The organism is Stenotrophomonas sp. DDT-1 (assembly GCF_001580555.1).
In the GTDB taxonomy this organism is placed as follows: Bacteria; Pseudomonadota; Gammaproteobacteria; order Xanthomonadales; family Xanthomonadaceae; genus Stenotrophomonas; species Stenotrophomonas sepilia.
Window position 1 is genome coordinate 56,774 of sequence record NZ_LEKR01000009.1, and the last position, 52,561, is coordinate 109,334.

Annotated in this window: 68 protein-coding genes and 1 tRNA gene (2 of these 69 cut by a window edge); 46 read left to right on the plus strand and 23 right to left on the minus strand. The window is 65.4% G+C overall.

From position 1 onward, the window contains the following. On the plus strand, positions 1–8 hold the 3' end of the coding sequence (locus AB839_RS06715; protein WP_061478770.1) for an MFS transporter. 1,327 nt of this gene lie to the left of the window's left edge; the window shows 8 of its 1,335 coding nt (coding positions 1,328–1,335); its start codon lies off the left edge, out of view; it ends in the stop codon at positions 6–8. Positions 9–39: 31 nt separating this feature from the next. Further along, positions 40–372, plus strand: coding sequence for a hypothetical protein (locus AB839_RS06720; RefSeq protein WP_229298503.1), 333 nt, complete (start codon positions 40–42; stop codon positions 370–372). Between the two features lie 87 nt (positions 373–459). Here AB839_RS06720 and AB839_RS06725 read toward each other — a convergent pair whose 3' ends face one another. The 4 genes from AB839_RS06725 to AB839_RS06740 all read right to left on the minus strand — a co-directional run bounded on the left by AB839_RS06725 (position 460) and on the right by AB839_RS06740 (position 5,104). Next, positions 460–2,112, minus strand: a complete 1,653-nt coding sequence (locus tag AB839_RS06725) for a M28 family metallopeptidase (RefSeq protein WP_061478771.1) — start codon at positions 2,110–2,112, stop codon at positions 460–462. Between the two features lie 105 nt (positions 2,113–2,217). After that, positions 2,218–3,150 (minus strand): MBL fold metallo-hydrolase, encoded by a 933-nt coding sequence (locus AB839_RS06730; protein WP_061478772.1) that lies wholly within the window; start codon positions 3,148–3,150, stop codon positions 2,218–2,220. Positions 3,151–3,305: 155 nt separating this feature from the next. Continuing rightward, a complete protein-coding gene (locus AB839_RS06735) occupies positions 3,306–3,602 on the minus strand; it encodes a hypothetical protein (RefSeq protein WP_061478773.1) in 297 nt (98 codons plus the stop codon). 206 nt (positions 3,603–3,808) lie between these two features. Then, a complete protein-coding gene (locus tag AB839_RS06740; RefSeq protein ID WP_005420592.1) occupies positions 3,809–5,104 on the minus strand; it encodes a tryptophan--tRNA ligase in 1,296 nt (431 codons plus the stop codon). Positions 5,105–5,212: 108 nt separating this feature from the next. On the opposite strand from AB839_RS06740, the gene AB839_RS06745 reads away from it, so the two are divergent. Then, positions 5,213–6,013, plus strand: coding sequence for a hypothetical protein (locus tag AB839_RS06745; protein WP_061478774.1), 801 nt, complete (start codon positions 5,213–5,215; stop codon positions 6,011–6,013). A 73-nt stretch (positions 6,014–6,086) separates the two neighbouring features. On the opposite strand, the gene AB839_RS06750 is transcribed toward AB839_RS06745, so the two are convergent. The 3 genes from AB839_RS06750 to rocF all read right to left on the minus strand — a co-directional run bounded on the left by AB839_RS06750 (position 6,087) and on the right by rocF (position 7,734). Further along, positions 6,087–6,308, minus strand: coding sequence for a CsbD family protein (locus AB839_RS06750; RefSeq protein ID WP_004153772.1), 222 nt, complete (start codon positions 6,306–6,308; stop codon positions 6,087–6,089). 204 nt (positions 6,309–6,512) lie between these two features. Then, entirely contained in the window at positions 6,513–6,650 is a 138-nt protein-coding gene (locus tag AB839_RS06755; RefSeq protein ID WP_005407710.1) for an entericidin A/B family lipoprotein, read from the minus strand. A gap of 163 nt (positions 6,651–6,813) precedes the next feature. Beyond that, on the minus strand, positions 6,814–7,734 hold the full coding sequence (gene rocF / locus AB839_RS06760; protein WP_061478775.1) for an arginase: 921 nt from the start codon (positions 7,732–7,734) through the stop codon (positions 6,814–6,816). A 275-nt stretch (positions 7,735–8,009) separates the two neighbouring features. Here rocF and AB839_RS06765 point away from each other — a divergent pair, with 275 nt between their 5' ends. Continuing rightward, on the plus strand, positions 8,010–8,459 hold the full coding sequence (locus AB839_RS06765) for a hypothetical protein (protein ID WP_061478776.1): 450 nt from the start codon (positions 8,010–8,012) through the stop codon (positions 8,457–8,459). A 55-nt stretch (positions 8,460–8,514) separates the two neighbouring features. Here AB839_RS06765 and AB839_RS06770 read toward each other — a convergent pair whose 3' ends face one another. Then, positions 8,515–9,285 carry a DUF3011 domain-containing protein gene (locus tag AB839_RS06770; RefSeq protein WP_061478777.1) on the minus strand — a complete coding sequence of 257 codons (771 nt, stop codon included), beginning with the start codon at positions 9,283–9,285 and terminating at the stop codon, positions 8,515–8,517. Positions 9,286–9,871: 586 nt separating this feature from the next. Between AB839_RS06770 and AB839_RS06775 the strand changes: the two genes are divergently transcribed. The 3 genes from AB839_RS06775 to AB839_RS21440 all read left to right on the plus strand — a co-directional run bounded on the left by AB839_RS06775 (position 9,872) and on the right by AB839_RS21440 (position 11,947). After that, positions 9,872–10,276, plus strand: a complete 405-nt coding sequence (locus AB839_RS06775) for a hypothetical protein (protein ID WP_061478778.1) — start codon at positions 9,872–9,874, stop codon at positions 10,274–10,276. A 228-nt stretch (positions 10,277–10,504) separates the two neighbouring features. After that, positions 10,505–11,107 carry a hypothetical protein gene (locus AB839_RS06780; protein ID WP_143048254.1) on the plus strand — a complete coding sequence of 201 codons (603 nt, stop codon included), beginning with the start codon at positions 10,505–10,507 and terminating at the stop codon, positions 11,105–11,107. 54 nt (positions 11,108–11,161) lie between these two features. Then, a complete protein-coding gene (locus AB839_RS21440) occupies positions 11,162–11,947 on the plus strand; it encodes a hypothetical protein (RefSeq protein WP_154350071.1) in 786 nt (261 codons plus the stop codon). Between the two features lie 111 nt (positions 11,948–12,058). Here AB839_RS21440 and AB839_RS06790 read toward each other — a convergent pair. The 4 genes from AB839_RS06790 to birA all read right to left on the minus strand — a co-directional run bounded on the left by AB839_RS06790 (position 12,059) and on the right by birA (position 14,729). Further along, positions 12,059–12,134: transfer RNA gene (locus AB839_RS06790), tRNA-Thr, on the minus strand. Between the two features lie 40 nt (positions 12,135–12,174). Continuing rightward, positions 12,175–13,023 (minus strand): SPOR domain-containing protein, encoded by an 849-nt coding sequence (locus tag AB839_RS06795; RefSeq protein WP_061478781.1) that lies wholly within the window; start codon positions 13,021–13,023, stop codon positions 12,175–12,177. A gap of 9 nt (positions 13,024–13,032) precedes the next feature. Then, positions 13,033–13,764, minus strand: a complete 732-nt coding sequence (locus tag AB839_RS06800; RefSeq protein WP_061478782.1) for a type III pantothenate kinase — start codon at positions 13,762–13,764, stop codon at positions 13,033–13,035. Then, positions 13,761–14,729 carry a bifunctional biotin--[acetyl-CoA-carboxylase] ligase/biotin operon repressor BirA gene (birA, locus tag AB839_RS06805; protein ID WP_061478836.1) on the minus strand — a complete coding sequence of 323 codons (969 nt, stop codon included), beginning with the start codon at positions 14,727–14,729 and terminating at the stop codon, positions 13,761–13,763. Before birA ends, AB839_RS06800 begins: the two co-directional genes overlap by 4 nt. Before the next feature lie 144 nt (positions 14,730–14,873). Between birA and AB839_RS06810 the strand changes: the two genes are divergently transcribed. Continuing rightward, entirely contained in the window at positions 14,874–15,158 is a 285-nt protein-coding gene (locus AB839_RS06810) for a hypothetical protein (protein ID WP_049412595.1), read from the plus strand. Further along, the gene (locus AB839_RS06815) at positions 15,125–15,916 is read left to right on the plus strand and encodes a M90 family metallopeptidase (protein ID WP_197467673.1); all 792 of its coding nucleotides are present in this window, start codon (positions 15,125–15,127) and stop codon (positions 15,914–15,916) included. Before AB839_RS06810 ends, AB839_RS06815 begins: the two co-directional genes overlap by 34 nt. Positions 15,917–15,952: 36 nt before the next feature. On the opposite strand, the gene AB839_RS06820 is transcribed toward AB839_RS06815, so the two are convergent. The 4 genes from AB839_RS06820 to dusA form a co-directional block, all read right to left on the minus strand. Further along, positions 15,953–17,377: a sensor histidine kinase gene (locus AB839_RS06820; protein WP_061478784.1), complete on the minus strand. Its 1,425-nt coding sequence runs from the start codon at positions 17,375–17,377 to the stop codon at positions 15,953–15,955. Between the two features lie 25 nt (positions 17,378–17,402). After that, positions 17,403–18,086, minus strand: coding sequence for a response regulator transcription factor (locus tag AB839_RS06825; RefSeq protein WP_004136763.1), 684 nt, complete (start codon positions 18,084–18,086; stop codon positions 17,403–17,405). A gap of 73 nt (positions 18,087–18,159) precedes the next feature. Next, positions 18,160–18,534 (minus strand): hypothetical protein, encoded by a 375-nt coding sequence (locus AB839_RS06830; protein WP_005420623.1) that lies wholly within the window; start codon positions 18,532–18,534, stop codon positions 18,160–18,162. Between the two features lie 213 nt (positions 18,535–18,747). Further along, the gene (dusA, locus tag AB839_RS06835; protein ID WP_061478785.1) at positions 18,748–19,743 is read right to left on the minus strand and encodes a tRNA dihydrouridine(20/20a) synthase DusA; all 996 of its coding nucleotides are present in this window, start codon (positions 19,741–19,743) and stop codon (positions 18,748–18,750) included. Between the two features lie 125 nt (positions 19,744–19,868). Between dusA and AB839_RS06840 the strand changes: the two genes are divergently transcribed. Both AB839_RS06840 and AB839_RS06845 read left to right on the plus strand, forming a co-directional pair. Beyond that, positions 19,869–20,945 (plus strand): site-specific integrase, encoded by a 1,077-nt coding sequence (locus AB839_RS06840; protein WP_061478786.1) that lies wholly within the window; start codon positions 19,869–19,871, stop codon positions 20,943–20,945. Further along, positions 20,942–21,616: a hypothetical protein gene (locus tag AB839_RS06845; protein WP_061478787.1), complete on the plus strand. Its 675-nt coding sequence runs from the start codon at positions 20,942–20,944 to the stop codon at positions 21,614–21,616. Before AB839_RS06840 ends, AB839_RS06845 begins: the two co-directional genes overlap by 4 nt. 10 nt (positions 21,617–21,626) lie before the next feature. Here the strand turns inward: AB839_RS06845 and AB839_RS06850 are convergent, their stop codons facing one another. Together AB839_RS06850 and AB839_RS21445 are read right to left on the minus strand one after the other, a co-directional pair. Next, entirely contained in the window at positions 21,627–22,076 is a 450-nt protein-coding gene (locus tag AB839_RS06850; protein WP_061478788.1) for a BLUF domain-containing protein, read from the minus strand. Between the two features lie 197 nt (positions 22,077–22,273). Then, positions 22,274–22,474, minus strand: a complete 201-nt coding sequence (locus tag AB839_RS21445; RefSeq protein WP_156476625.1) for a hypothetical protein — start codon at positions 22,472–22,474, stop codon at positions 22,274–22,276. 47 nt (positions 22,475–22,521) lie between these two features. Here AB839_RS21445 and AB839_RS06860 point away from each other — a divergent pair, with 47 nt between their 5' ends. After that, a complete protein-coding gene (locus tag AB839_RS06860; protein WP_061478790.1) occupies positions 22,522–23,187 on the plus strand; it encodes an SOS response-associated peptidase in 666 nt (221 codons plus the stop codon). A gap of 18 nt (positions 23,188–23,205) precedes the next feature. Here the strand turns inward: AB839_RS06860 and AB839_RS06865 are convergent, their stop codons facing one another. After that, on the minus strand, positions 23,206–23,550 hold the full coding sequence (locus AB839_RS06865; protein ID WP_061478791.1) for a hypothetical protein: 345 nt from the start codon (positions 23,548–23,550) through the stop codon (positions 23,206–23,208). Between the two features lie 666 nt (positions 23,551–24,216). Here AB839_RS06865 and AB839_RS06870 point away from each other — a divergent pair. Both AB839_RS06870 and AB839_RS06875 read left to right on the plus strand, forming a co-directional pair. Continuing rightward, positions 24,217–24,894, plus strand: a complete 678-nt coding sequence (locus AB839_RS06870; protein ID WP_061478792.1) for a Rha family transcriptional regulator — start codon at positions 24,217–24,219, stop codon at positions 24,892–24,894. A 162-nt stretch (positions 24,895–25,056) separates the two neighbouring features. After that, positions 25,057–26,544, plus strand: a complete 1,488-nt coding sequence (locus AB839_RS06875; RefSeq protein WP_061478793.1) for an AAA family ATPase — start codon at positions 25,057–25,059, stop codon at positions 26,542–26,544. A gap of 81 nt (positions 26,545–26,625) precedes the next feature. Here AB839_RS06875 and AB839_RS06880 read toward each other — a convergent pair whose 3' ends face one another. Together AB839_RS06880 and AB839_RS06885 are read right to left on the minus strand one after the other, a co-directional pair. After that, positions 26,626–27,636, minus strand: a complete 1,011-nt coding sequence (locus tag AB839_RS06880; RefSeq protein WP_061478794.1) for a phage portal protein — start codon at positions 27,634–27,636, stop codon at positions 26,626–26,628. Further along, on the minus strand, positions 27,636–29,393 hold the full coding sequence (locus AB839_RS06885; protein ID WP_061478795.1) for a terminase ATPase subunit family protein: 1,758 nt from the start codon (positions 29,391–29,393) through the stop codon (positions 27,636–27,638). The genes AB839_RS06880 and AB839_RS06885 overlap by 1 nt, the downstream gene beginning before the upstream one ends. A 154-nt stretch (positions 29,394–29,547) precedes the next feature. Here AB839_RS06885 and AB839_RS06890 point away from each other — a divergent pair, with 154 nt between their 5' ends. The 25 genes from AB839_RS06890 to AB839_RS07005 all read left to right on the plus strand — a co-directional run bounded on the left by AB839_RS06890 (position 29,548) and on the right by AB839_RS07005 (position 47,385). Continuing rightward, a complete protein-coding gene (locus AB839_RS06890) occupies positions 29,548–30,408 on the plus strand; it encodes a GPO family capsid scaffolding protein (RefSeq protein ID WP_061478796.1) in 861 nt (286 codons plus the stop codon). A gap of 33 nt (positions 30,409–30,441) precedes the next feature. Next, positions 30,442–31,458 carry a phage major capsid protein, P2 family gene (locus tag AB839_RS06895; protein ID WP_061478797.1) on the plus strand — a complete coding sequence of 339 codons (1,017 nt, stop codon included), beginning with the start codon at positions 30,442–30,444 and terminating at the stop codon, positions 31,456–31,458. A gap of 2 nt (positions 31,459–31,460) precedes the next feature. After that, the gene (gpM, locus tag AB839_RS06900) at positions 31,461–32,168 is read left to right on the plus strand and encodes a phage terminase small subunit (RefSeq protein ID WP_061478798.1); all 708 of its coding nucleotides are present in this window, start codon (positions 31,461–31,463) and stop codon (positions 32,166–32,168) included. Between the two features lie 104 nt (positions 32,169–32,272). Next, on the plus strand, positions 32,273–32,740 hold the full coding sequence (locus AB839_RS06905; protein WP_061478799.1) for a head completion/stabilization protein: 468 nt from the start codon (positions 32,273–32,275) through the stop codon (positions 32,738–32,740). Further along, entirely contained in the window at positions 32,740–32,955 is a 216-nt protein-coding gene (locus AB839_RS06910; RefSeq protein ID WP_014648126.1) for a tail protein X, read from the plus strand. The genes AB839_RS06905 and AB839_RS06910 overlap by 1 nt, the downstream gene beginning before the upstream one ends. 2 nt (positions 32,956–32,957) lie before the next feature. Beyond that, on the plus strand, positions 32,958–33,311 hold the full coding sequence (locus tag AB839_RS06915; RefSeq protein ID WP_049405104.1) for a putative holin: 354 nt from the start codon (positions 32,958–32,960) through the stop codon (positions 33,309–33,311). Then, positions 33,304–33,579 (plus strand): phage holin family protein, encoded by a 276-nt coding sequence (locus AB839_RS06920; RefSeq protein ID WP_014648128.1) that lies wholly within the window; start codon positions 33,304–33,306, stop codon positions 33,577–33,579. The genes AB839_RS06915 and AB839_RS06920 overlap by 8 nt, the downstream gene beginning before the upstream one ends. Before the next feature lies 1 nt (position 33,580). Beyond that, positions 33,581–34,216: a glycoside hydrolase family 19 protein gene (locus tag AB839_RS06925; protein WP_061478800.1), complete on the plus strand. Its 636-nt coding sequence runs from the start codon at positions 33,581–33,583 to the stop codon at positions 34,214–34,216. Continuing rightward, positions 34,216–34,740, plus strand: a complete 525-nt coding sequence (locus AB839_RS06930) for a hypothetical protein (RefSeq protein WP_061478801.1) — start codon at positions 34,216–34,218, stop codon at positions 34,738–34,740. Before AB839_RS06925 ends, AB839_RS06930 begins: the two co-directional genes overlap by 1 nt. Further along, complete coding sequence (locus tag AB839_RS06935) at positions 34,737–35,222, plus strand: phage tail protein (protein WP_061478802.1); 486 nt, start codon at positions 34,737–34,739, stop codon at positions 35,220–35,222. The genes AB839_RS06930 and AB839_RS06935 overlap by 4 nt, the downstream gene beginning before the upstream one ends. Further along, positions 35,219–35,680 carry a phage virion morphogenesis protein gene (locus AB839_RS06940; protein ID WP_049419449.1) on the plus strand — a complete coding sequence of 154 codons (462 nt, stop codon included), beginning with the start codon at positions 35,219–35,221 and terminating at the stop codon, positions 35,678–35,680. Before AB839_RS06935 ends, AB839_RS06940 begins: the two co-directional genes overlap by 4 nt. 86 nt (positions 35,681–35,766) lie before the next feature. Beyond that, positions 35,767–36,657, plus strand: a complete 891-nt coding sequence (locus tag AB839_RS06945; protein WP_061478803.1) for a baseplate J/gp47 family protein — start codon at positions 35,767–35,769, stop codon at positions 36,655–36,657. Continuing rightward, on the plus strand, positions 36,650–37,207 hold the full coding sequence (locus AB839_RS06950) for a phage tail protein I (RefSeq protein ID WP_061478804.1): 558 nt from the start codon (positions 36,650–36,652) through the stop codon (positions 37,205–37,207). Before AB839_RS06945 ends, AB839_RS06950 begins: the two co-directional genes overlap by 8 nt. A gap of 9 nt (positions 37,208–37,216) precedes the next feature. Next, a complete protein-coding gene (locus AB839_RS21690) occupies positions 37,217–39,043 on the plus strand; it encodes a hypothetical protein (protein WP_061478805.1) in 1,827 nt (608 codons plus the stop codon). Position 39,044: 1 nt separating this feature from the next. Beyond that, the gene (locus AB839_RS06960) at positions 39,045–39,695 is read left to right on the plus strand and encodes a hypothetical protein (RefSeq protein ID WP_061478806.1); all 651 of its coding nucleotides are present in this window, start codon (positions 39,045–39,047) and stop codon (positions 39,693–39,695) included. A gap of 74 nt (positions 39,696–39,769) precedes the next feature. Next, on the plus strand, positions 39,770–40,336 hold the full coding sequence (locus tag AB839_RS06965) for a phage baseplate assembly protein V (RefSeq protein ID WP_061478807.1): 567 nt from the start codon (positions 39,770–39,772) through the stop codon (positions 40,334–40,336). Then, entirely contained in the window at positions 40,333–40,692 is a 360-nt protein-coding gene (locus AB839_RS06970) for a GPW/gp25 family protein (protein WP_049405126.1), read from the plus strand. The genes AB839_RS06965 and AB839_RS06970 overlap by 4 nt, the downstream gene beginning before the upstream one ends. Positions 40,693–40,708: 16 nt before the next feature. After that, a complete protein-coding gene (locus AB839_RS06975; RefSeq protein WP_061478808.1) occupies positions 40,709–41,878 on the plus strand; it encodes a phage tail sheath protein in 1,170 nt (389 codons plus the stop codon). 23 nt (positions 41,879–41,901) lie between these two features. Continuing rightward, positions 41,902–42,411, plus strand: coding sequence for a phage major tail tube protein (locus AB839_RS06980; protein WP_014648140.1), 510 nt, complete (start codon positions 41,902–41,904; stop codon positions 42,409–42,411). A 59-nt stretch (positions 42,412–42,470) separates the two neighbouring features. Continuing rightward, the gene (locus AB839_RS06985) at positions 42,471–42,797 is read left to right on the plus strand and encodes a phage tail assembly protein (protein ID WP_061478809.1); all 327 of its coding nucleotides are present in this window, start codon (positions 42,471–42,473) and stop codon (positions 42,795–42,797) included. Between the two features lie 8 nt (positions 42,798–42,805). Further along, positions 42,806–42,922, plus strand: coding sequence for a GpE family phage tail protein (locus tag AB839_RS06990; RefSeq protein ID WP_014648142.1), 117 nt, complete (start codon positions 42,806–42,808; stop codon positions 42,920–42,922). A 12-nt stretch (positions 42,923–42,934) separates the two neighbouring features. Continuing rightward, a complete protein-coding gene (locus tag AB839_RS21695) occupies positions 42,935–43,072 on the plus strand; it encodes a hypothetical protein (protein WP_180995888.1) in 138 nt (45 codons plus the stop codon). 22 nt (positions 43,073–43,094) lie between these two features. After that, positions 43,095–45,959 (plus strand): phage tail tape measure protein, encoded by a 2,865-nt coding sequence (locus tag AB839_RS06995; protein WP_061478810.1) that lies wholly within the window; start codon positions 43,095–43,097, stop codon positions 45,957–45,959. 11 nt (positions 45,960–45,970) lie between these two features. Next, on the plus strand, positions 45,971–46,369 hold the full coding sequence (locus AB839_RS07000; protein ID WP_014648144.1) for a phage tail protein: 399 nt from the start codon (positions 45,971–45,973) through the stop codon (positions 46,367–46,369). Further along, a complete protein-coding gene (locus AB839_RS07005) occupies positions 46,366–47,385 on the plus strand; it encodes a phage late control D family protein (protein ID WP_061478811.1) in 1,020 nt (339 codons plus the stop codon). The genes AB839_RS07000 and AB839_RS07005 overlap by 4 nt, the downstream gene beginning before the upstream one ends. Here the strand turns inward: AB839_RS07005 and AB839_RS21455 are convergent. Both AB839_RS21455 and AB839_RS07010 read right to left on the minus strand, forming a co-directional pair. Continuing rightward, entirely contained in the window at positions 47,330–47,683 is a 354-nt protein-coding gene (locus AB839_RS21455; protein ID WP_053461903.1) for a hypothetical protein, read from the minus strand. The genes AB839_RS07005 and AB839_RS21455 overlap by 56 nt on opposite strands. A gap of 98 nt (positions 47,684–47,781) precedes the next feature. Continuing rightward, positions 47,782–48,213: a helix-turn-helix domain-containing protein gene (locus AB839_RS07010; RefSeq protein ID WP_241776750.1), complete on the minus strand. Its 432-nt coding sequence runs from the start codon at positions 48,211–48,213 to the stop codon at positions 47,782–47,784. 70 nt (positions 48,214–48,283) lie between these two features. On the opposite strand from AB839_RS07010, the gene AB839_RS07015 reads away from it, so the two are divergent. The 7 genes from AB839_RS07015 to AB839_RS07045 form a co-directional block, all read left to right on the plus strand. Continuing rightward, positions 48,284–48,616, plus strand: coding sequence for a hypothetical protein (locus tag AB839_RS07015; RefSeq protein WP_061478813.1), 333 nt, complete (start codon positions 48,284–48,286; stop codon positions 48,614–48,616). Continuing rightward, a complete protein-coding gene (locus AB839_RS07020) occupies positions 48,613–48,957 on the plus strand; it encodes an ogr/Delta-like zinc finger family protein (protein ID WP_041863741.1) in 345 nt (114 codons plus the stop codon). Before AB839_RS07015 ends, AB839_RS07020 begins: the two co-directional genes overlap by 4 nt. 71 nt (positions 48,958–49,028) lie before the next feature. Beyond that, on the plus strand, positions 49,029–49,232 hold the full coding sequence (locus AB839_RS07025) for a hypothetical protein (RefSeq protein ID WP_241776752.1): 204 nt from the start codon (positions 49,029–49,031) through the stop codon (positions 49,230–49,232). Positions 49,233–49,555: 323 nt separating this feature from the next. Then, the gene (locus AB839_RS07030; RefSeq protein ID WP_061478815.1) at positions 49,556–49,798 is read left to right on the plus strand and encodes a hypothetical protein; all 243 of its coding nucleotides are present in this window, start codon (positions 49,556–49,558) and stop codon (positions 49,796–49,798) included. Then, on the plus strand, positions 49,798–50,106 hold the full coding sequence (locus AB839_RS07035; protein ID WP_049419435.1) for a hypothetical protein: 309 nt from the start codon (positions 49,798–49,800) through the stop codon (positions 50,104–50,106). The genes AB839_RS07030 and AB839_RS07035 overlap by 1 nt, the downstream gene beginning before the upstream one ends. Continuing rightward, positions 50,106–50,351: a hypothetical protein gene (locus AB839_RS07040; RefSeq protein WP_049419434.1), complete on the plus strand. Its 246-nt coding sequence runs from the start codon at positions 50,106–50,108 to the stop codon at positions 50,349–50,351. Before AB839_RS07035 ends, AB839_RS07040 begins: the two co-directional genes overlap by 1 nt. Before the next feature lie 108 nt (positions 50,352–50,459). Further along, positions 50,460–52,561 carry the 5' portion of a toprim domain-containing protein gene (locus AB839_RS07045; protein ID WP_061478816.1) on the plus strand. The gene runs 589 nt beyond the window's last position, so 2,102 of the gene's 2,691 nt are visible here — the first part of the coding sequence; it begins with the start codon at positions 50,460–50,462; the stop codon falls past the right edge of the window.

The window sequence follows — 52,561 nt, forward strand, 5'->3', positions numbered from 1 at the left end:
GCAAGTAAGCGCGTTGCCCTGATCGCGGCCACTGGTGCAATGCCGGTGGCCGCTACGTCTCCCGCCACCGCGCTGATGTGGATCGCGGTGACGCTGGCCGCAGCCACGGCATTGGCCTGGGTGCTGCGCCGCCCCAACGCGCAGGCCACGTGGCCGCGCACGGGGTTCGGGGTCGCCCTGCTGGTGTTCTGCGCCGCGCTGGCGCTGCAGCTGGCGATGGACCTGGGCAGCGGCCACAGCTCGCTGCACCTGCGCCTGCATCGCGGCATCAATGCGGGGTCGCCGGTTGGACTGCGCACGATGGTGGCGTGCTATCTGGCAGCGCTGGCCGCCAGTGGCTGGGGCGCGTGGACGCTGCTGCGCCGACGCTGACAAACACCTGGTCGTGCCGGCCGCTGGCCGGCAACCTCATGAACCTTCGGAAAGAGCAGGGAGTTGCCGGCCAGCGGCCGGCACTACTCAACGGCGGGCCGCTTCGCTCTTGTCGCGCGCGCTGCGGAACTCCGATTCCTTTTCCCACGTCGGCCAGCGGCGGCTGTTGGCCAGCTCGGCGCCCAGGTCGTAGACCAGCAGGGTGTCGGCAGCGTGGCCGCTCGGGTCCCAGCTCGGCGTCCAGGCATCGCAGGCCTGGTGATAGCAGTCGGCGAAGTACTTTTCGCGCAGCGCGCGGCCGGCTTCAACGCCACCGTCCAGCTTGTCCAGGCCCGGGCCGATGGTGATCGCCGGCACGCCCAGGCGGGCAAAGGCGAAGTGGTCGGCGCGGTAGAAGAAGCCGGCTTCCAGGTTCGGGTCCGGGCTGTAGCTGCGGCCACGGGCCTTGGCCACGCGCTCCAGATCGCCTTCCAGCGACACCCGGCCCTTGCCCCACGAGGCAATGTCGCGGGTCGGGCCATCCGGGCTGAACATCTCGATGTTCAGCACCGCAGCGGTCTTGTCCAGCGGCGCCAGCGGATGGGCGGCGTAGTAGCTGGCGCCCAGCAATCCTTTCTCTTCGGCGGTCAGTGCCACGAAGTACAGCGTGCGCTGTGGCTGCGGGCCAGCGGCGAACACACGGCCCAGTTCCAGCACCGTGGCCACGCCGGTGGCGTTGTCGATCGCACCACGGCGGATGCGGTCGCCCTTGGCGTCGGGCTGGCCGATACCGAACGCATCCCAGTGCGCGGAGAAGATCACCGCCTCGTCGGCATGCTCGCCACCGGGCAGCTTGGCCACCACGTTGCGGGTCACCACCTGTTCGCGCTTGAGCGCGAAGTCCACGCTCAGCTTGGCGTTGTCCAGCGCCACCGGGCGGAAGTCGGCACGCATCGCCTTGCGCTTCTCCGCATCGAAGTCGAGGCCGGCGTCGGCGAAGATCGCTTCGGCCAGCTCGCGCTGCATCCAGCCGCGCAGCGGCGTGTGCTGCGCCATCGCCTCGGCCTGGCTGCGTTCGATGTCGAACAGCGGCGAGGTGCCCGAGCTCTTCACCGTGGCCCAGCCATAGGCGGCCTGCGCGGTCTCGTGCACGATCAGCACGCCTTCGGCACCCCGGCGTGCGGCTTCCTCGAACTTGTAGGTCCAGCGGCCGTAGTAGGTCACCGCCTTGCCGTCGAACGCGCCCGGTGCATCGGCTTCGAAGTCGGCGTCGTTGATCAGCACCACGGCGATCTTGCCGTGCAGGTCCACGTCCTTGTAGTCGTTCCAGTGGCGTTCCGGTGCGTCGATGCCGTAGCCGACGAACACCAACGGTGCATCCTTGATCTGCACGCGCTTGCGCGGCTGCAGGCTCTGCAGGGTCACGTCCACGCCATTGGCCAGCGCACGCTTGCCCTGCTTCAGCGACAGGCTGGCCTTGGCCTCACCCTCCAGCTGCGCGCGCACCAGCGGCACCGGCTGCACCCAGCTGCCGTCTACGCCGCCCGGCTGCAGGCCATAGCTGCGGAACTGCTCGATCAGGTACTGCACCGTGCGCTCTTCGCCCTCGGTGGCCGGTGCGCGGCCCTCGAACTCATCCGACGCCAGCACGCGCACATGCCGCGACAGTGCCTGCGGATCGATGCCGCCACCCGGCAGGTCGTTGGCCGCATGGGCCAGGCCCCCGACGAACAGGCAGGACGACAGCAGCAACACGCGCATCGGATTCACGGCAGTACCACGGCTAGCTTGGAAGTCACCAGAGTGTAACGTGGTCGTGACATCACGGCGCAGCCTGGGCCCACGTCATCCACGCAGGGCGTGGGTCTACCTGCTGATGCGGTCCAGCCAGCAGGCCAGGCCCTGCGCGTTGAGTTCGATGTCCATCGCCAGCACGGCGGTCACTGCCGCATCGTCCAGCGCACAACCATGCAGCTGTGCACGTTCCAGGTACAGCGCCTGCAGTGCGGCCAGCAGGCAGCGGTGACGGTCCGGCCGGCCATCGCACTGGCGGCCGATGGTGGCCATCGCATCGATCTGTTCGAACAGGTCGTTGGCCAGTTTCTGCACCTGCTCCACGCGCCCATAGTGGGTCAGGTACATCGCCTGCGGGCCGTAGCCCAGCATGCGTCGGATCGAGGCCTTCATCGCCTCCGGGTCGAACTGCACCGGCGAGGAAGTCGGGAAGATGAAAGCACCCTGCGCGCTGTCCAGCTCGCGGTAGGAGATGCCGAACGTATCGCCGGTGAACCAGCTGCGGCTGCGCGCATCCCACACGCAATAATGGTGCAGTGCGTGGCCCGGCGTGTGCAGCAGCACCAGCTCGCGGCCAGCGAGATCGATGCGGTGGCCGTCTTCGGCAACCACCACGCGGTGTTCGGGAATCGGCTCGATGCGGCCGTAGCTGCGCGCGATCTCCTCGGCGCCGTACACCGCCGTCGCACCCGCAATCAGCCGGGTCGGGTCGATCATGTGCGGCGCACCGCGCGGATGCAGCACCGCCTTCGCATTCGGCAACTGCTGCATCAGCAGGCCTGCACCACCGGCGTGGTCCAGGTGCACGTGCGTGAGCAGCAGCCAGTCCACCGCGTCCACGCCCAGGCCAGCGTCCGCCAGCGCCTGCAGCATCGCCGGCACCGACAGGCCGGTGCCGCAGTCGACGAAGGCCGCGCGGCCGTTTTCAACGATCAGGTAGGCCGCGTCGAAGTCCGGGCGCTGGAAACCGGTATCGATGGTGTGGATGCTGGGGTCGGCGGTCATCGGCACGCACCTGGCAGTCTCGGAAACAGACGCCCATGGTAGGCGCGCATGCGGCCCGGGTTCGATGCGGCTTTGGTCGGAGGGCGCTCTTCTGTAGAGCCGAGCCCACGCTCGGCTGCCATTCTGTCAGGCATCAGCCGAGCATAGGCTCGGCTCTACCGGTCCAGCCATCGCGGCCGCAGCAGCAACGCCAGCACCAGCACCGCCAGGAACGCGCCATAGGCATACAGCACCGCCAGCACCTGCGGCCAGATCGGGCCGGCGCCGGGCTGCACCACGCCAATGCGGTAGCCCCACAGCATCGACACGATGCTCAGCGCGAACGCCACGAACAGGGTGGTGCCATCGAACAGGCGCCGCCGCGCGCTGCGCGGCTGGCGCGGAAACAGCCAGTACAGGCTGCCCAGCAGCAGGAACCAGGGCAGGAACAGCAGCAGCGACAACCAGGCCATCGCAGACTCCATGTCATCGCGCCAGAGGCGCGCGGACATCATGCCATGGGTGCTGTGCCACGGTCGTGCCGGCGGGGGGCTTCCCTGTAGAGCCGAGCCTATGCTCGGCTGCTTTGCTACCCAGCCGAGCATGGGCTCGGCTCTACAGAAGCCGAGCCGAGTCGAGCATGGCTCGACTCTACAAAGGGCAGGGGCAGGCCCGGCGATCAGGCCGCTTCGCGCAGCGCGGCCAGGGCGGCCAGTACCGCGTCCACCTCGGCGTCCAGCTTGAACAGCTCGCTCTGCAGCTGGTCGCCCTGCTCTGCCTGCTTGATCACCGCGATCAGCTGGCCCGCATCACGTGGCGAATCGAAGCCTTCGCTCTGGATCAGCAGCGTGCCGTCACCAGCGGTCAGCTTGAAGTAGAACCGGCCATCCTTTTCCCGGTACTGCTTGAACTGCGGCGGCGCCACGCGGGCCACGCCGGCATCTTCGCTGGCGATGTCACCGGCACTGGACAGGTCACGCAGGCCCACCGCATGGCGCAGCTCGTCCAGCAGCGGTGCCGCCAACTGCTCGCGCAGCTGCTGGCCACGGCGCTTGAGCAGCGCTTCGATCTTCTCCGGCTCGGCCATCAGCGCGTTGTAGCGCTCGCGCAGCGGCGACAGCTCGCTGTCGATGCGCTCGAACAGCTGCTGCTTGGCGTCGCCCCAGCTGATGCCGGCGGCAAAGGCCCTGGCGAATTCCGCGGTCTGCTCCGGGGTCGCGAAGGCCTGGTACATCTGGAACAGCGCCGAGCCCTCCGTGTCCTTCGGCTCGCCCGGCGCGCGCGAGTCAGTCAGGATCGAGAACACCAGCTTCTTCAGCTCCTCGCGCGGCACGAACAGCGGGATGGTGTTGTGGTAGCTCTTGCTCATCTTGCGGCCATCCAGGCCCGCCAGCGTCGCCACCTGCTCGTCGATCACCACGTCCGGCAGCGGGAAATACTCCTTGCCGTACACGTGGTTGAAGCGCTGGGCGAAATCGCGCGCCATCTCGATGTGCTGGATCTGGTCACGGCCCACCGGTACCTGGTTGGCCTTGAAGATCAGGATGTCGGCCGCCATCAGCACCGGGTACATGAACAGGCCGGCGCTGACGCCTGCGTCCTCGTCCACGCCTTCCTCGCGGTTCTTGTCCACCGCCGCCTTGTAGGCGTGCGCGCGGTTGAGGATGCCCTTGCTGGCGATGGCGGTCAGGAACCACATCAGCTCGGTGGTCTCGCGGATGTCGCTCTGGCGGTAGAACCACACGTGTTCCGGGTCCAGGCCACAGGCCAGCCAGCTGGCCGCGATCTCCAGGGTCGCGCGCTGGGTGCGCTGCGGGTCCTGCGACTTGATCAGGCTGTGCAGGTCGGCCAGGAAGAAGAAGCTCTCGATCCCCGGCGCGCGGCTGGCCGCGATGGCCGGACGGATGGCGCCAACGTAGTTGCCCAGGTGGGGCGTGCCGGAGGGGGTGATGCCGGTAAGGACTCGGGTCGTCATGACTGCGTGGGGTAACCTTCGATGAACGGGGCCAGTTTACCTTGCACGCCACCAACCCCGTCAGGGCCCGCGGCGCGTTCATTCACCCAACCCCGCTGGAGACGCCCGATGAAACGCCTGCTGCCCCTGCTGCTGATCCTGCCCCTGGCCGGCTTCCGCCCGGCGCCCATGCCGCCACCGGTGTACGACGGCGGCCCCGTACGCATGGCCCTGGTCGACCGCGACCGCGGTACCGAACTGCGCAGCTACTCCGCCGAGGGCCAGCGCTGGGTGGCCGGCGAGCGCGGCCACCGCTACGCCGTGCGCCTGTACAACGACAGCCCGCGCCGGGTGCTGGTGGTGCTGTCGGTGGATGGCGTCAACGCCATCTCCGGCGAGGATGCCGATCCCTCGCAGACCGGCTACGTGCTCAACCCCGGCCAGCGCGCCGACATCACCGGCTGGCGCAAGAGCCAGGACGAAGTGGCGCAGTTCGTGTTCAGCAGCCCCAGCGGCAGCTATGCCAGCCGCACCGGCCGCCCGGACAACATCGGCGTGGTCGGGGTGGCGGTGTTCGAGGAGGCGCGTCGCTGGTACCCGCAGCCGATCCTGCGACGTGGCGTGCCGCTGCCGGCACCGACCGCGCAAGCCGAGGCTGCCGCCGACGCCAGTGCCAGCCGCATCGAGGGCTATGCCAGCAAGTCGCAGGCGCCAGCGCTGGGCACCGGCCACGGCGCACGTGAACACTCTTCGGTGCGCGATACCGACTTCGAACGGGCCAGCCGCAGCCCGGCGCAGGTTCTGCAGCTGCGCTACGACAGCGCCCGCAACCTGCGTGCGCGCGGCATCCTGGTCGATGCGCCCTCGCGCCTGCCGCGCGAACCGCAGGCGTTCCCCAACCGCTACGTGCCGGACCCGCCGGCCCGCTGATCGTCCCGCGCAGACAACACGACGCCCGCTACCTCACGGTGCGGGCGTCGTGTTGTGGGGGAAACCGAAGCGCTTACTTGTAGTCCGGGTAGTCCTTGCTCACCGCGTCCTGGAACTCACGCACTTCCTTCTCCGCGCGGTCCTTGGCCCAGCCATAACGTTCCTGCAGGCGGCCGGCCAGGTATTCGGCATTGCCTTCGGCCACATCGAAATCGTCGTTGGTCAGATCGCCCCACTTGGCCTGGGCCTTGCCCTTCAGCTGCGACCACTTGCCGGAAATGATGTCTTTGTTCATTGCTGGGAGTCCTTGGTTGCAACGGCGTTCTTACCGTGGCTCCAGCTTCGCGCAGTCGCTGTTGAGTACCGGTCAACCGGCAATGAAATGCACGCTCACCTGCTTGAATGGTTCACTACCCCTGCACGCCAACGGTGTGGAAGACGCGCATAAAAAAAGGCCGGGGATATCCCCGGCCTTTTGGCTTTCCGTTCCACTTCAGGCTCAACGGCCCTTGGCGGCATCCTCAACCTTTTCACCGGCCTTCTGCACGTCCTTGCCGGCACCGGCCACGGTGTTGCAACCGGCCAGCAGGGCCACCGAGAACATCGACAACAGCATCAGGGCAACTACGCGCTTCATGGGCTTCTCCTTGGGTTCGCCGCTATACCGCTTCATTCGCGGATGGGATTCTTTCGCTCGGCGGGAGGGCACCAATGCCCACTGCCGCCGCGTGAAGTGCAATCTGGCGGCAGGGGCGTGGAGCGGGCGTGAACGGTTCGGCGATCCGTTCAGCGGGGGGCGGTCAGTCGCGCATCAGGGTGGACTTGCCGAACAGGCTTTCCACCAGGTCCACGGCCAGTTCGGCGGTGGCATTCTGCTTGTCCAGCAAGGGGTTGAGCTCGACGATGTCCAGCGAACCCATGCGCCCGGTATCGGCGATCATTTCCATCACCAGCTGCGCCTCCCGATAGTTCACCCCACCCGGCACCGTGGTGCCGACGCCCGGCGCGATGCTGGGGTCGAGGAAGTCGACATCGAAGCTGACATGCAGGTGGGTGTTCTCATCAATGCCGGCCAGCGCCGCTTCCACGGCACGCTTCATGCCGTTCTCGTCGATGTAGCGCATGTCATAGACATCCACCTTGTGGGTCTTGATCAGGCGCTTCTCTTCCGGGTCCACCGAGCGGATGCCGATCTGGTGCATCTGCGCCGGGGTGATCGCCGGTGCGCTGCCACCCAGGCGGGTCAGTGCGTCCGGGCCGAGGCCGCACAGGCAGGCCACCGGCATGCCGTGGATGTTGCCCGACGGCGTGACATCGCTGGTGTTGAAGTCCGAATGCGCGTCCAGCCACAGCACGCGCAGATTCTTCCCCTGCTCGCGGCACCAGCGCGCGACGGCGGTGATCGAACCGATGCCCAGGCAATGGTCGCCACCGAGCATGATCGGCATGCGCCCGGCCCGCAGTTCGGCGTAGCTGGCTTCCATCAACGCGTGGTTCCACGCCACCACTTCATCCAGGTGGCGGTAGCCTTCCACCGGCGTGGTCCACGGGTTGCGCGGGCCATCCAGGTTGCCCACGTCGCGCACGTCCACGCCGCGGGCCTCCAGCGCCTCCGGCAGGCCCGCCACGCGCAGCGCCTCCGGCCCCAGCCGTGCACCGCGATGGCCCGCACCCACATCGGTGGGAACGCCAATCAGGGATACGGAGATGGGATGGGCCATGGGTGCCTCCTGCGGTGCAGAAAAAGAAGCACAGTCTAGCCAGAGCTGTGTGACACCACTCGCGGCGGTGCAGCAGGGCATGGGTCAGATCGCCGCGGCCTGCCAGCCGTATCCGGTCAGGCATTCCAGCGCTGGGTCGTCAGGAATTGGACCTTCCGCGATCCACCTCACATCCCGGTCGGTTTCGCCCCTTACGCAGGGCTGTTGTTATGTCCACGCTGCGTCGGCACCCTGAAGGTGCCGCATCACTTCTTCAATCATGGAGCACCACGCGCATGAAACATGCACTCAATGGACTTGCGGTACTGGCAATTGCCCTGGGCGGACTGTTTCCCGCAGCTGCCAGTACACCCTCGCAACGCATCACGCATACGGTGACCACCGACGCGTATCCCATGCAGACGGCAGGCGCACGCCAGGTACTCGACTGGGTGGCGCAGCGGGTAAAGCCGTCGTTCGCTCCCCAGGGCTACGGCAACGTACAGGTGGAACGACAGGCAGTCTCCGTAGGCCGTGCGTCTGCACGCTCGGATGAATCGATACCTGGAAAACTGCCAGACCAGGGCATTCCCGGTGAGATCTACCGGGTGGAAAACCTGCTTCCCGACGGTTCCATCCAGACGTGGGAATTCACCTGGGTGGAACCCTCTTCCGGCCATGGCGGCGGCTGGGACGTCACCGGCTACACCTACAAGAAGGGAAATGACCCGGTGAACCAGCAGTAGCGGAACGGGGGCAACGCGCACCGCGCTGCCCCCTTAGACACGCCGCCGCCGCGCCTCAACCGCCGCGGCGGCGAACCGGCGTCAGGCTCTGCACCTGACCGTTGTTGCGCATCATGCACAGGAAACGGCCGTCGGGATAATCGATGATCAGTTCTTGGTAATCGCTGCCCACCGGCATCTGGGTGACCAGCGCGCCCTGAGCGCCCTTGCGCATGATGCAGGCGCCCAACGCGGTATCGCCTGCCGGCGCCGGGGTGGTCACCGAAGACACATTGCGGAACACCGCGCGGCAGCCGCCATTGACCCACACCGAGTGCCGCGACAGGCCCCAGTTCTTGCCTTCCTCGCAGCGGGTGCGGCTGAGCTGGCGCACGATTTCCACATTGCCACGGGTATTCAGATCGCACGACACCTGCTGCTGGCCGGTGGATTCGCAGGTGACTTCGCGCGGTATTGCGGCATCTCCGGCGGCAGCGTCGCGAGGGCGTGCGCTGTTTGCGGCGGGCGCAGGCGTGCCGCTGGCGCTGACTTGGCAGATGCCATTGGCGCCGCCACGGCCGGTGTAGCTGACCTGCGGTGCGCCGTCATCGTTGCGGCTGATCGACAGGGTGATGCCGCTGTTGGCATCGCGTGCTTCGAAATAGCGGTCGTTGAAGCGCTTCAGCGCCGTCTCGCGGCCCTGCACGTAGACCGGCCCGCCATCGTCTGCGTGAACATCGATGCCGCCCGGGCAGCTGGCGTTGAAGAACGGCACGGCGGCCATGGCCGGGGCTGCGAAGGTTGTGACCAACAGTGCGACGGTGAGCGGCAGGGCATGGCGACGCATGGGTGGGTCCCGAAGGGCATGTGTCCCCAGTATGTGTCGGGGGTCTGCAAATGGTCTGTGAGGAGAATCAAAAAGCCGGCAGCGCATTCGGGCGTTTGTGTTTGCTATGGTAACTGTGGAGCCTTGCCCGGGCTGTTAAGTCACCTTTACTTCGTGGGCCAGCTCAGGGCATGCGGCAGCGATGGTTCGGGCAGATTTCTCGCTGATGGCGCCACTGCGCAATCTGTCGCTTCTGGCATTGCGATGCCCGAAACGGGCCAAACGCGATAATTCATTTTTCCTTTCAGATCTCCCGATGCCATCGAAACAAACGACTGGCAGGCGGTGATTTCACGTGCGCATGATGAATCGCCACCTTCAGCGAGGTGGCCGGGATTTCCAACCCGAAGACTGAAAGCTGTATACGCTTGCCAGCCGGCGTCGTCCTTTCCAGGTGCGGCGCCGGCTGGCAATCCGTTCGCCGATCGACGGCGGGCGGTGCGTGGGGGCCTCGTGCCCACCGGCTAATTCAGTCCCGGGATTGGAAACCACGTATCGCCCGCCACCTTACCGTGGCGGCACCTCTGTTCCTGACGAGGATGCCCGCATGTCCAGAACCCCTCACCCGTACCTGACCGCCACCCTCGGCGAGGCGGCTCTGCGCCTGCCACCTGAACTGGCCCAGCCGTTGGAAGCTGCTTTCGCTGCCGCGAACGAGGCGCCCGCGCCCATCAACCTGCCCGGCTGCCTGCAGCGCATCCAGGTCGGTGACGCCGCCGATGGACAGCCGTGGCAGGGACCGGCAGACACACCTGGCGACGCCGTGGCTGCTGCACGCAGGGACCGCGCCGCAGTGGGCCTGGTGTCACTGCTGGAGCTGTACCACGCCGCCGAGCGCGTGCGCGTGGATGGGGAAGAAAGGGACGATATCGGCGACGGCACACGCGAAGGGCTGATGCTGGCCTGCCGGGGGCTGGCGGAGTATGTGGCGTTGCAGGTGGGTGGGGGGTAACTGGCGAGAGCATCTGCACAAACGCCCGGATTCTACTTCGTTGTGGAATGTTTTCTTGCACTCGCACACGCGCGCCTCATTTCCGAGAGTGATACTCGACGACACCGACGGATACTCAATTCCAAGACCGAAGTCACATCTACCTCTTTCGATCTCATTTCAACTGCTCCGCGTGGTTTCGAAACCACGGTGGACCACGCATCCTTCTAGACCAAGGAGAGATCTAGCATGAGAATGAATTCCAAGAGCATATTGGCCGCCTCCACTATCGCATTGGGAAGCGCACTTCTGTTCACAGGTTGCACCCTGAAGAGTGTTCGAGCTTATGGCGAGTGCAGTGGAAAACAAGCAGGTGGCGGAGAGTGCAAGGCGGGTATGGAAGTTATCTGGGAAGGGGACGGTGGTGGGAAGAGGAGCATTTACAACTCCCTGCTGTCGTCTCTCAGCGTACTTCCAGATGCCGCGACGTTTGAGCTGGATACATCCGGATCAACCATACCGTATCCTGCCACGGGCAATGCGGTACTCCGGGTAAAGAACGTCGCTACCGGCGCAATCAGCGCATCCCAAACCTTTTCATGGGTCAGGACAGGCACCGTGATCCGAGTTGCGGACCCTAACGCGGTGAATGCCTGGATATACGCAAATGTGGGTAATGGCGATGCCTTGAGCTACGACCTGCTCCCCTTCCATTCGGCATACGGAAATGGCCCGCAGGTTATCGCTGGGCAAGCCAAACAGGAAGGCATTACCAAGGCGAGCTACTACCTGGAGTTCGAAGGACGGGATTGCGTCAACCACCCGTCGCCGCACTTGTGCATGGAGATGTAGTAAACAACAGGAGATGCGGGTGCACCTTGAGCACCCGCACCTTTGGGAGAAGCGATGAAAGGAGTGGTACTCGCCGCATACGCCGCCTCCATCCTGGCAGGCTGCGCCACAACAATTGGATTGCCACAAGGCATCCCTCCGGATGGCTATACCGAACTGGTGTCCACGCCTCTCGGTCCATTCCGTTACTTCCGATCCCTCTCCATTGTTCCAGGGCGCAAGGACCTGCCCGCTCTGGAATCGTTTCACTGCACCAACACCCAGCACGAAATCCTGCTCTTGATGGTTGCAGGATCACCGGTTGACGTTGCCGATACCTGCATGCGCATTGATGCAGCAGCGAAATTCTCCGAATCATGGGTAAAAGCAAAGGCGAACAGATACCGGATTCTCCTTGCGCCAGCGGATACCGCCGCAACGATACAGTCACGTACTTTGGGATCGTTTTCGGGTGGGAAGACATTGGCACTTGCGGCTTCGATACATGACGACCGCGGCCGGACTGTTGCGAACCTAGTCGATCTGGTCGCACACGAGACATTCCATGCGCTAGGTCATGCCACAAGGCACCCTCAGGCGCTTGATGAACGCATCGCCTACTACGCCGGACTCTGCGCACAGCTTCAGGTAAATGGCGTTGTTCGAGAGGATTCGCTGCCTGGAGCCGCCATCGGCACGGACGACGCTGCAGTGCAGCTGTCTTCGCAAGCAGCCTATCGTGTCCGTCTCGAGACCTATCCCCTTCTCGCAGATGGCCGCATTCAAATGAATGAGCAATCTGGCGAACGTATGCTCCAGCGTTGCAGCCAACTCAGAAGGGGTCTTACAAGGTCGCGTTGAACATGCCTCCAGACTCACATTATTTCCAGAACAGCAGCGCACAAAAAAACCCGCCATTGCAGCGGGTTGATTGTTCTCCATGGACATGCGCGGATGCCACGAGATCGAAGATGGTGCCGCTTATCCGAATCGAACGGATGACCTACTGTTTACAAGACAGTTGCTCTACCAACTGAGCTAAAGCGGCATGGGTGTTGCACCCGCGGCAGTGCCGCGGTCCGGGGATTCTAGCGCAACCTTGCGCATTCCAGCGACCGGCTCTGTGCTGCACCGCTGCGCTGCTGGGCCTGGGTCGGTTGCGTGCCTGCCGCCAGCTGCCCTTCCAGCCACCACTGGCCGGCGTCGCCGCTGGCGACCAGGCGCGGCTGGAAGCCGGCAGCCTGCACCGCTGCCATGCGGCGCTCGGCGCCTTCGCGGTTGCGGTACTGGCCCAGCGCCACGGCGTTGGCCTCCTCCCCTTGGCTGATGATGTAGTAGTCGCTCAGGCCGGCGGCGACGATGCGCTTCACGGTGGCCTGCGCTTCGTCGCGGTTGGCGGCGGCCGGCAGCATCACCCGGTAACGGGCACTGCCGCTGGCAGCGGGCTGTTCGCGCAGGCGCACCTGGCTGAGCAGCGTGCCGGCCTTGCCCTGCGCGGTGCTGGCGGCGGCGCGGTCGGCGAACGGGCCCAGCGCGACGCAGCGCGGCGGCTCGGCGGCCGCGGGCGGGGTTACGGACGTTTCCGGGGCCGGTACGGGTGCAGGCGGTGGTGCCGGCTTGGCAGCGGCAGCAACCGGCGCAGCCCCAGCCACCTGCGGCTTGGCGATCTCCGGCTTGGCCGGCGCAACGGGCGCGGGCGTCGCAGCCACCGCGGTCTTCGCCGCCGGTTCGCGCTCCATCAGCGGTGCGGTCGGGGCGGCGGCGGTGGCCTCGGCTGCGGCATTGGCATCCACGCCACCCGGCACCCAGCGCAGCTCGGCCACGCCAGCGGGTTGCGGTGGCGGCGCAGGCTTCTGTGGCGCATCGCGCAGCAGCCACCAGCAGGCGACACCGAGATTGAGAATGGCCAGTACGACGATCAGGGCACGGGTCAGCATGCGCGGATACTAGCGCGCGGGCTGGTGCACCGCCCAGCGGGCGATGCCATCCAGCACCAGCGAGGGGTGGTAATCGGCAGCGGGCAGCAACGGCATCAGCGCCGGTGCGCCGCCACCGTGCACCAGCAGCGACGGTGCCACGCCCAGCAGCGTGTGCGCGTGCTGTGCGCTGCGTTCAATCAGCGCCACCGCAGCGCCATCGCAGCCGGAGGCCAGCGCGTCGGCGGTGTCGTTGGCGAACTCGCTGTAGCCGCCACCGGTCGCGGGCAGCTGCACGGCACGGGCGTGCAGTGCTTCGCGCATGGTGGTGGGCGATGCGGAGATGCGGCCACCGTGGTGCTGGCCGTCGGCATCGAGCAGATCAATCGTCAGTGCGGTGCCCACGCCGACCACCAGCACCGGGCGCTGCGCCTTGGCCGCGGCCAGCAGGGCCAGGAAGCGGTCGACGCCGAACTTTTCCGGCCTGGCATAGGCAATGCGCACGCCGGCGCATTCGGCGCTGGTGCGCACTACATGCACATGCTCGAAGCGGCGCTGCAGCTGGTCCAGCATCGCGCTGGTCAGCGACGGTGCCGCCACGCTGGCCACGAACGCGGTGCGGCCGCTGGGCAGGCTGTGCGGCGGCTGCCCGGCCATGCCTTCGGCGCCATGCGCCCAGGCCTGCACGTCACCGGCACGGTCACCCTGCAACGGCGCGAACTTGAAGCGCGAGTTGCCGAGGTCGAACAACCAATCGCTCATGCCGCCCTCACGCTGACTTCGCCGGCGTGCAGCAGGCGTTCCTGGCCATCGATGCGCACGCGCAATGCACCGTCATCGGCCAAGCCAAGCGCAGTACCGTGCTGCCACTGCCCGTCCAGTTCCACGCGCACTTCGCGGCCGGCCAGCATGTCGAACGCAGCGTAGCGCGGCAGGAACGGAGCGAGGCCTTCGCGATCGAATTCTTCCAGCGCCGGCAGCAGACGCGCCAGCACGGCAGCAACCACCCCATTGCGGTCCACCGGCTTGCCGGCCAACGTGTCCAGGTCCACCCACGGCTGGGTGATCTGCTCGCCGAACGACGGCGGCATGTGGGTGTTGATGCCGATGCCGATCACCGCGCGCGCCGGGCCGGCGTATTCGCCACCGCCCTCGGCAAGCAGGCCGACCAGCTTGCGCTTGCCATCGACGATCAGGTCGTTCGGCCACTTCAACTGCGCCTGGGTGTAGCCCAGATCGTGCAGCGCTTCGGCCACGGCGATGCCGGCCACCAGGCTCAACCCGGCCAGGCGGCCCAGGCCGCCGGAGTACAGGCGCATCACCGACAGGTAGATATGCGCGGCCAACGGCGAGGCCCAGGTGCGGCCACGACGGCCGCGGCCACCGGTCTGGCGTTCGGCCAGCAGCACGCTGACCCCGCGCTGGGGCGCGCTGCACCGCAGCAATTCAGCGTTGGTGGAGTCCACCGTCCAGGCCACCTGCAGGTCGTGCAGCAGGGCCTGGGCATCGGCGGGCAGGCCGGCGCGGATCGCCACCGGGTCCAGCAGGTCGACCGGGCGGGTCAGGCCATAGCCCTCGCCAGCACGGCCCTCGATGTCCACACCTGCGGCCCTAAGCCCTTGAATACGCTTCCAAACAGCCGCCCGGGTCTGGCCCAGCTCTCGGGCCAGGGCGTCGCCGGACAGGCGACCGGCAGCGAGTTTGGCCAGCAATTGGCGATCGTCCACGGCAGCTTCCACGAAGTCAGGAAGGAATTATGCGGGAAAGCCGCCAGCGACGCCTGCCACGCTGGGTTCCGCCGGGGCTTCCAACGGGGCGCCGGGTTCGGGCTAGAATCGGGAACTCACCCTCCCTTAACGTGGATGTCGTCAATGCGCCGTTATGCCCATTGCCTGATCCTGCTGATGATGCCCTTCGCGGCGTCTGCAACGGCAGCGCTGGACGACAGCCGGGGCGCCTGCGTGTCCTCCAACGGTGATGCCGCCTCGCAGCGCGCGCCGACCGCGACCGCCTCGGCTGCGACCACCAAGCCGGCACCGGTACGCCCTGCGGCCGGCAGTGCCACCAGCACCGGGGGCGGCGGCAGCGACGACGACGTGCTGCAGCGCATCCGTGCGCCGAAGTGGCACAGCTACCTGCCGGGAATGTTCCGCTGATCAAGTCGTTGCTGCAGTGGCTGCGGCCCTCGCCGCGGCCGATCGACGATGCGCTTTGGGAAGACGCCTGCCGCCGTGCGGCCTGGTTGCGCGGCCTGGACGACGAACGCCGCGCGCGACTGCGCGTGCTGGCCACGCGCTTCCTGCATGAGAAGACCATTACCCCTGTCGGTGAACTGCAACTGCAGGCTGGCGATGGCGTGCTGCTGGCCGCACTGTGCTGCCTGCCGCTGCTGGAATTCGGCGAAGTGGGGCTGGAAGGCTGGTCGCAGCTGATCGTCTACCCGGATGCGTTCCGCGTGCACCGCAGCCACATGGATGCGGCCGGCGTGTTGCACGAGTGGGATGACGAGCTGATCGGCGAGTCGTGGGACAGTGGTCCATTGATCCTGTCCTGGGCCGATGTGCAGGCCGACCTGGCCGCGCCGCACGACGGCTACTGCGTGGCGGTGCATGAGATGGTGCACAAGCTCGATGCGCTGGATGGTGCAATGGACGGCACACCGCCGCTGCCGCGGCAATGGCAGCGCGAGTGGGCGGCCACGTTCCAGCGCGCCTACGACGCCTTCTGCGCGCAGGTGGACGCAGGCGAAGAGACGCTGATCGATCCGTATGCGGCCGAGGCGCCGGAGGAGTTCTTCGCGGTGGCCAGCGAGTACCACTTCTCGGCACCGGATCTGCTGCAGCAGGCGTTGCCGGAAGTGGCCGCGCAGCTGCGGCGGTTCTACGGCGAGCCGCCGAAGATCGAAATGCCGTAGTGCCGGCCGCTGGCCGGCACTACCGATCAACGAGGTTTACGGCCCGGGCGGCAAGCGCACTTCGAAGCGGGCACCGCCCAGTTCGCTGGAACGGCCGACGGCCAGTTCGCCGCGGTAGTCCTTGATCAGGTCCTGCACGATTGACAGGCCGATGCCGTGGCCCTGCACGCGCTCGTCGCCACGCACGCCACGCTGCAGCACCTTGCCGATGTCATCCGGGGCGATGCCCGGGCCATCGTCGTCCACCGCCAGCAGCAGGCCGGCACGGCGCGCGTTCGGCGCCGGCAGCGGCTGCGCGGTCAGCAGCACGCGGCGGTTGGCCCACTTGAAGGCGTTCTCCAGCAGGTTGCCGAGCAGTTCCTGCAGGTCACCCGGTTCGCCGTGGAAGCGCGCGGCCGGGTCGATATCGAATTCGCACAGCACGCCCTTGGCGGCGTAGACCTTTTCCAGGCCACGCACGATTTCCTCGGCGTTGGACTCGATCGGCAGCGGCGCGGAGAACAGCTTGTGGCCCGACGAGGCCGCGCGTGCCAGCTGGTACGAAACCAGGTTGTTCATGCGCTGCAGCTGCACGTCCAGTTCTTCGCGCAGCGCACCGTCGCCGGCGCCGCTGTCCATCTGCGTGCGCAGTACCGCGATTGGCGTTTTCAGGCTGTGCGCCAGATCGGCAAGGGTGTTGCGCTGGCGCTCGAGGTTCTCGCGCTCGCTTTCGATGAAGGCGTTGATGCTGTCGGTCAGTGGTTCCAGCTCGCGCGGGTGGCGCTCGCTCATGCGCTCGGTCTCGCCGCGCTGCACCTTGGTCAGCTCGGTGATCACCCGGCGCAGCGGGCGCAGGCTCCACTGCAGGATGACGGTCTGCAGCAGCAGCAGGATCAGGCCGATGCCGCCCAGGTAGAACCAGACGCGGCCACGGAACACGCGCAGCTGCGCACCCAGCGCGCGCGAGTCTTCCATCACATAGATGGTGTAGGGGAATTCAGTGGCGGGGTCGGCGTCGGCGCCCCACACCAGGCCCAGGCCATAGCGGTACACCGAGCCCTGGCTGCCATCGATCTGGATCATCGGCAGCGGGCCTTCGAACACTTCCTGGCGCGGTGCCAGCAGGCCGCCGCCCACGGTGGGCAGCATCGGGCCTTCGGCGGACATCGAATTGCCCTTGCCGTGCGGCATCACCACCTGCAGGTACAGGCCACTGCCGGGTACGTCGAAGCGCGAATCCGGCGGCTGCTCGCGGATGTACAGCGAGCGGTCGCGGGTGAAGTCGATGCCGGCCGCGTAGGAGGTGGCGTAGTTCTTCAGGCGCTCACGCAGGTTCGCCTTCGCCGTATCGGCGAAGGCGGCGTCGAGCGCGTAGCCGGCCAGCGCCAGGAACGCGACCAGGCCCACGGACGCGGCGAGCATCTGGCGCGCCTGCAGTGAGCGCGGCCGCCAGCGTCGGAAGAACCACAGACGGCCGGACATCGTGTTATCGCCAGGGTGAGCCGGCTCAGCCCTCGTTGCGCGGGATCGCGAAACGGTAGCCGCGACCGCGCACGGTCTCGATCGGCTTCAGTTCGCCATCCGGGTCCAGCTTCTTGCGCAGGCGGCCGATGAAGACCTCCAGCACGTTGGAGTCGCGGTCGAAGTCCTGCTGGTAGATGTGTTCGGTGAGGTCGGCCTTGGAGACCAGTTCACCGGCATGCATCATCAGGTACTCCAGCACCTTGTACTCGTAGCTGGTCAGGTCGACATTGCTGCCGGCCACGCTGACCGTCTGGGCAGCAAGGTCCAGGGCGACCGGGCCGCATTCCAGGGTCGGCTTGCTCCAGCCGGCGGCGCGGCGCAGCAGCGCGTTGACGCGGGCCAGCAGCTCTTCGACGTGGAACGGCTTGACCAGGTAATCGTCGGCGCCCTGCTTCAGGCCCTCGACCTTGTCCTGCCAGCTCGAACGCGCGGTCAGGATCAGTACCGGGAACTTCTTGCCTTCGTCACGCAGGGCCTTGATCAGCTCCATGCCCGACATCTTGGGCAGGCCGAGGTCGATGATGCCGACATCGAACGGAACTTCGCGCCCCATGTAGAGGCCTTCCTCGCCGTCCTGCGCAGCATCGACGGCAAAGCCTTCGCGCTTGAGCCGGGCTGCCAGGGTCTCACGCAGCGGGGCTTCGTCTTCGACCAGAAGGATACGCATGAACTCTCCCTAGTGTCCTGGGTGTGGCCCGGAGGCCTGTGGGGTACGGGTTGATAGCGACGACTATCCCTGTTCAGGGGTTATCGCCGCGTAGTGATGACATATCCGACCGCGGCGTGCGCGGCTGTGAACGCGACGGGGCGGGGTCGTCCATGTAGCGGACCCGGCCCCGGTCGTCCATGTACTTCACCCGGTTGATATCACGACCATCGAACGGCACGCGCTCGGCGCCGAGGATGTGGCCGCCGGTGCTGCGCTGCACGCGGCGCACGGCATCGGACAGCGAACGCTCGTCGCCACGGTTGCCGCGCTCTCCCCGATCCATCATTTCCGCCCGTGCCTGCTCGCCGCGCGGCGGCTGTTGCGCCAGCGCCGAAGACAGCGGCGCAGCCGACAGCACCACGCAGGTGGCCAGGGCAATGCGGCAATGGAAGGGAGCGGAAGACATCGATGCGATCCTAGCCGAGCACGGCGATTCGTTCAAAAGTCGTAAATCCGGATGCCGGGTTCGGGACCCGGCGCTTTACAAATCCTTTGCAAATTCTTGGTTTGGGGCAGTGAATCCGGTCTGAACTTTTCCGGTCGCAGCCCTGCGATGTTCAGCTAGGTGAACATTCGGAACGAATCGCCGTCCCTTGTCAAGTCAGGAATGTGACTGCGGTCACGCTGCAGCGCGATCGGCTTCGCGCTCGGTGACCGACAGCGCCTGCTCGACCAGGCTCCAGTCGGCGCCCGGGCGGTGTGCGCCCTCGCTCAGCACCTGGCGGAACGCGCGGCCACCGGGCTGGCCGTGGAACAGGCCGAGCAGATGGCGGGTGATGTGCTTCAGCGCCAGGCCTTCGCCCAGGCGCGCTTCCACGTAGGGACGCAGCGTGCGCAGCAGGTCGCCGCGGGCCTGAAGCGGGGCGCCGGTCTGCAGCGCCTCCAGCTGATGCAGCAGGTAGGGGTCGTGGTAGGCCGCGCGGCCCAGCATCACGCCATCGACGTGCGCGGCCTGCGCCTGCACCGCCTCGATGGTGGCCAGGCCGCCATTGAGCACCACCGGCAGCGCCGGGCGCTCCTGCTTCAGACGGTAGGCCCAGTCGTACTTCAGCGGCGGAACCTCGCGGTTCTCCTTCGGCGACAGGCCCTTCAGCCAGGCATTGCGCGCATGCACCACCACCATCGCCGCACCGGCGGCGACCTGGCGGTCGACGAAGGCGGCGAACACGTCATAGTCGTTGTCCTCGTCCACGCCCAGGCGGCACTTCACCGTCACCGGGATCTCGATCGCGTCGACCATCGCCGCCACGCAGTCGGCCACCAGCGCCGGCTCGCGCATCAGGCAGGCGCCGAAGCGGCCGGCCTGCACGCGGTCGGATGGGCAGCCGCAGTTGAGGTTGACCTCGTCGTAGCCCCACTCGGCAGCGATGCGTGCGGCCTGCGCCAGCAGGGCCGGATCACTGCCACCCAGCTGCAGCGCCAGCGGCTGCTCGCTGCGGTCGAAGCCGAGCAGGCGCTCGCGATCGCCGTGGATGACCGCATTGGCGTGCACCATTTCCGTGTACAGGCGCACACCCGGCGCCAGCACGCGGTGGAACACGCGGCAATGGCGGTCGGTCCAGTCCATCATGGGGGCCACGGACAGGCGAATTTCATCACTTTTCAACGTTTTCATATACTTAAGACCTGTCAGGGGCACAGCAAAGCACCCAATTTTTCCCAATTTTTCCCGGTGATTCCCATTCATCTGTACCATCCGTGTGCCAAGCCGGCCTTGGCACAACACGGACTGGCACAACGATGGCAACGCTGCAGAATCGGAACGGCCGCTGGCGCGCTATGGTGCGCCGCAAGGGCCACAAAGAACAAACCCGCACATTCCCCACCAAGACCGCCGCTAAGACCTGGGCTGACCGCGTAGAACGCGAGATGGCCGACCGTGAAGCGCGAGGCGGGACCGCCGGCGACGAAACCACGATCAACGAACTCATCGCCTGGCGCACGGAGACCCTGGCCAGCGTAAAGGCGGTGTCGAAGACACAGTCCGGCAACATGACCCGCCTGCAGGAGAGCCTGGGGCACATCGCGGCCAGACAACTTACCGCCGGCGACGTGATCGAGCACGCTCGGCGCCGGGTCACCGGAAACCACATGACCGGCAAGGGGGCCATTATCCCAGCTTGCTCGCCGGCAACCATGAACGTAGAGCTGGGCTACCTTTCCGAGCTGCTGAAGCTGGCCGCACCCCTGAAAGGCGTAAAGCTGCTGGTGGACCCAGTCGCGGAGGCCCGCCCCGCCCTGCGGCTGCTTGGGCTGGTTGGGAAGTCCAAGCGGCGCGACCGAAGGCCGACCGATGCGGAGCTGAAGCAGCTGCGCGACCATTTCATGCAGGCGGCCTGGCGCTCGCAGATTCCGATGGCGGACATCATCGATTTCGCGATTCTGTCGGCGAAACGCGAAGGCGAGATTACCCGCCTACTGTGGTCAGACATCGACGTGGCCACGCGGACCATCCTCCTGCGTGACGCCAAGCATCCAAGGAAAAAGGCGGGCAACCATAAGCGGTTTGCGCTGCTGGGTGATGCCTGGTCAATCGTGCAGCGGCAGCCGCGGACCGAGGGGGAAGACCGGATCTTCCCCTACAACACGAAATCGATCAGCACGTCATTTACGCGGGCCTGCATCCGTTTAGGCATCGTGGATCTGTGCTTCCACGATCTCCGACACGAAGCCACATCGCGGCTGTTCGAGCAGGGCTACGATATCCCCGAGGTGGCCTCTGTCACCCTCCACGAATCGTGGAATGAGCTGAAGCGCTACACCCAGCTGCGACCGGAATCGCTGCATCGCGTCCCATCAGGAGCCGAACCGCAATGAAGATGCGCTTGACCACAAAGGAAACGGGACTGTGCCTGCTTGGCGTACTCGCCGGCAGCCTTGGTGGGTATGTCTCCGGTACCCATGGCTATGCTGTCGATTGGGCATCCACTGGCACGATGATTCAAGGTTGGGCCGCGCTACTGGCGGCGGTTGTGGCAGCGTGGGGTGTAAACCGCTGGCAGCAGGAGCTTCGATTCAAGCGAAATGCTGAGCTTGCGGAGAAAGTGCTCATTGCAGTTGAAGGACTGACAGACTCGCTAACCGTGGCTCGGGCATCGCCGTCAGGCTATGAAGTGGATCAAAGAGTCGTGTCCAACCGCGTCCTCACGAAGCAATCATATGAGCTTCGCCTTCACAGCCTCAGCGTCGGTGGCCACGCGGCGGAGATCGAGGCGGTGATGAACCGCGTATCAGCACTGTTCGGTGCGGAACACCGGAAACAACTGCGGGCACTATTGGATGTGACCAACGTCGTCCGGTACGGCATCCTTGAGTGCATCGGCATGATTTCCGCAATTGAAGCTGGGCGGCTTGACCTGGAAGCGTTGCACGCCATCGAACATACCGCAGACGTACTTCTACCTGACGGCGAGAATGGCGCTGAGTTCACTCAGTACATCGAGGGCGTAGCCGAGCGGTCCAGACAACTGTTCCGCCCGTCGATCTAGCTGCCCTGGTTCAAGCGGCGATTGCGAAGGGCTCAACAAGCGCGACCAACAGATCCATGGCCGTGGCATTTGCATCCTCGGGATCACCGCGCTGGTTGAACCGCGTCCAGTCCGCCTGGGCCAAGCGCCGCAGCTCTTCCGGTTCCACAGGAAGCCACTTCATCGGCCAGAACGGCAGCCGGCGCTGCCCCACCCTGCCCCTCTGCAGCTCGACAATACCGTCGTGGCTGCTGGCGCCGAGCACTCGGGAATAGGACACAGACAGCCCGTCTTCGGGCCCCTCCAAGTACTGGAGGAAGCGTTCGCCATCGAAGAGGAGCACCCCCGTAACGCCAGCATTACGGTTGAACCGGGCCGCGTCGTCCACAACTTGATCCAGCTTTCCGTTGGACAGGCCCAGCTTGTCGCCGGCGATCGCCTCGCCAGCGCTGCTCACATATACAACCGCCCTGATAGGCATGGCGCACCTCCTTGATGAGCCACGACCCTATCAGCAGCGGGCTCATGCGAGCGTGAGGTAGCGACGCTCTGCACAACGGTTCAGTAATAAGTGATGGTGAATACGGGCCTTCGTCACAAGATGGAGGCACGCGACATTGCAGCATGCGCAAAATTTTCTGGTGCACAGCAATGCCTGATACAGGACTTTTCTACGTTCTAGACCTTGATGCTGTACGCAGCATCGATGGCAACCTCGACCGCGTGACCGCCCTCAGCGTCCGCTGCAACCGCTGCAAGCACATCACCCATACCAAAGCGCCGCAGCTCGAGACAATGCCAGGGGGCACGCTGCTCGCGTGCGCTGGCTGCGGCGAGCGTCAGGCCGTCAGCAACGCGCGCCTTGTTGAATGCGACCACATGCTGGCCCCGACGTTGCCCAGCGCGATCCCAGCCTAACGCGCGCCATGTGTGGTCGATTCGTTCAGCTCCCCGTTGTCGACTTCGGCCAGCCGGGTCTGGCTGACCTCGCACCCGGCCTGGCCGAGATCCAGCCGAGCTACAACCTCGCGCCGACACAGCGCGCCTCGGTGATTCTGGATCGGGGCGAAGGCCGGCACGTCACCCGGCTGGCGTGGGGCCTGCTGCCCTTCTGGGCCAAGGCCAAGGGCCTGCAGGGCTCGACCATCAACGCCCGGATCGAGACGGTGGCCACCAAACCAGCCTTCCGTGCGGCGTTCAAGAAACGCCGCTGCGTCATTCCCATGGCCGGATACTACGAGTGGTCGGTGAGCCCGATCGACGAGAAGAAAGATCCCTGGTTCATCCACGCCACAGCGCCGCTACTGGCCGCTGGCCTGTGGGAGGACACCAGCCCGCTGCTGCCAGACGGCAACCTGGGCACCTTCACCATCATCACCGGCGACAGCAGTGGGGTGTCGGCCGATATCCACGACCGGATGCCTGTCTGGATCGACCCTGGCCAGCTCGACGCGTGGCTCACGGCTGAGCCGGAGGAAGCGATGGCGATGCTGCTGGCTTCCGAGCCGCCCGCTATGCAGGCTTACCGCGTGAGCCGGGCTGTGAACACCCCACGCAACAACACCGAGCAGCTCCTGCAGCCCGTAGCCTGAGCGGATGCCGGCAGGCGTCTACCCCTGCCAGCCGAAGGGCGGCTCGATGTGCAGCTTCTTCAACCTGTTCGCCCGCACCGCCTCTCGATAGGCCTCGATCTTGGCGACATCCTCGCGCAGGCGGTTCTCGTGCCTGGTCACCCACATCTCGGCGCCGGCACGCCCCTGCTCGTAGCTGGTACACCAGCGGAACGGCCCGCCGGGACCATGCCGGTGCCGGTCAAGACTGGCGATCCAGATCCCGTCGTTCACCCGTTGCATCAGTACGACCACCCACACGCCGCTGCAAGCGATGACCGTAGGGGCATCGTCGGGGAGGCTGGCAGAGCGCGTCGTCCAGTAGAAGTCGGGGGGCAGCGGCATGGCCGGCAGGATACGGCTGGGCGTCGCAAGCGCTGCGACAAGGGCGCGAGCTGCGGGCGTGAGCGCGTGCGGCGGCAGGGAAGCTGATGGCCCCCTTTACGCGCGATAGAGTGCGATTTTTGAGGTGACCACGGGAAAGAGGTAACAAAGGTAATCAGCCCGTCGAATTCGGTCAATTAACTTTTAAAATCAATTGCTTATATGATCTTCATGAAGGTAACAATAGGGTAACCTTGGAGTAACCCGATTACCCTTTGGGGAGGTAATATCGGCAGAGTAGAAATTCCTTATGAATCAATGACATTACCTTGTAGGGGGCAGAAAATTACCTCCCATCACCTCAAAAGGTAACCACCTTTATGCTTTTGAAATCAAACGCTTAGACCCTGTTCTGGGCCGCGTGTTACCTGGTTACCTCCTTCCCGTGGTCACCTGAAAAATCGGGCCTTTCGAGAAGGGGCAGGGAACGCCCGCAGAGGGCCTCGCAGGCGCCGCTCTTGCGCAGGGAACCGCAGGGCCGGGCGCTGGCTGGAAACCCCGGAGAACGCCACACAGGGCCGGGGCTGGGCTTTGCCGCAGGGAGTGCAGAAAAAGCACCCTATGAAGTGCGCAGGCGTGGCGGGGAGACGAGTGCGCGCGCTCGGGGACGGAGGGCAAAATGGGGGGATGAACACTACCGATCAGCTCCCCATCCCAGTTGTCCGGGTGTCGCCCACAGGCTGTGCCTTCACCACCAGCACCGACGTGGCCGCATTCTTCGACAAGCGCCACAGCCATGTGCTGCGGGCCATAGAGAGCCTGTTGAGCGACTTGAGGGACCAGTTTCAGTTGCAAAGCAAGGCGCACGTGGATGAACAATCGGACGCTCAGGACCATCAGCCCAAAATTGGGCTGATGGTCCCCGAGGATCTCTTCCAGGCGGCAGAGGTGGAGGTCGGCATTGGAAGTGGCGCCGTGCGGCGCGATCCGATCTACAACCTGAGCCGTGACGGGTTCGCCCTGTTGGCCATGGGCTTCACGGGCAAGCAGGCTCTCGCGTTCAAGCTGGCCTACATATCGGCGTTCAACGCGATGGAAGCTAGACTGCGCCAGCCCTACGTGGCTCCCTTGGCTGAAGATCTGGAGTTCGCACGGGGCCTGCGCGTGAAAGACAAGCTCATGCTCCATGAGCAGGCCTACAAGGCCTCCAGGGCATTGAGCGCCGCCATCAACGAAGACGAACGCCGCCAAGCTTATTGGCAGCTATATCAGGTCAACACGACCCTCGGTGTCCCAATGCCCACCATGGAAGCACTGGGGGTTGAGCCGTTGGCCCCCAGCAGCCGCCTGCCTCAGCCGCGCTGAATCTGTCTTGCGCCCCTCTGCTTGGCCGGGAGGCGAGTGCGCTCGCGAGGGCCAAAGCCACGAAGACGTACGCAGTATGGCGGAATCGTACGGAGAGGTTGACGCTGTACAATCTCGCCCCGCAGTGACCACGTAGGTCGACCAAATCGCAAGGAATGCTAGATGGCAACCCAATCAGACATCGCGGACGTAATCTCTCGGATCAATGATCGTTGGGCGATTCCGAAGGCCAGAAACGGGCATTTCGGCAATGTTCTGAAATCGCTGACTATCAACAACGTCCGCGGTGTAACCGAGAAGATAGAGTTCACCTGGCCGGTGACTGCAATAGCCGGGACCAACGGCAGCGGAAAAACGACGCTGCTGCAACTTTGTTCCGCTGCCTACGTCAAGGAAACAGGCGGGCGCGTCTACAAGATTGGAGACTGGGTGCGCAACGCGCTTGGCGACGAGACCCCGGCGTTCGACGAAAGGTCCTCAGTGAGCTTCACGTTTTGGGATGATTCTCCGCAAGTCGAGATCCCTTATCAGAAGGCCCGAACTCGCTGGGGCTACCCGCGTACCAATCCGAAACGCAATGTGGCGTTTATTGGCATCGGGCTGTTCGCTCCCCGCATCGAACGCCGCGACCGCCTCCATGTTTATCGCGCGCAGGTCAAGGTAAAGGCGAGCTCCTCCCTCCCAAAGGACGTCGTGCAGGCAATTTCATCGATCCTCAATGCGGGATACACGGCTGGCTCAATTCACACTGTCGGACCGGCTTCCGATCAGTGGACAGAGAATCTTCCTCAGCTGGTGAAAAATGGCAAGCGGTACGGCGAACACCACATGGGCGCCGGAGAGCAGAAGATTGTCGCGCTGATTCGACAATTGGAGGCCATTCCTGCCCGGTCGCTCATTCTTCTGGAAGAGCCGGAAATCACGTTACATCCCGACGCCCAGCGAGGGTTGGCCTGGTACCTGATGAGCCTGTCGCATCGCAAGGGGCATCAGATCATCGTCTCTACTCATTCAGGCGAGCTTTTCGAGACGCTACCTCTTGATGGCCGACTGCTGATGATTAGAGCGAACGATGCTGTCACAGCGGTACCACGCGCTCCGTACATTGCGGCAGCACGCCAATTGAATGGCGTGGTGAAGTCGAATCAGGACCTCATCTTGGTCGAGGATGCAGTTGCACAGGCGTTCTTGAGAGAACTGCTGCGCCAGAAGAACAAACAGTTGCTGGACAACTGCGCTATTGTCCCGGTAGGAAACACCGACGACGTCTACCGCCTCGTTCAGAGTTTTCGGCAGATGAAGGTGCGCGCAATTGGAGTGCGAGACCCAGACATCGGCGCTTCGCCATCGTCTGGACTGTTCTCACTGCCGGGAGACCTCGCGCCGGAATCCTTACTTCTAACTGACGACAACATTGCCGCTACCGAAGATTACTTGAACGGCATCACGGCTTGTTTCTCCAAGGCGCGCGTAGCAGGAATTGGGCATTCGGGTAGTAGTTGGGCAAAGAAGGTGTTCCCGTCCCTCGCCCATCAGATGGACCTACCCCGAGACGCTCTCGCAGATCGACTTACGATAAGTTGGCTCAGATCAAATAGTGCTGCCGCGAGCGCACTAGCCGCTGACATCGATACCGCATTTCTTGCGTAGGCGCGCTCAGCGACAGCGTATGTTTTCGCACCTAGAGCGGACGGACACATGCGACGCCCAGCAGCTTCTGCCCGCCAGTCATCACGCAGCAGCTCCCAGCTCGAAGGGGCTGAAGCGGATCACTTCTTGGCCCAACCATTCGTTGATCGCAGTCATGCGCGTCTGCAGCGGGGCAAGCTCCATCGCCGCCCACACCGCCGCTGCGTCCCGGATGGAGCCAAAGCCGCCGCTGTTCTGCGGAACGATGCCGAGCAACTGCGGAGGCACGCGCAGCGCTGCCAGCATGTCATCGCGGGTCACGCTCTTGATGCCGGTGAATTCATCCCTTGCCGCCACCTCGCTGACCGGGATCACCTGCAGGCCGTCCTTCTTCCCGTTGGGCGAATGCACGAACAGGTTTTTGAAATTGCCCGGCCCCCGCGACTGCCGCAGTGCGTCTCGCAACGCATCCACGTCCATGCCCTCGGGTTGGGGGTCGGTCATGTAGAGGATGTAGCCGGCGTGCGAACCGTTGTTGTAATACTTCCTGCGGAACAGCGTGGCCGACTCGTTCAGCAGCGCGGCCTGTACGGCTGGCATCCATTCTGGCAGGCCGTAGATCTCCTGATCGGCATCCGCCTCCCGCAGCTGGAACACATCACCGGCGGGAAACTCATGCTCTACCCGTCCGGCGCGCACCTGAAAGAACTCACCGGGCTGGACACCACGGCGCACGTACTGCGCCAGCGGCACGGCCAGGCTGTGTGCGGCGCCTGACATGGCACGGCGTCGCTCGACATACCCCATGCCGAAGGTGGTGTAGTCCAGCGCCAGCTGCGAGAACGCCTCGCGGCTCAGCAGCCGGTGCGGCCGGAACGTGCGCACCAGCATGTTGCGTTTGAACGTCAGGCCACTGTGCAGATACGGGTTGGAGCGCGTGGTGCGCGACAGCCCTTGCAGATCCACCGGCGGCTCGAAGTAGCGGCCATTGCGCCAGCATTCGAGGTAGTCAAGGAAGCCACGCGATTCCAGCACCGGGCTGGCCTCGCCAAAGGTGAACGCCTCGATACTCGCCGGCGGCGCGCTGGGTGCGCCGTGGTCAGTGTCGGTCATCAGAAAATCTCCATGGTGCCGCGCGCAGCCTGTCCGCCTTCCAGCGGCTCGTTCTGCAGCGCGTGCATGAGTGCCCAGGCCAGGTCAGCATGGCCAGTGGTGCGCGAGCGCCCGGCGGTGTAGGTCACCTGGCGCCCGCTCGGGGTGATGGTTTTCTGGATCGCCAGCAGTGACTGCGTGAGGTCGGTCCAGCCGGCGTCGTATTCCAGCCGTTCGTCATTGATTACGTCATAGGCTTTCAGCACCAGCCGCGTTTTCACCTCGGGCGAATAGTTGAAGACGGTCACGCCGGGGAAGAACTGGCGCACCAGCTGAGCAACGCCGGTGCCCATGCCGGTCGCATCCACGCCGATGTAGGTCACCCAATAGCGCTTGGTGATCTGCTCGATGAACGCCGCCTGGTCTTTGAACTCCATGCCCTTGAACTGGTGGCGTTCCAGCACGCGGAACTTGCCGCCAGGCACCAGTGGCGGCGCAACCACCACGATGCCCGCGCTGTCGCCAGTCTCGGCCGGGTCGTAGCCGATCCACACGGCGCGGTCGCCGTAGGGACGGACGGCAAACGGCTTGTAGTCGTCCGCCCACTCGACCCAGCTATCGACCTGGCAGGGCTGCAGCATGGTTAGCGGGAACACGCTGGCGCTGTCATCCACGAACTCGCACATCAGCAGATTGGCGAATTCCTCGGCGCTGTAGTCGCGGCGTAGTTCCTCGATATCGAACAGGTCACAGCCACGGCCGGCCGCATCGAGAACGGTCACGATCTGGCGCCAGATCGCGTCCTCGCAATGCCGGCCACCCATCAGGCGCGCGTGGCTCACGTCCAGCTGGATCTGCTGGGACACCGAGCGTCCCTTGTTGAAGCGCTCACCGGTCCAGAAATCGAAGGCTTCATGCGCCATGGTCGACGGCGTGCTGAAGTAGGTCTTGCGCCACTTCTTGTGCATCGCCATGCCGCTGGCGACCTTGTTCAGCTGGTTGAAACCGTAGGTCCAGAAGAACTCGTCAAAATAGAAATTGCCGTGGTAGCCCTGTGCGGTGCGGGCGTTGGTGCCCAAGAAGAACAGCTCGGCGCCATTGGCCAGGGTGATCGGGTCGCCGGTCAGGTCACGGTCCAGCACCTCACGCACGAAGCCGCGCATGTAGCCGAGGAAGATGTGCGCCTGGCTCTTGGATGCGCTCAGGAAAATCTGATTTCGACCGGTGGTCAGCGCGTCGATCAGCGCCTCGCGGGCGAAGTAGTAGGTGGCACCGATCTGGCGCGATTTCAGGATGATGCGCGTGCGTTCGTTGCCCGCCCGGTACCAATCGCGCTGGTAGTCGAAACAGCCATCTACGAATGCCGTCTGCAGGCGCTCGATCTCTTCCTCGCTGAACTCGTTCTTGCGCGCCTTCTTCTTGGGAGCCGCGTTGCGGTTGGCCACCGCCGGATTGAGGTCGGTCTCGTTGCCACCGCCCTGGTACCGTTGAATGCGCGCCTGCCGTTCCAGCTGGCGGTGCAGCAGATCAATCTCTTTGAAGTCACCGCCGGTCTTGCCTTCCTTGTGGATCAGGATGGCCAGGCGTGCCTCCAATGCGCCGCCGATGCGCTCGACGGTGTCTGCGCGGTCCCATTCGTCGCGCGCCTTCCAGCTGTGGACCGTCTTTTCCTTCTCGCCGATCAGCGAGGCGATATCGCACACACGCCAACCCATCCAGTACAGGAACTTGGCTTGGCGTCGTGGATCGACGTGGAGTTTTTCGGCTACGCTGGTCACGTGAACAGGTTGCCCGCCGCCACGCGCGCGCGACACGAAAAACCCACGTAGAACAGCGGCTTACAAACTGACCGCGTTGCCGCTACAGCGCCCTCATTCGACCATGGGTCATCGCATCGAGAACCGATGCGCAACGACACCAGCAGAGGGCGAGATGGCCAGCAAAACCAAGAAGCGTTCCGAGTTCTTTCGTGTCGCCGTCGAAGGCGCCACCACCGATGGCCGCGTGATCGAACGCCAGCAGATCGCGGACATCGCCGAAACCTACGACCCGGAGGTGTACGGCGCACGCATCTGGCTGGAACACTTCCGCAGCACGCTGCCGGACAGCCCGTTCCGCGCCTATGGCGACGTGCTGGCGGTGAAGGCCGAGGAAGTCGAGATTGCCGGCAAGAAGAAGCTGGCGCTCTTCGCCCAGGTCGAGCCAACTGATGACCTGGTCGACATGGTCAATGTGCGCAAGCAGAAGGTCTTTACCAGCATCGAGATTTCCCCGGAGTTCGCCGACAGCGGAAAGGCGTACCTGTTCGGCCTGGCCGTGACCGACTCCCCCGCCAGCCTGGGCACCAGCATGCTCGCGTTCTCGGCCCAGCACCCAGAGAACAGCCCGCTGAAGGACCGCAAGCAGGCCCCGGAGAACCTGTTCACCGAAGCCACCGAGACGGTCATCAAGTTCACCGCCGAGGATGAACCGGAAGCCCGCCCCGGCCCGGTCGCTGTGTTCCTTTCGAGCCTGGGCCTGGGCAAGAAGGCCGCGCCGGCACCGGCCAAGGAAGATCCCGAGTTCAACGTGGCCGAGTTCGCCGCTCAGCTGCTGGGCGCGGTGGGTGAGCAGGATGCGGCCATGGCCAAGCTCAGCCAGGACAACCGCGCACTGCGCGAGCAGGTGCAGACCCTGTCCACTCAGGTCGCCGGCCTGCGCAAGAAGCTGGACGAAACCCCGCAGGCATTCACCCAGCGTCCGGTTGTTCCGGGTGGCAAGGACGTGGACGCCGCCAACATCACCGACTGCTGATCGGCCTCTCTTTCACCATCTACGGAGCTTCCCATGCGTACCGAAACCCGCCGCCTGTTCGAGGGCTATACCCAGCAGGTTGCAACGCTGAACAACGTCAGCGGCGTGGCCAACACCTTCTCTGTCGAGCCGACCGTGCAGCAGAGCCTCGAAGCCCGCATGCAGGAGAGCAGCACGTTCCTGCAGGCGATCAACATGGTCGGCGTGAACGAACTGAAGGGCCAGAAGGTTGGCGTTGGCATCACCGGCACCATTGCCGGCCGCACCGATACCAGCGGCAATGGCGAGCGCAATCCGTCCGATCCGACCTCGCTGGTGTCCAACACCTACGAGTGCCAGAAGACCGACTTTGACACCGCCCTGCCCTATGCCCGTCTGGACGCCTGGGCGCACCGTCCCGAGTTCCAGACCCTGATCCGCGACGCGATCATCCAGCGCCAGGCACTGGACCGGATCATGATCGGTTGGCACGGCACCAGCATCGCCATCAACACCGACCGCGTCGCCAATCCGATGCTGCAGGATGTGAACAAGGGTTGGCTGCAGAAGTACCGCGAGCATGCGCCCGAGCGTGTCATGACCGAAGGCGTCGATGGCAGCGGCAAGATCAAGGTGGGCGGTACCGACGCTGATTACGGCAACATCGATGCCCTGGTGATGGACCTGGTCGCCAACCTGATCGACCCGTGGCATCAGGAAGATCCGAGCCTGGTGGTGATCTGCGGCCGCCAGCTGGTGCACGACAAGTATTTCCCGATCATCAACCGTGACAACGCCCCCACCGAGAAGGTCGCGGCCGAACTGATCCTGGGCGCCAAGCGCATCGGTGGCCTGCAGCCGGTCATCGTGCCGTTCTTCCCGGCCAAGTCGCTGATGGTGACCAGCCTGAGCAACCTGTCGCTGTACTGGCAGATTGCCTCGCGCCGCCGTCACATCATCGAGCAGCCGAACAAGAACCGCGTCGCCAACTTCGAGTCGTCCAACGATGACTACGTGGTGGAGGACTACGGTCTGGGCGCGGTGGCCGAGAACATCGAGTTCGGGATCTGACCATGGTCGACACCCCCGCCAGCCGCCATGTGAAGCGTGCGCTCGCCTCGAAGGAGGCGGCGCGCACCGCCGGCAGCAACCTGATGGAAGGGACCACGATCTACCAGCAGATGCAGGTGCGCCTGGCTTCCGACCGCGCCCGGCTGAAGCAGATCCAGTCCACGCAGGGCAAGGCTCAGCTCAAGACTGCGCTGCTGCCGTCCTATGCCCCGTATCTGGAGGGTGTGCTGTCGGCGGACGCCGGCGGCAAGGACGATATCGTCTCCACGCTGATGCTGTGGCACTTCGATGCCGGGCTGTTCGATGCCGGCCTCGACATTGCGCGGTACGTCCTGGCCCACGGTCTGGATATGCCGGACACCCACAAGCGCACAGCGGCCTGCGTGGTGGCTGAGGAAATCGGCTTGGCCGCGCTGAACGCGCTCAAGACCAGCGCCCCGTTCGACCTGAATGTGATCGACCGGGCGGCCACGCTCACCGAGGGCCAGGACATGCCCGACGAAGTGCGCGCCCGTCTGCTGCTGGCGCGTGGACGCAGCCTGCTGGCCACCGATACCGAGGCCGCGCCACTGAGCGCCGACGCAGTCGCCCAGGCCATCGAAGACCTGCGCACCGCCATCCAGCTGCATGACAGCTGCGGCGGCAAGGAAGACCTCAAGCGCGCCGAGCGCCTGCAGAAGAAGTTCGAGGCCAGCCAGTCCAACGACTGACCTCACACCGAGCGTACCCCGCGACCCCGCCGGCTCGGGGCCGATCACCAAGACCTCTCTCCCTTGGTGTGACGCCCCGACCACCGGCGACCTACGGACACACCATGAGCGCCTTCACCGCCAACGCATCACCCGCACCCAAGCTCGCCCCCGTAACCGCCGGTGCATTCTGGCCGGAGATCGACGTGGACGCGCTGCGCGAAGCCATCCGGGTTCCGGGTGACGTGCTGTCGGCACGGCTGCGCAACACCGTGGTGCTGGCCGTGGCTTCGGTCACGCGGGAGTTGGCGTTGTGGCAGGCCCGCAAGGAAGCGGACGGCTTTGCTGCGCTGGCAGACATACCGGCGCAGCAGATCGACGGAGAGTCGGTGCTGCTGCAGCTGTACCGGCGCGCAGTGCAGTGCTGCACCGCCGTGGAGCTGCACGAGCGCTACCGGTCCTATGACGCTACCGCCCAGGGCAATCAACGCGCCGACGATCTGACCCCGACCATTGATGAGATGCGGCGCGATCACCGCAACGCCATCAGCGATCTGCAGGGGCTGCGGCGAGTTACGGTGGAGTTGATCTGATGCGCGTCCGCTCGCTACAGGGCGACACCATCGACGCGCTGTGTCATCGGCACCTCGGAACCACCGCCGGCATGGTCGAGAGGGTGATGGCGCTGAACTATGGAATCAGCCTGCATGGCCCTGTCCTGCCCATGGGCACCGTGGTGGAACTGCCAGACGTACCGACACCCTCAACCGGCGCAGTGATGCGTCCCCTTGTCCAGCTATGGGATTGAAGATGACCGAACCAACTTCCACCGGCAGCATGGCCGCACTGGCCACCGGCGTCGGCCTCGCCTCGCTGCTGCCGGGCATCGAGACGGACGCATTCATCGGCGCGTTCGCCGGTGCCACCCTGTTCGTCGTATCGGCCAAGGATCTGTCGCTCTGGAAGCGGCTGATCTACTTGGCCATCAGCGTGGTGGCCGGCTACATGGGCGGTACGGAGGTCATGCGCCGGTTTGACGTGGCGTCCAGCGGCCTGGCCGCGTTCCTGTGTGCGGCCACCATCATCACCCTCACCCTGGCCCTGATCGAGCGCAGCCGCAGCGCCGATCCGAGCCGCCTGCCGCGCGGAGGCTCCGATGGCTGAACTACTGACCACCGCCACGCTGCTGTGCTGCGTCGCCATCTGCGTGCGCCTGCTGACCTACCGGCCGGCGCCCAACGCCAACCATCGCCACGGCATCGCCTGGTGCGCCTGGCTGCTGATTGCCAGCACCGGTGGGCAGGCCCTGCAGATCATCCTGCAGGGCGCCGGCGCCCGCGTCACCGCTTGGCAGCTGGCACTGTTGGTGGTGCTGCTGGTGGCGGTCTATCGGGCGCGTGGGAACGTGGCCCACCTGTTCGGGAGCAACTGACATGCTGACCCCTGCTCTGCTCGCTCAGATCATGCAGTGCCCGCTGCAGCGCGCACAGCGCTGGGCCGAGGCGCTGAACGCGGCCATGAGGCGCTTCGGCATCAACACGCCGGTGCGCGCGGCCTACTTCCTGGCACAGGTCGGCCACGAGAGCCTGAGCCTGTCGCGTGTCGAAGAGTCGCTCAGCTACAGCCGCGAACGCCTGCTGGAAGTGTTCGGCCGGTACATCTCGCTAGCCGAGGCCGCCGGGTTCGTTCATCAGCCGGCAAAGCTCGGCAACCGCGTCTACGCCAACCGCAACGGCAACGGTAGCGAGGCCAGCAGCGACGGCTATCTGTTCCGCGGCCGTGGCCCGCTGCAGCATACCGGCCGGGGCAATTACCGCCGCATGGGGCAGCTGATCGGCCAGCCGCTGGAAGAACAGCCGGGCCTGCTGATCGAGCCGGAGATCGGCGCCATGGCGGCGGCTGCGTTCTGGAAAGAGAACGGCCTCAACACCTACGCCGATCAGCGCGACGTGCTGACCGTCAGCCGCGTCATCAACCTTGGCAACGCCCGCAGCCGCGCCACGCCCAATGGCATGGCAGACCGCACCGCCCGCACCACGCGCGCCCTGGCCGCGCTGGGGGCGCGCTGATGCTCTACCGCGCCCTCGCACTGGCCGCCCTGGTGCTGGCTACCGCCGGCCTCTTCAGCTGCCAGCAGTCGCGCGTCAGCCGCGCCACCATCGCGCTGGACGAGGCCAACGCGGCCTTGGCCAAGGCCGTCGCCGACAACGCCGCCCTGGCCAGCAGCCTCAAGCTGGCCGAAGGCACCACCCGCGTCGTGACCAAGTACGTGGACCGCGTACAGCTGGTGCAAGAGCGCGGCGACACCATCGTCAAAGAGGTTCCCATCTATGTCACCGCGAACGCTGATGCTGCCTGTGTTGTTCCTGCTGGCTTCGTGCAGCTCCACGACACCGCTGCGAGCGGCAGCCCCACCGCCGGCCCTGCCGGAAATCCTGATGCGCCCGCCGCCGCCACTCCGCTCTCTGCCGTCGCCGAAACCGTCGCCAGCAACTACGCCACCTGCCACGCCACCGCCGAGCAGGTAGTGGCCCTGCAGGAACTGGCCCGCGAGCTGCACGCCGAGCTTGAACGGCAGGCAGGTACGCCATGAAGAAGCCGCAGCTGCTGCGGGACCACCTGGTCGCCGCCGTCCCCGCGCTGGCCAACGACCCGGACAAGCTGCTGATCTTCGTCGACAGTGGTGGCCTGGCCGGCACCTACCGACCGGGCCTGGCGTTTGAGTACCGCTACACTCTGGACCTGGTGCTGACCGACTTTGGCAGCTCACCCGAGGCGGTCATGGTGCCGCTGCTGCAGTGGCTGACCCGCCACCAGCCCGAACTGCTGGCCAACCCTGCCAACCGCGAGAAGCTCACCTTCGAGGTGGACGTGCTGGGCGACAACCTGGTGGATCTGGCCATCAAGATGCCGCTCACCGAACGGGTGTTGGTCACCCGCGCCGCCGATGGCAGCGTGCAGCTGCAGCACCTGCCCGAGCCACCTGCAGAGGATGCCCACGCCGACACGCTGGCCGGCGGCGCCCTGGTCGCGGACGGGATCCAGATCGCCACCCTGCCAGCGATCACCGAATGAGCGAGGATCTGCAGCGACTGGAAGCCTGGGCCGCGCCCCTGCTGCGGCGTCTGCAGCCGGCCGAACGCGGCAAGCTGGCGCGCAAGGTCGGTACCGCGCTGCGCCGGGCACAGCAGCAGCGCATCGCAACGCAGAAAAACCCCGATGGCACACCCTACGCGGCGCGCCGTGCCGCGCCCCTGCGTCGGGCCAAGGCCGGGCGCATCAAGCGCGGCGCAATGTTCGCCAAGATCCGGCAGGCGCGGCACCTTCGCGTACGTGTGACCCCCAATGAGGTGGCTGTCGGCTTCACCGGCCGCGTATCGCGCATTGCACTGATCCATCAGGAGGGCCGCAGCGATGCGGTCAGCAAGGGCGGGCCCCGCGTTACCTATGCACGTCGGCGCCTGCTGGGCTTCTCGCCCGCCGATGAACAGCTGGTGCGCGATCTGATCCTCGACCATCTGGACGGTCTATAGCGTAATCCCCCGCCCTACACGGCGTAGCCGGTGGCCACGCGCGCGCGCGATGGGATGCTGAAACGCATCCCCGAATCGGCGCTGTCGTGTCCACATTTACCGCCATCGAAGTCGACAAGCTGCCGGCGCCCGACATCTTCGAGCAGCGCTCGTTCGAGTCGATCTACGCCGAGCGTCTGGCTGAGTTCCGCCGCCTTTGCCCGGAGTACACCGCCGTGGTCGAATCCGACCCGGTGGTGAAGATCCTGCAGGCCAGTGCGTACCGAGAGGTGCTGCTGCGAGAGCAGTTCAACCAGCGCGCTCGCGGCCTCCTTCTTCCGTACTCCCAGGGCGGCGACCTCGACAACCTGGCGGTACCGTACGGGGTTCAGCGAAAGCTACTGACCCCCGCAGATCCCGAGACGGGCACACCGGCGGCCTACGAAAGCGATTCAGATTTCCGGCGCCGCATCCAGCTCGCGCCTGAGGGCCTGTCAGTTGCTGGCCCCGAAGGGGCGTACATCTTCCACACCCTGTCGGCCGACGTGGCCGTACTCGACGCCAGCGTTGCCAGCCCTTCGCCCGGCGAAGTCGTGGTGACCGTGCTTTCACGGGAGGGCGATGGAACGCCCTCTGCGCAGCTGCTGGCTGCGGTGGAATCGGCCCTGCTCAACGGGAACGTGCGCCCCCTCACCGACCACGTGACTGTGGCGGCAGCCACCATTGAGCCGTACGAAGTCCGCGCGCAGCTGACCACCTTCAACGGACCTGACAGCGCCCTGGTCATTGCCGAGGCCAACCGCCGCATGCGGCTTTTCCTGAGCCAGTCGCAGCGGCTGGGCCGTGACGTTCCGCTCTCGGCGCTGTACTCGGCGCTGCATGTCGAGGGCGTGCAGCGCGTCCAACTGGACAGCCCCGCCGCAGATATCACGGTCAGTCCGCAGAGCGCGGCGTACTGCACCGCTGTGGTGATCGAACACGTGGGCACCAATGACTGAGGTGCGCACCCTGCTGCCCCCCAATGCCACCACGCTGGAACGGGCCGTGGAGGGCGCCGATGCGCAGCTGATGGGCATTCCGATGGTTCACCACCTGCTGTGGAACCCGTGGACGTGCCCGGCGGAGTTTCTGCCTTTCCTGGCGTGGACGGTGTCGGTTGACACCTGGGACAGCGAGTGGCCGGAACAGATCAAGCGCGCCCGCATCGCCAGCTCGTTCCAGATCCAACGGCACAAGGGCACCGCGCAGAGCATTGCCGACGTGGTGGCCAGCTTCGGCGGACAGGTGCAGCTGCGCGAGTGGTGGCAGATGGACCCGCCCGGCCAGCCCCACACCTTCGAGCTGCTGCTGACCTTGAGCGGTCAAGGTGGGCAAGACGCCACCGCCGACTTTATCGACCAGGTGATGGCTGCGGTGGACCGCGCCAAGCCCGTGCGTTCGCACTACTCCTTCACTCAGGGCATCAACGCCGAGGGTGCCATCGGCGTCCTGGGCGTGGCCCGCGTGCTTACTTCTACCCGCCTGCAGCTGTCAGCCAGCGAACCGTAGGACATACTCATGCCCATCCCCCAGATCACCATTACGCCGGCAGGCTTTGCCGCCATCATCAACGCAGAGAACACGGGTACCGCGCCGGTCAAGGTCGCACAGGTCGGCTTGACTGCTCAGCACTTCGACGTGGGCACCGTGGGCGCATCCGTGCCGGCGGAGTTCAAGCGCCTGACCACCTTCGGTGGCAAGGCCGTTGCCGACGACACGCTGCACCTGAACGTGCGCGACGACGGCACCGACACGTACACGCTGCGCGGCTTTGGCCTGTACCTGCAGGACGGCACGCTGTTTGCCGTCTACTCGCAGTCCACGCCCATCATGGAGAAGGCAGCGGCCGCGACCCTGTTGCTGGCCACGGACATTCGGTTCGCCAAGATCAACGCCACCAGCATCGAGGTCGGCGATATCGACTTCATCAATCCACCGGCGACGACCACGCAGATGGGCGTAGTGCGGTTGGCCACCGAGCAGGAGGCAGACGCCGGCAGCGATCACGCCACGGCGATCACCCCGCGCGGCCTGGCCCGCTACATCAACAACCGCTTCGGAGCCGGGGCGCCCTCCACCTTCGTCAAGACGCTGCTCGGCTTGGCCACCGCCGCCATGTTCCGCGTCGAACTGGGCCTGAAGTCCGCTGCGCTGCGCGATGAGGGCCATGGGAACGGCCTCAACGCGGACCTGCTTGACGGCGCGCACGGCGACCACTACCTGGAGTGGAAGAACTTCACTGGCGTGCCGAACAGGTTTCCGTCTGCTCCCCACACGCATCCAATCGGCGAGGTAGACGGCCTGCAGCCAGCGCTCGACGGCAAAGCCAACCGTGCCGGAGACACCTTCACCGGGCCACTGGCGGTGAATGGGGCCATGCTGCGTTCTTACGGATGGAACGGCGTCGCCAGTAACGGAATCCTGGTGCTGGGTGATACTGGCTCCTCCATCGCTAAAAACGGGGCCTACTTCGACTTCACCAACTCGGCGGGCGGGTATACCGCCACCCTTTCGGCCGGCGGCACCATCTGGACCAGCGGCAACTTTGACCCCGGCAAAAAGGTGAACAAGACGGGGGACACGATGACCGGCGACCTGACCACGGTCGGCCTTCGCGTTGGCTATCCTGGCAACCCTGTTGCTCGCGTCTTTAGCGGTTCAAACGTGGTCTATTGGGACAGCCGCAGCAGCTACGACGGCTCACTCCCCGATGCGACTGCGTACTATCGGGCGACTGCTCACGCCTGGGCCAACAGCACTGGCGTGATCGTCGCGAGCCTGAGCGGTTCGGGGGCGCTAGTTGCGAACGGTGGTGTCAAGGGCGGCGGTGCCTTCGATCCCAACGCACCCCAGGCCGCAGGACTCATCTCCTCCGGGTCATATGGCGGCGGCATCGCCATGCAAGATGGCGTACACCACGCGTACTTCTACACGGCGAACGGGGACGCACTCTTCGGGCGAATCCGCAACGGCAACAGCGGCGCATTTACCATGTTGTTCGAAGCCCGCCCCACCGGGTTCAACACGCCAGGCGGCTACGACTTCGGTTCGTCCATAAAGCTGAAGGAAATCGAAGGTCCGCAGCCATATGGCTTGGCGGAAGTCGAGCGCATGGAATTGGCAGTGGGCCACTACAAGCCGGAGTACAACAACGACGGCCGACGCCGCCTGTTCTTCGTCGCCGAACAACTGGCCGAACTGGTACCGGAAGCAGTGAACCTGGAAGGCGTCGAGTTCAACAGCGAGCGCGTCCCGTCCATCAAGATCGACCAGCTGCTGCCGGTATTGGCCCGCTCGATTCAGGAGCTTGCTGGCCAGGTCCGCGAGCTGCGGGAGAGGGTCTGACATGGCGAGCGGGTACCGCATCAATGGCTATGACTTCGACGACCTGTTCGACCCCGACGTGATGGGCGATGGCCCGACCGCCAGCGGATACCGGCGGAGCGGGCAACCGCTCCGGTATGCCCACATCCAGTACGGTCAGAAGCGTGGCGACGTGGGATATCGCTCCGGCGGCGTCGACGTGTCGAACCTGTGGGCTGCAAAGGGCACAGCAACCTACGTTCTGCCCTTTCACGGCAAGGGCTTCTCCGCACACAACCAATCCGACACCAACGCGCAGGGCAACACCTCGGCGCAGGTGGAGCTGCGCATTAACGCTGATGGCGCCTACGAGGTCTGGGTGTCGACCATCGGCGGCGGCAACAACTCCAGCCGCGTGGCAGAGCGCGGGATGTGGCTGCGCAACGGCGGCGTGGGCGAGTACGACGTGCGCTTCGAGTTCGCCAACGTCGGCGCAGCGAACGTTGGCAGTACGGCGCCGGACTGGCGCAATGCCAGCGCTTCGCAGTCATGCTCGGCCCAGGTCAGCGTGCCCAGCGCTTCGGGCCAGAATGTGCGCGCGGATGTGGAGTTCCACTGCCTCATGCGAAGGGCCGGCGGGAACGTCAGCCGTTCCATCATGGTGGCCAGCGTAGGCGCGGCCGGCTGGTGGTAACCGCAGCTTTGTAGCGCGTCGATCTACGCGTGCCATTACGTGCGCGCGCGAGAGGCACGGCACAACATGGGCGCATGGATAGCGCCCAGCCCCAACAGATCAACAACCTGCTGCGCCATGGCGTGGTGACGACGGTCGATCATGCGCGGGCGCTGTGTCGTGTCCGCACGGGCGAGGCCCATACCGACTACATCCCATGGCTGGCATCCGCCGCCGGCACGCTCGCGGTGTGGGCACCGCCGAGCATCGGCGAGCAGGTGACGCTGGTGTGCAGCGACGGCGACCTGGCCAATGCGGTCGCCCTGCGCGGCCTGTACTGCGATCAGTACCCCGCCCCGTCCGACAATGCGGATCTGGTCACGGTCAAGTTCAGTGATGGCGCTGTCATCAGCTACGACAGCGCGTCACATGCGCTCGCAGCCATCCTGCCTAGCGGTGGCATTGCCACGATCACCGCAGATGGTGGCGTGACGATCAACGGGCCGGTCACCATCAACGGCGATACCAGCATCACCGGCCAGGTCACCATCAACGGCAAGGCTGAGGCTTCCGAGGACGTTGTGGGCGGCGGCATCAGCCTCAAGCAGCATAAGCACGGCGCGGTGCAGCCGGGCAGCGGCACGTCGGGACCGCCGGCATGATCGGCATGGACGGTCAGGCAGGCAGTTTCAAGGACGACACCGCGCATCTGCGGCAGTCCATTGCCGACATTCTCACTACTCCCATCGGCTCGCGCATCCAGCGCCGCGACTACGGCTCGCTGCTGCCGGAGCTGATCGACCAGCCGTTCAACGAAGCCACGCGGTTGCGCCTGTATGGCGCTACTGCAACGGCGCTGATGCGTTGGGAGCCGCGCCTGCGCCTCAGTCGCATCACCCTCTCGCGTGGTCAGGAGCCAGGCACGTTCGTGCTGGATCTGGATGGCCAGCGCACGGTGCCCGCCGGCGCCTCCAGCACCACCCGTCTCTCTGTCCCGCTTCGCTTCCGCACCCCATAACCGCAGGAGTTCCCTCATGGCCACCGACTACCACCACGGCGTACGCGTCATCGAAATCAACGGCGGCGTGCGTCCGATCCGCACTGTTGCCACCGCTGTTGTCGGCGTCGTCTGCACCGCGCAGGACGCCGACGCCACGCTGTTCCCCCTCGACCGTCCCGTGCTCCTGACCGACGTGCTGGGCGCCGTCGGCAAGGCCGGCACCAGCGGCACGCTGCGCGCCACGCTGCAGGCCATTGCCGACCAAGCCAACGCCATTACCGTGGTGGTGCGCGTCGCCGAAGGTTCCGACGACAGCGCCACCACCGCCAACGTGATCGGCAAGAAGGACGGCGCCACCTTCACCGGCATGCAGGCGCTGCTGGTGGCTGAGGCGCAGGTAGGCGTGCGTCCGCGCATCCTGGGCGCACCCGGTCTGGACACCCAACCGGTTTCGGCCGCACTGGCGGTCATCGCCAAGAAGCTGCGCGCGATGGCCTACGTGAGCTGTGCCGCCAGTGCCTCGGTCAGCGAGGCCATCGCCTATCGCGAGCAGTTCAGCCAGCGCGAGCTGATGCTGATCTATCCCGACTTCGTCGCGTTCAACACTGCCGACGCCACCACCAGCATGGCGTTCGCGACCGCCCGCGCCCTGGGCCTGCGCGCGATGATCGATGAGCAGCAGGGCTGGCACAAATCGATCTCCAATGTGGCCGTCGCCGGCGTGACCGGCATCAGCCGCGACGTACACTGGGATCTGCAGGATCCGGCGACCGACGCTGGCCTGCTGAACGCCGCCGACATCACCACCCTCATCAACTCCAACGGCTACAAGTTCTGGGGTTCGCGAACCTGCAGCGACGACCCGCTGTTCGCCTTCGAGACGGCCACGCGCACCGCGCAGATCCTGGCCGACACCATTGCAGAGGCGCAGATGGTCTACATCGACAAGCCCGAGCATCCGTCGCTCATCCGCGACATGCTGGAGAGCATCAATGCCAAATTCCGCGAGCTGGTGAACGCGGGCTACGTGCTGGGTGCATCGGCCTGGTACGACGAAGCCGCCAACGAGCCCAGCCAGCTGAAGGCCGGCCGGGTGACCATCGATTACGACTACACGCCGGTACCGCCGCTGGAGAACCTGGTACTGAACCAGCGCATCACCGACCGCTACTTCGCCGACTTCCCGGCCCGTATCAACGGCTGATGCCGTACTGAGGAACCCTTCCCATGTCCATGCCCAGCAAGCTCAAGAATCTCAACCTGTTCAACGACGGCCTCAGCTACCTGGGCCAGGTCACCGAGGTCAAGCTGCCGACCTTGACCCGCAAGATGGAGGAATACCGCGCCGGCGGCATGCTCGGCCCCATCGATATCGACCTCGGCCAAGAGAAGATCGAACTGGAATGGAAGTGCGGCGGACTGATGCGCGACGTGCTGCGCCAGTACGGCGCCATCGCCCACAACGCGGTGCAGCTGCGCTTCGCTGGCGCATACCAGCGCGAAGACAGCGCCGACGTGGATGCGGTGGAGATCGTCATCCGCGGCCGCCACAGCGAGATTGACCCCGGCACCGGCAAGGTCGGCGACGACACCGAGTTCAGCGTGAAGACCACCGCCAGCTACTACAAGCTGAGCATCAACGGCCGTACCGAGATCGAAATCGACATGGTCGGCATGGTGTTCATCGTCAACGGCGTGGACCAGCTGGCCGGCCAGCGACGCGCCATCGGCGCCTGACCCACATAACCGGGCTGCCTCAGCGGCCCGGCCCACCTCTGCCCTGAGAGACCCACGACATGACTGACAAAGCCACCACCACCGCCGGCGCCGAAGCCATCGACGCCAACACAGTCACCCTCGACTACCCAATCCAGCGCGGCGAGCAGGTCATCGCCACCATCAAACTGCGCAAGCCCAACGCGGGGGAGCTGCGCGGCATCAAGCTGGTGGACCTGCTGCAGATCGACGTTAGCGCGGTGGCCGCGCTGCTGCCGCGCATCACCGAGCCGACGCTGACGGCTGCCGACGTGAACAAGCTGGACCCTGCCGACCTGGTCGCCATCGGCACCCTCGCCGCTGGTTTTTTTGTGCCGAAGGCGCAACGGGAATTCCTCAGCGCGTAGAGGATTTCATGGCCGATATCGCGGTGATCTTCCCATTCACCCTCACCGAGCTATCGGCCCTCTCGCTGTTTGAACTGATCGAATGGCGCGAGCGCGCCCGTGTAAGAAGTGGAGCCGAGCCGTGATACCTTTCGCCCATGGCCACCTTGATCGCCATCGCTGTTGTGCTGCTCCTGCTGGCTTCGGTCGGCGGGCTGCTGGTCTGGGCATTGAGCGCGCTGTGCCGCCTGCTGGCGGCGCTGGTGTCCTCACCGACCGACGCGCCCTCGGCGTAGCCGGCGCAGCGGTTGTCGTCGCATGAGCGGCGGCAACCTTCGCCTGCAGGTGGTGCTGCAGGCCCTCGATCAGGCCACCGCTCCCTTCCGCAAAGTCATGGCCGGCAGCAAGGGGCTGGCCTCGGCCCTGCAGGCGCAGCAAGCCACCCTCCGGCGTCTGAACAACGCCCAGCGCGATGTGAGCGCCTACCGCCAGCAGCAGCAGGCGCTGCGCGGTACCGAGCAGAGCTACCAGCAGGCGCAGGCGCGCGTGGTGGCGCTGGCCCGCCAGATGAGGGAGGCTGGCACCCCCACGCGCAAGCTGAGCCGTGAGTTCAGCCAGGCCAAGACTGCCGCCGCCCAGCTGAGCGCCCAGCAGAAGCAGCAGCAGGTCGAGCTGCAGCGGCTGCGCTCGGGACTGGATCGGGCCGGCATCAGCACGCGCCAGCTCGGTGCGCATGAGCGCAGGCTGCGCACGGATATCGCCGCCGCCTCGCAGCAGATGGAGCAGCAGCGCGCTCGCCTGGCTGCGCTGGACGCAGCAAAGGCCCGTAGCCAGAAGATCCACAGCGCCGGCATGAACGCCGCCGCGCACGGCGCCGGCGTCGCCCTGGCAGCTTTCGGTGCGCTGCGCGCCCAGGGCCTGCCCATCGCTCAGGCCATGGAGTTCGAATCCGCCATGGCCGACGTCAAGAAGGTGGTCGACTTCGACACGCCCGATGGCTTCGAGAAGATGGGCGACGATATTCAGGAGCTGTCGCGGCGCCTGCCCATGGTGCCCACCGACATTGCCAAGATCGTTGCTGCCGCTGGCCAAGCTGGCATCGCCAGCACTGAGCTGACTCGCTTCGCCGAGGACGCGGCGAAGATGGGCGTAGCCTTCGACACCACCGCCGAAGACGCCGGCCAGACGATGGCCACCTGGCGCACCGCCTTCCGCATGGGCCAGGATGACGTGGTTGTGCTGGCCGACAAGATCAACTACCTGGGCAACACCGGCCCGGCTAGCGTGCAGAAGATCAGCGAGGTGGTGAACCGGATCGGCGCGCTCGGCGAGGTCGCCGGCCTCGGTAGCGGCCCGCTGGCGGCGCTGGGCGCCACGGTGGCCGGTATGGGCATCGAGTCGGAAGTGTCTGCCACGGGCATCAAGAACATGCTGCTCACCCTGTCCTCGGGCGAGGCGGCAACGGCCCGTCAGGTGGCATCGTTCGACAAGCTCGGCCTGAAGGCGGGCGACCTGGCCAAGGCGATGCAGGACGACGCCGGCGGCGCCATTCTCGATGTGCTGGAGAAGCTCAAGCAGCTGCCCAAGGCCGAGCAGGCCGCGACCATGACGCAACTGTTCGGCCGAGAATCCATCGGCGCCATCGCCCCGCTGCTGACCAATCTCGACCTACTGAAGGAGAACCTGGGCAAGGTCGCCGATGAGCAGAAGTACGGCGGCTCAATGAACGCTGAGTACGCCGCCCGCGTCGGCACTGCCGAGAACGGCCTGATCCTGCTCAAGAACAGCGCCATCGTGCTGTCCCAGCGCATCGGCAAGACCCTGCTGCCCACGGTGAAGGAGCTGGCTGCGCGCGTGGCCAAGGTCGCCGACCGCATGGCCGAGTGGGTCAAGAACAACCCACAGTTGGTCGCCACCATCGCCAAGCTGGCCATCGGCGGCACCGCGCTGGCTGCTGCGCTCGGCGGTTTGGTGGTCGCAGGTGGGGTCGGCGCGATGGCGCTGACGCAGATCCACAAGGCTGTGATGCTGCTCAGCGGTGGCGGCGGCTTGGGCAAGCTGGTGGGCCAGGTGCTTTCCCTGGGCGGCCGGGCGTTCCCGATGCTGTTCAACGTTGGCCGCATGCTGCTGCCGCTGCTCGGGGGTATCAGCCTGCCGGTGCTGGCCATCGGCGCCGCCATCGGCGTGGTGGCAGCGCTGGTGTGGAAATACTGGGAGCCGATCAAGGCATTCATGATCGGCACCTGGCAGGGCATTCTCGACGTGGTCAATCCGATCATGGCGGAGCTGGCCACCGCGCTCGAACCGCTCGGCCCGGTGTGGGACATGGTGTCCTCGGCGATGAGCCAGGCGTGGGGCTGGGTGATGAAGCTGTTCGCCCCGTTCGAGGCCACCAGCGAGCAGCTGCAGGGCGCCACCGATGCGGGGCGCGGGTTCGGCCAGATCCTGGGCACCGTGCTGACGGTGAACCTGCGCATGGCGGTGAAGGCCATCGGCTGGCTGGTCAGCGCCTTTACCACCATCCTGCCGGTGATCCAGAACGCTGTTGGCGGTGCGTGGACGTACCTGCAGGGCGCGTGGAATCTGATCGTGGGCCTGTTCACCGGCAACGGCGACAAGATCCGCTCGGGCCTGAGCGCGATGTGGGCAGGCGTCAATCAGATCCTGCTCGGCTGGCCGGCGCAGATGATGCAGGCCGGCATCGACATGGTGCAGGGCCTGGTCAACGGCATCGTGTCCAAAGGCAGCGCGGCCATGGATGCCGTCGCCGGCGTCGCCTCGGGCGTGGTGGGCAAGTTCAAGGGCATGCTCGGCATCCACAGCCCATCGCGGGTGTTCGCGCAGTTCGGTGACTTCACCATGCAGGGCCTGGCCGGGGGTCTCGACCGCAGCCAGGGCGAGCCGCTGTCCCAGGTGGCTACCCTGGGCGACCGGATGAAGCAGGCAGGCGCAGGAATCGCCCTGGGCGCCGCTGCGCTGCCCGTCATGGCCAGCGCCGGCCCGGTAGTGGCGCCGGGTGCCGCGCAGGCCGCCACGGGCGCCGCAGGCGGCAACAGCTACACGATCCAGATCACAGCGGCACCGGGCAGCGACGGCCAGGCCATCGCCGACCTGGTCCGCCAGACCATTGAAACCATTGAGCGCGAGCGGGCCAGCCGCCGTGGCTCCCGTCTGAGCGATTGAGGCACGCCGCCATGATGATGACCTACGGCACGTTTGTGTTTTCCCTCTCCACAGCGGCCTATGAGCAGCTGCAACGGCAGATGACGTGGCGCCACGCCAGCAGCGACCGGCTGGGCGCACGCCCGGCCCGTCAGTACGTTGGCCCAGGCGACGACACCATCACCCTGCAGGGCACCATCGCCGCCGAGCTGGTGGGCGATCTGCAGGTGCTCGACACGCTGCGGGAGCTGGGCGACCAGGGCAAGCCACAGGCGCTGGTGGAGGGCAGTGGGCGGGTATATGGCGCCTATCTGCTGGTCAGCCTGAGCGAGACGCGCAAGGAGTTCTTTCCCGACGGCACGCCGCGCCTGATCGAATTTCAGATGCAGTTGGAGCGGGACGACGACGGCGCCACCGAGGCGGTCGCATGAGGGCGGCACCGTACCCGATCCCCGCATGGCGCGTGGTGCTGGACGGCCAGGACCTGACCGACCGCCTCGCCCCGCGACTGCTGGACCTGTCGCTGACGGAGAGCCGGGGCGACGAAGCCGACGAACTGAACCTGCGCTTGCACGACCATGATGGGCGCGTGGCGCTACCGCGACGTGGCGTCACGCTGCAGGTGGCCATCGGCTGGCGCGAGAGCGGATTGTTCGATAAGGGCACATTCGTGGTCGATGACGTGGAGCACAGCGGCGCTCCCGACATCGTCTCCATCCGGGCGCGCTCGGCGGATCTGACCGGTGCTGTCCGCAGCCGCCGCGAACGCAGCTGGCATGACGCCACCCTGGGCGACATTCTCGGCACAATCGCCGCCGAGCATTCGTTGCGCCCGTCCATTGCCGCAAACCTTGCGTCCGTCCGCATCCCCCATCTTGACCAGGCCAACGAGAGCGATATCAATCTCCTGACGCGCTTGGGGAAGCGTTTTGATGCGGTGGCCACGGTGAAAGCCGGCGCGCTGATCTTCGCGCCTATCGGCGCCGGCACTACCGTCAGCGGCCAACCGCTGCCCGGTGTCCAGATCACTCGCGCATCCGGCGATCAACACCGCTACACCGTCGCTGACCGCGAGAAGTACACGGGCGTACGGGCCTACTGGGGCGACCGCAAGGCAGCGCGTCGCACCGGTGTACTGGTGGGCACGTCAGAGAACGAGAAGAAGATGCAGCCCACGTATGCCACTGCGGAGGAAGCGCGCCAGCATGCTGAGGCGGAGTTCAAACGGCTTGATCGCGGCACTGCCCAGCTCAGCTACCGCCTCGCGCTCGGGCGTGCCGATATCTATCCGGAGCAGACCGTGACGGTGAGCGGCTTCAAACCGGAAATCGATGGCACCGATTGGCTGGTGTCCAAGGCTACGCACACCGTCGACGGCGGCGGCGGCTTTGTTACCGCGCTGGAGCTTGAGCGCGGCGGCGAATCCAGCGCAGAAGTCTCGGCTTGAAGTAACGCGTGAGCGCGCCTGCGGCGAAGAACATGGCGGCATGCGCGAGCGATGATCCGCAGTCATCCGCAACCGCTGCCGCCGGGTAAGTGGCCTGCCAGATCGCCAGCGCGATCAATGCTGTCGACAACGGGCGCCCCGTCTCCGTGGGCGCCCGTTCGCGTTCGTCGGCTTGCGCGCTGTGGTGGTGCGCATGCGGACACTGCATCTGCACATCGCCGGTAAACACCTGGCCAATCACGGCTCCCTCGAACACGGTGGGCCCGCCGCACACGCACACCACCTCGCCACGCTTCACATCACTGCTGCAACCCATATTCCCTCACATCGAAAACCGCGCCCCACCGGCGCCCTGTACGGGCGAGTTAGCGGCCTGAATGCGATGTGGGGTGAGCCTCAGCGGGCGGCTTTCTTCGATCCTTTCGGAGCCTTGACAACGATCTTTTGTCCGCGCAGATCAACATCGCCGCTGATCTGCTGGCCGATGCTGGTGTTCTCGAAGGAGGTTCGAGGCGCGCTTGTGGCCGACGCCGGCGCTACGCCGCGCAGCGCGGCCATCACGGCGGCACGTGCCGAAGCCGACGCACTGCGCCACGCATCGAGCAGGTCGGCGTCAGCCTCGGCCAGGCGCTCGCGCCTGCCCACCAGCACATAGGTCACATCGACGCCGAGTTCATCAGCGGCGACGAAGTAGGCACCACCGGGCAGGTGGGCATCTTGCTCGAACAGGATCTGCGTGCGCTTGGCAACACCGCAGGCCAATCCCATGGCCTCCTGGGTCAAACCCAGCCGCTTCCGTTCTTCTTTCAGGCGAATACCTACAGACACGCAAATTCCCCCTTGACAGGTGCAGTTAACTTCACCACCATTTCACCCAGAAATACACAGGGGAAACGGAATGAACGCCAAACGACGGACTACCGCATCCAAGCTGCGCACTGCTGAGCAGGCGCGCCAGTGGCTTGTCGACAACGGCCTGTCGGTTGCTGCCTTCGCAGAAGCCAACGGGTTGAGCCGCCATGCGGTGAACAACGCCTTGCGGATCGACAGCAAGTGCCGGATCGGCAAGACCCACGCAGCCGCTGTAGCCCTCGGCATGAAAGCCGCCCCTGATTCTCACACAGAATCGCCCAAATCCGCCCGGATTCGCACCACCAAGACCGCTCGGGGTACGGCCTCGGCGCCGGCGAAGGCTGTTGCGACCGCAGCCAAGCGCAGGGCCAAGGCATGAGCGGGCCGGTCGGAAAACGCGCCGTCTTCACCTGCGACGCCTGCGGCACGCCGTTGACGAAGCGCACCAGCGCCTTGCAGCACCGTCATCTGCGGACCGATGCGTACGTGTGCCAGAACCCCATGTGCGGCGCGACTTACACGGGCATGTCGGAACTGACCAGCATCGCCAGCCCCAGCGGCCTGCCCAATGCCCCGGCATGCGAGCTACCGCCGACGCCCGGCTACGAGCGTTCGTTGCTGCAGCAACGTTGGCGCCAGGAACTCGGTGATGCGCAGATCGACTGGATCGAAGCCACCGAATGCAATCAGCAGGAATGCGGCGCCCCGCCCGTCTCCTGACCGCCATTTCCCCTTCCACCACCAACTGACCTGGCGCCCTACGGTGCCAGCAAGGGAGTGCTGCGCCCGTGATGCGCCACAAGACACAATTTGATGGATGGTCCTCGGCGATGCAGCCGAGTTTCGTCACCGCGCCGGCAGGGGTCGAGTACGTGCCCTTCGCGCAGAAACAGCGCGACGCTGCCGAGCTTCGCGCCCTAGTGGAGGCTCACATCGCCGCCGGTGGTGCGTACGACGTGTTGCCTGCAACGACTGCTGCACAGGTGTCGGCATGAGCCTGTCTGCCGCTTCAACCAATCTGCACATTTCTACACAGATTTACTTGACTTCCCCATGGACGGGGAGCAGGATCTGCGCCAAGGAGCTTAAGAACTCCGAGGATACAGCGGCATCCGCGCCCGTCAGCATCGCGGTTTTTTTGCGCCTGCAAAACGAGCGCACCGACGTCTTTCTGCGTCGGGAGGCGGCAGCGATACAACACCCGCAAGGGGAAAGCTGTCGGCCGGTCTGTATCCCGGTTCTTAACCTCCCGACTTCCTCGGTGGGGCGCTTAAGAACGTCTCCCCGAGATCAATCCTCGGATACAGGAGACGTCTCCATGCCTCATGGCGCCCCTTCCACGCCCGGCAACGCTGCCGCGCGTCAGATTTCGCTCGCCTTCGGCCTGATCGCCGACACCCTCGAATGGCCCAATGAAGACTACCAGGCGTTCATTGCCCGGCTGGTCGGTGTGGGCGTGTCCCCGCTCGCCATCACCCTGGGCGACGTACTGATGGCCTACACCGCACAGTGCGATGCCCGTAGGGACACCCGTGGCGCTGATGGTAAGGGGGCGCACTGATGGCGCCGCCCAACAACGTGACCATCCCCGAGCCATGCCTGCGTCCGGTCATCGTGCTGGAGACGCCGATTCCTGGCCTCGGCCTGCGTGCCTCGTTCGACCAGCACAAGATCCTGTTTCTGGCGCTGGTACACATCGAGTCGGACACAGCCGCGACGTTCACCGCGCATCACTCTCGCAACGTGCTCAGGACAGCTACCGGGGGAATCCAGATCGGAACCGTCGTCTACCTGCTCGCCAAGGGCGAGGCCGAGCGCTTCTTCCAATGGCTGCGCACAGGCGAAAGCTACCCAGGCGGGGTGAACTGATGGCCAGCAGTAACGGGCATACGCCGGTACTGCCCGGCCCGATGGATCGCGGTGCGCAGGTCATCGGCAGCGCCGACTACCTGCGACTGTGCCGCATCGCCGACGCAGCCGCGTTGCTGGCCAAGCTGCCGAGCGAAGCGGCAAAGATGCTGGATATCAAAGCCGATCACACGTCTGCCGTCGCGCAGTACATGGCCGAAGACCTCGCCGCGATCCTGAGCCGATCCCGCCCTGCAGACGAGTAATGCACCACCCGGCCCCGACTGCGCGCCAACGCCGCCGGGGGCGGTCAGGAGAGAACCATGCAACACCACCGCACCGCCGCTCATGCGGCGAACGAAGGCTGAGCCGCCATGCAAGAAGAAATCCGCCAACAGGTACTGTCGCGCGTCCAGCGCGACTATGGCCTTAAGCACCGTAGCGGCACCGAGTACATGCGCGGGGGCAAGTGCCCTCACTGCGGCAAGAAGGAGCTTTACACCAGCTACCTCAAGCCATGGGTGCTGCGCTGTGGCCGACAGGCCAAGTGCGGGCAAGAGGTGCGCGTGCGTGACCTCTACGATGATCTGTTCGACGACTACTCGAAAAGCAACCCGCAGACGCCACAGGCGCCGCATGCTGCCGCTGACGCCTACCTGGCCACCGGCCGCGGCTTCAATGTAAAGCCACTGCGCGGCCTTTATACGCAGGAAAGCTACTACGACCGCACGAAGCGCGAGGGTACCGCCACGGTACGGTTCCCGTTGGTAAAGGGCGGCTGGTGGGAACGGCTGATCGACCGTCCGCACCGCTTCGGCAAGCAGAAGGCCCGTTTTGCGCCGGGCGAGAGCTACGCTGGGGTGTGGTGGGGTGCCGCCGCACAGGATCAGCTGCGCACCGCCCGTGAGGTCTGGATCGTGGAGGGCATCTTCGACGCCATCGCACTCCTGCAGCGCGGCATCTGCGCCGTTGCCGCCATGTCGAGCAACGCCTATCCCGAACTGTCCCTCAAGGAACTGAAGGCCGCACGCCCCAACGACCTGCCGGTGCTGGTATGGGGTCTGGACAATGAGCCGGGCGCACGCGCCTACACCATCAAGCACGCCCGCCGGGCCGAGAAGCTGGGCTATCGCTGCTTGGCCGCGCAGATCGAGCAGGTGGGCGAGAAGAAGACCGATTGGAACGATCTGCACCTGCGTGCGCAGGCGGCTGAGGACGGCGACGCGCAGTGGCAGGCTGACCTCGACCAGGCGCGCCACAACGGCGCGGTGCTGATGGCGCGCACGGCCGTGGACAAGGGCCTTGTGATCTACCAGCGCGAGCAGAAGACCGAGTTCCACATCGAGTTCGCCTCGCGCCTGTTCTGGTTCGAGTTCGACGCGGTGCGCTTCGACAAGATGATGCGCGAGAAGAATCCCGACGACGAAGAAGGTACGCTCAGCGATGAGGCGGTGGCCAAAATCCAGCGCGCCTGTGCGTCTGTGCAGCAGATCGCCAACTGCTACCCCGAGGCGCTCTACTTCCAGCGCCACGAAGCGACCGACGAAAGCTGGTACTACTTCCGCGTTGACTTCCCGCACGACGCGCCATCGGTAAAGGGCACCTTCACCGGCGCCCAGGTGGCCAGTGCCACCGAGTTCAAGAAGCGCATCATCAGCCTTGCCCAGGGTGCTGTGTTCAGCGGTAGCGGCCAGCAGCTGGACCGGATGATGGAAGACCAGCTTTTCAACATCAAAAAGGTCGACACGGTCGATTTCGTCGGGTACAGCCCCGAACACAAGGCGTACATCTTCCCTGACCTGGCCGTGCGCGCCGGCGAGGTCACCCTCGCCAACGCCGAGGACTACTTCGAGTTCAACAAGCTGCGCATCAAGACCACGCAGCGGTCGATCCGCATGGACATCCAGCGCGATCACGAAAACTACTCCACCGACTGGCTCGGCTGGCTTTGGACGTGCTTTGGCACACGCGGGATCGTGGCCCTCACGTTCTGGTTCGGCTCGCTGTACGCCAATCAGATCCGTAGCAGTCACAAGTCGTTCCCGTTCTTGGAAGCCACGGGCGAAGCCGGCGCCGGCAAGACCACGCTGCTCAACTTCCTATGGAAGCTGCTCGCCCGCGCCGACCATGAAGGCTTTGACCCCGCCAAGTCCACGAAGGCCGGCCGCGCCCGCGCCATGGGGCAGATTTCCGGCATGCCTATTGTGCTGCTGGAAGCCGACCGCAGCGACAACGGAGACAAGGCGCACGCCAAATCGTTCGAGTGGGACGAACTGAAGGACTACTACGGCGGCGGCACCCTGGCCACGCGCGGTGTGCGCAACGGTGGCAACGAAACCTACGAGCCGCCGTTCCAGGGAACCATCGTCATCAGCCAGAACGCGCCTGTTGATGGCAGCGAAGCCATTCTCACGCGCATCGTGAAGCTGCATTTCAAGAAGCCGACTGCGACGACCGAGAGCCGGCAGGCTGCGGA

What these genes read in the sequence shown, in the direction of transcription:
- AB839_RS06750 (WP_004153772.1), bottom strand. Translation starts at nt 6,308, where the DNA reads ATGAACAAAGACATCATTTCCGGCAAGTGGTCGCAGCTGAAGGGCAAG.
- AB839_RS06735 (WP_061478773.1), bottom strand. Translation starts at nt 3,602, where the DNA reads ATGGCCTGGTTGTCGCTGCTGCTGTTCCTGCCCTGGTTCCTGCTGCTG.
- AB839_RS06990 (WP_014648142.1), top strand. Translation starts at nt 42,806, where the DNA reads ATGGCCGATATCGCGGTGATCTTCCCATTCACCCTCACCGAGCTATCG.
- AB839_RS06725 (WP_061478771.1), bottom strand. Translation starts at nt 2,112, where the DNA reads ATGCGCGTGTTGCTGCTGTCGTCCTGCCTGTTCGTCGGGGGCCTGGCC.
- AB839_RS21440 (WP_154350071.1), top strand. Translation starts at nt 11,162, where the DNA reads ATGAAAGGAGTGGTACTCGCCGCATACGCCGCCTCCATCCTGGCAGGC.
- AB839_RS06720 (WP_229298503.1), top strand. Translation starts at nt 40, where the DNA reads ATGCCGGTGGCCGCTACGTCTCCCGCCACCGCGCTGATGTGGATCGCG.
- AB839_RS06775 (WP_061478778.1), top strand. Translation starts at nt 9,872, where the DNA reads ATGTCCAGAACCCCTCACCCGTACCTGACCGCCACCCTCGGCGAGGCG.
- AB839_RS06780 (WP_143048254.1), top strand. Translation starts at nt 10,505, where the DNA reads ATGAGAATGAATTCCAAGAGCATATTGGCCGCCTCCACTATCGCATTG.
- AB839_RS06770 (WP_061478777.1), bottom strand. Translation starts at nt 9,285, where the DNA reads ATGCGTCGCCATGCCCTGCCGCTCACCGTCGCACTGTTGGTCACAACC.
- AB839_RS06950 (WP_061478804.1), top strand. Translation starts at nt 36,650, where the DNA reads ATGACTGAGGTGCGCACCCTGCTGCCCCCCAATGCCACCACGCTGGAA.
- AB839_RS06930 (WP_061478801.1), top strand. Translation starts at nt 34,216, where the DNA reads ATGCTCTACCGCGCCCTCGCACTGGCCGCCCTGGTGCTGGCTACCGCC.
- AB839_RS06940 (WP_049419449.1), top strand. Translation starts at nt 35,219, where the DNA reads ATGAGCGAGGATCTGCAGCGACTGGAAGCCTGGGCCGCGCCCCTGCTG.
- AB839_RS06810 (WP_049412595.1), top strand. Translation starts at nt 14,874, where the DNA reads ATGCGCCGTTATGCCCATTGCCTGATCCTGCTGATGATGCCCTTCGCG.
- gpM (WP_061478798.1), top strand. Translation starts at nt 31,461, where the DNA reads ATGGTCGACACCCCCGCCAGCCGCCATGTGAAGCGTGCGCTCGCCTCG.
- rocF (WP_061478775.1), bottom strand. Translation starts at nt 7,734, where the DNA reads ATGGCCCATCCCATCTCCGTATCCCTGATTGGCGTTCCCACCGATGTG.
- dusA (WP_061478785.1), bottom strand. Translation starts at nt 19,743, where the DNA reads ATGAAAACGTTGAAAAGTGATGAAATTCGCCTGTCCGTGGCCCCCATG.
- AB839_RS06980 (WP_014648140.1), top strand. Translation starts at nt 41,902, where the DNA reads ATGTCCATGCCCAGCAAGCTCAAGAATCTCAACCTGTTCAACGACGGC.
- AB839_RS21690 (WP_061478805.1), top strand. Translation starts at nt 37,217, where the DNA reads ATGCCCATCCCCCAGATCACCATTACGCCGGCAGGCTTTGCCGCCATC.
- AB839_RS06800 (WP_061478782.1), bottom strand. Translation starts at nt 13,764, where the DNA reads ATGAGCGATTGGTTGTTCGACCTCGGCAACTCGCGCTTCAAGTTCGCG.
- AB839_RS07005 (WP_061478811.1), top strand. Translation starts at nt 46,366, where the DNA reads ATGAGGGCGGCACCGTACCCGATCCCCGCATGGCGCGTGGTGCTGGAC.
- AB839_RS06935 (WP_061478802.1), top strand. Translation starts at nt 34,737, where the DNA reads ATGAAGAAGCCGCAGCTGCTGCGGGACCACCTGGTCGCCGCCGTCCCC.
- AB839_RS07015 (WP_061478813.1), top strand. Translation starts at nt 48,284, where the DNA reads ATGAACGCCAAACGACGGACTACCGCATCCAAGCTGCGCACTGCTGAG.
- AB839_RS06745 (WP_061478774.1), top strand. Translation starts at nt 5,213, where the DNA reads ATGAAACGCCTGCTGCCCCTGCTGCTGATCCTGCCCCTGGCCGGCTTC.
- AB839_RS06965 (WP_061478807.1), top strand. Translation starts at nt 39,770, where the DNA reads ATGGATAGCGCCCAGCCCCAACAGATCAACAACCTGCTGCGCCATGGC.
- AB839_RS06755 (WP_005407710.1), bottom strand. Translation starts at nt 6,650, where the DNA reads ATGAAGCGCGTAGTTGCCCTGATGCTGTTGTCGATGTTCTCGGTGGCC.
- AB839_RS06825 (WP_004136763.1), bottom strand. Translation starts at nt 18,086, where the DNA reads ATGCGTATCCTTCTGGTCGAAGACGAAGCCCCGCTGCGTGAGACCCTG.
- AB839_RS07020 (WP_041863741.1), top strand. Translation starts at nt 48,613, where the DNA reads ATGAGCGGGCCGGTCGGAAAACGCGCCGTCTTCACCTGCGACGCCTGC.
- AB839_RS06975 (WP_061478808.1), top strand. Translation starts at nt 40,709, where the DNA reads ATGGCCACCGACTACCACCACGGCGTACGCGTCATCGAAATCAACGGC.
- AB839_RS06970 (WP_049405126.1), top strand. Translation starts at nt 40,333, where the DNA reads ATGATCGGCATGGACGGTCAGGCAGGCAGTTTCAAGGACGACACCGCG.
- AB839_RS06730 (WP_061478772.1), bottom strand. Translation starts at nt 3,150, where the DNA reads ATGACCGCCGACCCCAGCATCCACACCATCGATACCGGTTTCCAGCGC.
- AB839_RS06840 (WP_061478786.1), top strand. Translation starts at nt 19,869, where the DNA reads ATGGCAACGCTGCAGAATCGGAACGGCCGCTGGCGCGCTATGGTGCGC.
- AB839_RS06820 (WP_061478784.1), bottom strand. Translation starts at nt 17,377, where the DNA reads ATGTCCGGCCGTCTGTGGTTCTTCCGACGCTGGCGGCCGCGCTCACTG.
- AB839_RS06860 (WP_061478790.1), top strand. Translation starts at nt 22,522, where the DNA reads ATGTGTGGTCGATTCGTTCAGCTCCCCGTTGTCGACTTCGGCCAGCCG.
- AB839_RS06910 (WP_014648126.1), top strand. Translation starts at nt 32,740, where the DNA reads ATGCGCGTCCGCTCGCTACAGGGCGACACCATCGACGCGCTGTGTCAT.
- AB839_RS07040 (WP_049419434.1), top strand. Translation starts at nt 50,106, where the DNA reads ATGGCCAGCAGTAACGGGCATACGCCGGTACTGCCCGGCCCGATGGAT.
- AB839_RS06795 (WP_061478781.1), bottom strand. Translation starts at nt 13,023, where the DNA reads ATGCTGACCCGTGCCCTGATCGTCGTACTGGCCATTCTCAATCTCGGT.
- AB839_RS06850 (WP_061478788.1), bottom strand. Translation starts at nt 22,076, where the DNA reads ATGCCTATCAGGGCGGTTGTATATGTGAGCAGCGCTGGCGAGGCGATC.
- AB839_RS06895 (WP_061478797.1), top strand. Translation starts at nt 30,442, where the DNA reads ATGCGTACCGAAACCCGCCGCCTGTTCGAGGGCTATACCCAGCAGGTT.
- AB839_RS06890 (WP_061478796.1), top strand. Translation starts at nt 29,548, where the DNA reads ATGGCCAGCAAAACCAAGAAGCGTTCCGAGTTCTTTCGTGTCGCCGTC.
- AB839_RS07030 (WP_061478815.1), top strand. Translation starts at nt 49,556, where the DNA reads ATGCCTCATGGCGCCCCTTCCACGCCCGGCAACGCTGCCGCGCGTCAG.
- AB839_RS06905 (WP_061478799.1), top strand. Translation starts at nt 32,273, where the DNA reads ATGAGCGCCTTCACCGCCAACGCATCACCCGCACCCAAGCTCGCCCCC.
- AB839_RS06765 (WP_061478776.1), top strand. Translation starts at nt 8,010, where the DNA reads ATGAAACATGCACTCAATGGACTTGCGGTACTGGCAATTGCCCTGGGC.
- AB839_RS06995 (WP_061478810.1), top strand. Translation starts at nt 43,095, where the DNA reads ATGAGCGGCGGCAACCTTCGCCTGCAGGTGGTGCTGCAGGCCCTCGAT.
- AB839_RS21695 (WP_180995888.1), top strand. Translation starts at nt 42,935, where the DNA reads ATGGCCACCTTGATCGCCATCGCTGTTGTGCTGCTCCTGCTGGCTTCG.
- AB839_RS06830 (WP_005420623.1), bottom strand. Translation starts at nt 18,534, where the DNA reads ATGTCTTCCGCTCCCTTCCATTGCCGCATTGCCCTGGCCACCTGCGTG.
- AB839_RS06985 (WP_061478809.1), top strand. Translation starts at nt 42,471, where the DNA reads ATGACTGACAAAGCCACCACCACCGCCGGCGCCGAAGCCATCGACGCC.
- AB839_RS06960 (WP_061478806.1), top strand. Translation starts at nt 39,045, where the DNA reads ATGGCGAGCGGGTACCGCATCAATGGCTATGACTTCGACGACCTGTTC.
- AB839_RS06915 (WP_049405104.1), top strand. Translation starts at nt 32,958, where the DNA reads ATGACCGAACCAACTTCCACCGGCAGCATGGCCGCACTGGCCACCGGC.
- AB839_RS07025 (WP_241776752.1), top strand. Translation starts at nt 49,029, where the DNA reads ATGCGCCACAAGACACAATTTGATGGATGGTCCTCGGCGATGCAGCCG.
- AB839_RS06865 (WP_061478791.1), bottom strand. Translation starts at nt 23,550, where the DNA reads ATGCCGCTGCCCCCCGACTTCTACTGGACGACGCGCTCTGCCAGCCTC.
- AB839_RS06925 (WP_061478800.1), top strand. Translation starts at nt 33,581, where the DNA reads ATGCTGACCCCTGCTCTGCTCGCTCAGATCATGCAGTGCCCGCTGCAG.
- AB839_RS06740 (WP_005420592.1), bottom strand. Translation starts at nt 5,104, where the DNA reads ATGACGACCCGAGTCCTTACCGGCATCACCCCCTCCGGCACGCCCCAC.
- AB839_RS06880 (WP_061478794.1), bottom strand. Translation starts at nt 27,636, where the DNA reads ATGACCGACACTGACCACGGCGCACCCAGCGCGCCGCCGGCGAGTATC.
- AB839_RS06845 (WP_061478787.1), top strand. Translation starts at nt 20,942, where the DNA reads ATGAAGATGCGCTTGACCACAAAGGAAACGGGACTGTGCCTGCTTGGC.
- AB839_RS07000 (WP_014648144.1), top strand. Translation starts at nt 45,971, where the DNA reads ATGATGATGACCTACGGCACGTTTGTGTTTTCCCTCTCCACAGCGGCC.
- AB839_RS06875 (WP_061478793.1), top strand. Translation starts at nt 25,057, where the DNA reads ATGGCAACCCAATCAGACATCGCGGACGTAATCTCTCGGATCAATGAT.
- AB839_RS06920 (WP_014648128.1), top strand. Translation starts at nt 33,304, where the DNA reads ATGGCTGAACTACTGACCACCGCCACGCTGCTGTGCTGCGTCGCCATC.
- AB839_RS06870 (WP_061478792.1), top strand. Translation starts at nt 24,217, where the DNA reads ATGAACACTACCGATCAGCTCCCCATCCCAGTTGTCCGGGTGTCGCCC.
- AB839_RS07035 (WP_049419435.1), top strand. Translation starts at nt 49,798, where the DNA reads ATGGCGCCGCCCAACAACGTGACCATCCCCGAGCCATGCCTGCGTCCG.